Annotated in this window: 65 protein-coding genes and 1 pseudogene (1 of these 66 cut by a window edge); 58 read left to right on the top strand and 8 right to left on the bottom strand. The window is 72.0% G+C overall.

The window, feature by feature from the left end; genetic code table 11:
• The 21 genes and pseudogenes from rplB to ACH01S_RS11650 form a co-directional block, all read left to right on the top strand.
• Positions 1-266 carry the end of a 50S ribosomal protein L2 gene (gene rplB / locus ACH01S_RS11750; protein WP_067889247.1) on the top strand. It extends 568 nt beyond the left edge of the window, so only the last 266 of its 834 coding nucleotides appear in the window; its start codon lies off the left edge, out of view; the stop codon is at positions 264-266.
• Between the two features lie 12 nt (positions 267-278).
• Positions 279-560 carry a 30S ribosomal protein S19 gene (gene rpsS / locus ACH01S_RS11745; RefSeq protein ID WP_067889244.1) on the top strand — a complete coding sequence of 94 codons (282 nt, stop codon included), beginning with the start codon at positions 279-281 and terminating at the stop codon, positions 558-560.
• A 26-nt stretch (positions 561-586) separates the two neighbouring features.
• Positions 587-970, top strand: coding sequence for a 50S ribosomal protein L22 (gene rplV, locus ACH01S_RS11740; RefSeq protein WP_067889241.1), 384 nt, complete (start codon positions 587-589; stop codon positions 968-970).
• Positions 970-1,827: a 30S ribosomal protein S3 gene (rpsC, locus tag ACH01S_RS11735; protein ID WP_067889238.1), complete on the top strand. Its 858-nt coding sequence runs from the start codon at positions 970-972 to the stop codon at positions 1,825-1,827. Before rplV ends, rpsC begins: the two co-directional genes overlap by 1 nt.
• A 7-nt stretch (positions 1,828-1,834) precedes the next feature.
• The gene (gene rplP / locus ACH01S_RS11730) at positions 1,835-2,254 is read left to right on the top strand and encodes a 50S ribosomal protein L16 (RefSeq protein WP_067889235.1); all 420 of its coding nucleotides are present in this window, start codon (positions 1,835-1,837) and stop codon (positions 2,252-2,254) included.
• Complete coding sequence (rpmC, locus tag ACH01S_RS11725) at positions 2,254-2,490, top strand: 50S ribosomal protein L29 (protein WP_067889232.1); 237 nt, start codon at positions 2,254-2,256, stop codon at positions 2,488-2,490. The genes rplP and rpmC overlap by 1 nt, the downstream gene beginning before the upstream one ends.
• Complete coding sequence (gene rpsQ, locus ACH01S_RS11720; protein ID WP_067889229.1) at positions 2,487-2,759, top strand: 30S ribosomal protein S17; 273 nt, start codon at positions 2,487-2,489, stop codon at positions 2,757-2,759. The genes rpmC and rpsQ overlap by 4 nt, the downstream gene beginning before the upstream one ends.
• A 77-nt stretch (positions 2,760-2,836) precedes the next feature.
• The gene (gene rplN, locus ACH01S_RS11715) at positions 2,837-3,205 is read left to right on the top strand and encodes a 50S ribosomal protein L14 (protein ID WP_021596728.1); all 369 of its coding nucleotides are present in this window, start codon (positions 2,837-2,839) and stop codon (positions 3,203-3,205) included.
• Positions 3,205-3,492 (top strand): annotated as a pseudogene (gene rplX / locus ACH01S_RS11710) (50S ribosomal protein L24); the annotation flags it as partial. The gene rplN and the pseudogene rplX, both read left to right, overlap by 1 nt.
• A 136-nt stretch (positions 3,493-3,628) precedes the next feature.
• Positions 3,629-4,204, top strand: coding sequence for a 50S ribosomal protein L5 (gene rplE / locus ACH01S_RS11705; RefSeq protein ID WP_067889226.1), 576 nt, complete (start codon positions 3,629-3,631; stop codon positions 4,202-4,204).
• A gap of 4 nt (positions 4,205-4,208) precedes the next feature.
• Entirely contained in the window at positions 4,209-4,394 is a 186-nt protein-coding gene (locus ACH01S_RS11700; RefSeq protein WP_067889223.1) for a type Z 30S ribosomal protein S14, read from the top strand.
• Between the two features lie 159 nt (positions 4,395-4,553).
• Complete coding sequence (rpsH, locus tag ACH01S_RS11695; protein ID WP_067889220.1) at positions 4,554-4,952, top strand: 30S ribosomal protein S8; 399 nt, start codon at positions 4,554-4,556, stop codon at positions 4,950-4,952.
• Positions 4,953-4,966: 14 nt separating this feature from the next.
• The gene (rplF, locus tag ACH01S_RS11690) at positions 4,967-5,503 is read left to right on the top strand and encodes a 50S ribosomal protein L6 (RefSeq protein WP_067889217.1); all 537 of its coding nucleotides are present in this window, start codon (positions 4,967-4,969) and stop codon (positions 5,501-5,503) included.
• 2 nt (positions 5,504-5,505) lie between these two features.
• Positions 5,506-5,892 (top strand): 50S ribosomal protein L18, encoded by a 387-nt coding sequence (gene rplR, locus ACH01S_RS11685; protein WP_067889214.1) that lies wholly within the window; start codon positions 5,506-5,508, stop codon positions 5,890-5,892.
• Between the two features lie 79 nt (positions 5,893-5,971).
• Positions 5,972-6,592 carry a 30S ribosomal protein S5 gene (rpsE, locus tag ACH01S_RS11680; RefSeq protein WP_021596721.1) on the top strand — a complete coding sequence of 207 codons (621 nt, stop codon included), beginning with the start codon at positions 5,972-5,974 and terminating at the stop codon, positions 6,590-6,592.
• Positions 6,589-6,771: a 50S ribosomal protein L30 gene (gene rpmD, locus ACH01S_RS11675; RefSeq protein WP_067889211.1), complete on the top strand. Its 183-nt coding sequence runs from the start codon at positions 6,589-6,591 to the stop codon at positions 6,769-6,771. The genes rpsE and rpmD overlap by 4 nt, the downstream gene beginning before the upstream one ends.
• Position 6,772: 1 nt before the next feature.
• Positions 6,773-7,255: a 50S ribosomal protein L15 gene (gene rplO / locus ACH01S_RS11670; protein ID WP_067889208.1), complete on the top strand. Its 483-nt coding sequence runs from the start codon at positions 6,773-6,775 to the stop codon at positions 7,253-7,255.
• A 230-nt stretch (positions 7,256-7,485) separates the two neighbouring features.
• Positions 7,486-8,781, top strand: a complete 1,296-nt coding sequence (secY, locus tag ACH01S_RS11665) for a preprotein translocase subunit SecY (RefSeq protein ID WP_083980615.1) — start codon at positions 7,486-7,488, stop codon at positions 8,779-8,781.
• Complete coding sequence (locus ACH01S_RS11660) at positions 8,781-9,431, top strand: adenylate kinase (protein WP_067889203.1); 651 nt, start codon at positions 8,781-8,783, stop codon at positions 9,429-9,431. The genes secY and ACH01S_RS11660 overlap by 1 nt, the downstream gene beginning before the upstream one ends.
• Positions 9,432-9,437: 6 nt before the next feature.
• Positions 9,438-10,274: a type I methionyl aminopeptidase gene (gene map / locus ACH01S_RS11655; protein WP_067889200.1), complete on the top strand. Its 837-nt coding sequence runs from the start codon at positions 9,438-9,440 to the stop codon at positions 10,272-10,274.
• Between the two features lie 15 nt (positions 10,275-10,289).
• Complete coding sequence (locus ACH01S_RS11650) at positions 10,290-10,733, top strand: DUF1707 SHOCT-like domain-containing protein (protein WP_067889197.1); 444 nt, start codon at positions 10,290-10,292, stop codon at positions 10,731-10,733.
• Positions 10,734-10,770: 37 nt separating this feature from the next.
• Here ACH01S_RS11650 and ACH01S_RS11645 read toward each other — a convergent pair whose 3' ends face one another.
• Positions 10,771-11,586 carry a phosphodiesterase gene (locus ACH01S_RS11645; RefSeq protein WP_067889194.1) on the bottom strand — a complete coding sequence of 272 codons (816 nt, stop codon included), beginning with the start codon at positions 11,584-11,586 and terminating at the stop codon, positions 10,771-10,773.
• Positions 11,587-11,751: 165 nt separating this feature from the next.
• Positions 11,752-12,309, bottom strand: a complete 558-nt coding sequence (locus ACH01S_RS11640; RefSeq protein ID WP_067889191.1) for a hypothetical protein — start codon at positions 12,307-12,309, stop codon at positions 11,752-11,754.
• Positions 12,310-12,570: 261 nt separating this feature from the next.
• Here ACH01S_RS11640 and infA point away from each other — a divergent pair, with 261 nt between their 5' ends.
• From infA to truA, 8 genes are all read left to right on the top strand, one after another.
• On the top strand, positions 12,571-12,792 hold the full coding sequence (gene infA / locus ACH01S_RS11635; RefSeq protein ID WP_018657567.1) for a translation initiation factor IF-1: 222 nt from the start codon (positions 12,571-12,573) through the stop codon (positions 12,790-12,792).
• Positions 12,793-12,858: 66 nt separating this feature from the next.
• Positions 12,859-12,972 (top strand): 50S ribosomal protein L36, encoded by a 114-nt coding sequence (gene rpmJ / locus ACH01S_RS11630; RefSeq protein WP_019632585.1) that lies wholly within the window; start codon positions 12,859-12,861, stop codon positions 12,970-12,972.
• A gap of 192 nt (positions 12,973-13,164) precedes the next feature.
• The gene (gene rpsM / locus ACH01S_RS11625) at positions 13,165-13,545 is read left to right on the top strand and encodes a 30S ribosomal protein S13 (protein WP_067889188.1); all 381 of its coding nucleotides are present in this window, start codon (positions 13,165-13,167) and stop codon (positions 13,543-13,545) included.
• A gap of 67 nt (positions 13,546-13,612) precedes the next feature.
• A complete protein-coding gene (gene rpsK / locus ACH01S_RS11620) occupies positions 13,613-14,014 on the top strand; it encodes a 30S ribosomal protein S11 (RefSeq protein ID WP_021596710.1) in 402 nt (133 codons plus the stop codon).
• Positions 14,015-14,034: 20 nt separating this feature from the next.
• A complete protein-coding gene (gene rpsD, locus ACH01S_RS11615) occupies positions 14,035-14,661 on the top strand; it encodes a 30S ribosomal protein S4 (RefSeq protein ID WP_067889185.1) in 627 nt (208 codons plus the stop codon).
• A 106-nt stretch (positions 14,662-14,767) separates the two neighbouring features.
• Positions 14,768-15,781, top strand: a complete 1,014-nt coding sequence (locus ACH01S_RS11610) for a DNA-directed RNA polymerase subunit alpha (protein ID WP_067889182.1) — start codon at positions 14,768-14,770, stop codon at positions 15,779-15,781.
• A gap of 98 nt (positions 15,782-15,879) precedes the next feature.
• A complete protein-coding gene (gene rplQ / locus ACH01S_RS11605; protein ID WP_067889178.1) occupies positions 15,880-16,407 on the top strand; it encodes a 50S ribosomal protein L17 in 528 nt (175 codons plus the stop codon).
• 174 nt (positions 16,408-16,581) lie between these two features.
• Positions 16,582-17,514: a tRNA pseudouridine(38-40) synthase TruA gene (gene truA / locus ACH01S_RS11600; protein ID WP_067889176.1), complete on the top strand. Its 933-nt coding sequence runs from the start codon at positions 16,582-16,584 to the stop codon at positions 17,512-17,514.
• Positions 17,515-17,528: 14 nt separating this feature from the next.
• On the opposite strand, the gene ACH01S_RS11595 is transcribed toward truA, so the two are convergent.
• From ACH01S_RS11595 to ACH01S_RS45180, 3 genes are all read right to left on the bottom strand, one after another.
• Entirely contained in the window at positions 17,529-19,106 is a 1,578-nt protein-coding gene (locus ACH01S_RS11595; protein WP_067889173.1) for a hypothetical protein, read from the bottom strand.
• A gap of 24 nt (positions 19,107-19,130) precedes the next feature.
• Positions 19,131-20,414: a hypothetical protein gene (locus tag ACH01S_RS11590; protein ID WP_067889170.1), complete on the bottom strand. Its 1,284-nt coding sequence runs from the start codon at positions 20,412-20,414 to the stop codon at positions 19,131-19,133.
• Positions 20,415-20,530: 116 nt separating this feature from the next.
• The gene (locus ACH01S_RS45180) at positions 20,531-21,640 is read right to left on the bottom strand and encodes a CAP domain-containing protein (protein ID WP_148344101.1); all 1,110 of its coding nucleotides are present in this window, start codon (positions 21,638-21,640) and stop codon (positions 20,531-20,533) included.
• A gap of 408 nt (positions 21,641-22,048) precedes the next feature.
• Here ACH01S_RS45180 and rplM point away from each other — a divergent pair, with 408 nt between their 5' ends.
• From rplM to glmM, 3 genes are all read left to right on the top strand, one after another.
• Positions 22,049-22,501: a 50S ribosomal protein L13 gene (gene rplM / locus ACH01S_RS11580; protein WP_067889167.1), complete on the top strand. Its 453-nt coding sequence runs from the start codon at positions 22,049-22,051 to the stop codon at positions 22,499-22,501.
• Positions 22,502-22,603: 102 nt separating this feature from the next.
• Positions 22,604-23,098: a 30S ribosomal protein S9 gene (gene rpsI, locus ACH01S_RS11575; protein ID WP_067889790.1), complete on the top strand. Its 495-nt coding sequence runs from the start codon at positions 22,604-22,606 to the stop codon at positions 23,096-23,098.
• A gap of 369 nt (positions 23,099-23,467) precedes the next feature.
• Positions 23,468-24,811 carry a phosphoglucosamine mutase gene (gene glmM / locus ACH01S_RS11570; RefSeq protein ID WP_067889164.1) on the top strand — a complete coding sequence of 448 codons (1,344 nt, stop codon included), beginning with the start codon at positions 23,468-23,470 and terminating at the stop codon, positions 24,809-24,811.
• Here the strand turns inward: glmM and ACH01S_RS11565 are convergent.
• On the bottom strand, positions 24,808-25,113 hold the full coding sequence (locus ACH01S_RS11565; RefSeq protein WP_067889161.1) for a hypothetical protein: 306 nt from the start codon (positions 25,111-25,113) through the stop codon (positions 24,808-24,810). The two genes, glmM and ACH01S_RS11565, sit on opposite strands and share 4 nt — an antisense overlap.
• A 21-nt stretch (positions 25,114-25,134) precedes the next feature.
• Positions 25,135-25,818: an HNH endonuclease family protein gene (locus ACH01S_RS11560; protein WP_246236440.1), complete on the bottom strand. Its 684-nt coding sequence runs from the start codon at positions 25,816-25,818 to the stop codon at positions 25,135-25,137.
• A 116-nt stretch (positions 25,819-25,934) separates the two neighbouring features.
• Between ACH01S_RS11560 and ACH01S_RS11555 the strand changes: the two genes are divergently transcribed.
• The 15 genes from ACH01S_RS11555 to ACH01S_RS11485 all read left to right on the top strand — a co-directional run bounded on the left by ACH01S_RS11555 (position 25,935) and on the right by ACH01S_RS11485 (position 41,689).
• On the top strand, positions 25,935-26,918 hold the full coding sequence (locus ACH01S_RS11555) for a DUF389 domain-containing protein (protein ID WP_067889787.1): 984 nt from the start codon (positions 25,935-25,937) through the stop codon (positions 26,916-26,918).
• An 84-nt stretch (positions 26,919-27,002) separates the two neighbouring features.
• The gene (locus tag ACH01S_RS11550; protein WP_067889155.1) at positions 27,003-27,953 is read left to right on the top strand and encodes an ABC transporter ATP-binding protein; all 951 of its coding nucleotides are present in this window, start codon (positions 27,003-27,005) and stop codon (positions 27,951-27,953) included.
• A complete protein-coding gene (locus tag ACH01S_RS11545; protein ID WP_067889153.1) occupies positions 27,950-28,828 on the top strand; it encodes an ABC transporter permease in 879 nt (292 codons plus the stop codon). The genes ACH01S_RS11550 and ACH01S_RS11545 overlap by 4 nt, the downstream gene beginning before the upstream one ends.
• The gene (locus ACH01S_RS11540) at positions 28,825-29,736 is read left to right on the top strand and encodes an ABC transporter ATP-binding protein (RefSeq protein ID WP_067889151.1); all 912 of its coding nucleotides are present in this window, start codon (positions 28,825-28,827) and stop codon (positions 29,734-29,736) included. The genes ACH01S_RS11545 and ACH01S_RS11540 overlap by 4 nt, the downstream gene beginning before the upstream one ends.
• 73 nt (positions 29,737-29,809) lie before the next feature.
• Entirely contained in the window at positions 29,810-30,526 is a 717-nt protein-coding gene (locus ACH01S_RS11535; protein ID WP_067889148.1) for an ABC transporter permease, read from the top strand.
• 158 nt (positions 30,527-30,684) lie between these two features.
• The gene (locus ACH01S_RS11530; protein ID WP_148344100.1) at positions 30,685-31,509 is read left to right on the top strand and encodes a sigma-70 family RNA polymerase sigma factor; all 825 of its coding nucleotides are present in this window, start codon (positions 30,685-30,687) and stop codon (positions 31,507-31,509) included.
• A gap of 10 nt (positions 31,510-31,519) precedes the next feature.
• The gene (locus tag ACH01S_RS11525) at positions 31,520-32,458 is read left to right on the top strand and encodes a hypothetical protein (RefSeq protein WP_067889142.1); all 939 of its coding nucleotides are present in this window, start codon (positions 31,520-31,522) and stop codon (positions 32,456-32,458) included.
• Positions 32,455-33,582 (top strand): conjugal transfer protein, encoded by a 1,128-nt coding sequence (locus ACH01S_RS11520; RefSeq protein ID WP_067889139.1) that lies wholly within the window; start codon positions 32,455-32,457, stop codon positions 33,580-33,582. The genes ACH01S_RS11525 and ACH01S_RS11520 overlap by 4 nt, the downstream gene beginning before the upstream one ends.
• Positions 33,583-33,600: 18 nt before the next feature.
• Positions 33,601-33,921: a hypothetical protein gene (locus tag ACH01S_RS11515; protein WP_067889136.1), complete on the top strand. Its 321-nt coding sequence runs from the start codon at positions 33,601-33,603 to the stop codon at positions 33,919-33,921.
• Positions 33,918-34,538: a hypothetical protein gene (locus tag ACH01S_RS45810; protein ID WP_067889133.1), complete on the top strand. Its 621-nt coding sequence runs from the start codon at positions 33,918-33,920 to the stop codon at positions 34,536-34,538. Before ACH01S_RS11515 ends, ACH01S_RS45810 begins: the two co-directional genes overlap by 4 nt.
• Positions 34,538-37,135 (top strand): ATP-binding protein, encoded by a 2,598-nt coding sequence (locus tag ACH01S_RS11505; RefSeq protein ID WP_067889130.1) that lies wholly within the window; start codon positions 34,538-34,540, stop codon positions 37,133-37,135. Before ACH01S_RS45810 ends, ACH01S_RS11505 begins: the two co-directional genes overlap by 1 nt.
• Before the next feature lie 2 nt (positions 37,136-37,137).
• Complete coding sequence (locus ACH01S_RS11500; RefSeq protein WP_148344099.1) at positions 37,138-38,862, top strand: hypothetical protein; 1,725 nt, start codon at positions 37,138-37,140, stop codon at positions 38,860-38,862.
• Positions 38,859-40,190, top strand: coding sequence for a C40 family peptidase (locus ACH01S_RS46510; protein WP_083980571.1), 1,332 nt, complete (start codon positions 38,859-38,861; stop codon positions 40,188-40,190). The genes ACH01S_RS11500 and ACH01S_RS46510 overlap by 4 nt, the downstream gene beginning before the upstream one ends.
• Positions 40,190-40,771: a hypothetical protein gene (locus ACH01S_RS11490; protein WP_067889124.1), complete on the top strand. Its 582-nt coding sequence runs from the start codon at positions 40,190-40,192 to the stop codon at positions 40,769-40,771. The genes ACH01S_RS46510 and ACH01S_RS11490 overlap by 1 nt, the downstream gene beginning before the upstream one ends.
• A 294-nt stretch (positions 40,772-41,065) precedes the next feature.
• The gene (locus ACH01S_RS11485; protein ID WP_148344098.1) at positions 41,066-41,689 is read left to right on the top strand and encodes a hypothetical protein; all 624 of its coding nucleotides are present in this window, start codon (positions 41,066-41,068) and stop codon (positions 41,687-41,689) included.
• A gap of 277 nt (positions 41,690-41,966) precedes the next feature.
• On the opposite strand, the gene ACH01S_RS43370 is transcribed toward ACH01S_RS11485, so the two are convergent.
• A complete protein-coding gene (locus ACH01S_RS43370) occupies positions 41,967-42,308 on the bottom strand; it encodes a hypothetical protein (protein ID WP_148344097.1) in 342 nt (113 codons plus the stop codon).
• 269 nt (positions 42,309-42,577) lie between these two features.
• Between ACH01S_RS43370 and ACH01S_RS11475 the strand changes: the two genes are divergently transcribed.
• The 11 genes from ACH01S_RS11475 (at position 42,578) to ACH01S_RS11425 (ending at position 53,894) form a co-directional block, all read left to right on the top strand.
• Positions 42,578-43,204, top strand: coding sequence for an SAF domain-containing protein (locus ACH01S_RS11475; RefSeq protein WP_169809249.1), 627 nt, complete (start codon positions 42,578-42,580; stop codon positions 43,202-43,204).
• Complete coding sequence (locus tag ACH01S_RS44380; protein ID WP_067889114.1) at positions 43,204-44,001, top strand: hypothetical protein; 798 nt, start codon at positions 43,204-43,206, stop codon at positions 43,999-44,001. Before ACH01S_RS11475 ends, ACH01S_RS44380 begins: the two co-directional genes overlap by 1 nt.
• Complete coding sequence (locus ACH01S_RS11465; protein ID WP_067889111.1) at positions 43,998-45,461, top strand: TadA family conjugal transfer-associated ATPase; 1,464 nt, start codon at positions 43,998-44,000, stop codon at positions 45,459-45,461. The genes ACH01S_RS44380 and ACH01S_RS11465 overlap by 4 nt, the downstream gene beginning before the upstream one ends.
• Positions 45,458-46,360 (top strand): type II secretion system F family protein, encoded by a 903-nt coding sequence (locus ACH01S_RS11460; protein ID WP_067889108.1) that lies wholly within the window; start codon positions 45,458-45,460, stop codon positions 46,358-46,360. The genes ACH01S_RS11465 and ACH01S_RS11460 overlap by 4 nt, the downstream gene beginning before the upstream one ends.
• On the top strand, positions 46,357-47,235 hold the full coding sequence (locus ACH01S_RS11455; protein WP_067889106.1) for a type II secretion system F family protein: 879 nt from the start codon (positions 46,357-46,359) through the stop codon (positions 47,233-47,235). The genes ACH01S_RS11460 and ACH01S_RS11455 overlap by 4 nt, the downstream gene beginning before the upstream one ends.
• Before the next feature lie 55 nt (positions 47,236-47,290).
• Positions 47,291-47,494 carry a hypothetical protein gene (locus tag ACH01S_RS11450; protein WP_067889103.1) on the top strand — a complete coding sequence of 68 codons (204 nt, stop codon included), beginning with the start codon at positions 47,291-47,293 and terminating at the stop codon, positions 47,492-47,494.
• Positions 47,495-47,568: 74 nt separating this feature from the next.
• Positions 47,569-47,916, top strand: a complete 348-nt coding sequence (locus ACH01S_RS11445; protein WP_148344095.1) for a pilus assembly protein — start codon at positions 47,569-47,571, stop codon at positions 47,914-47,916.
• Entirely contained in the window at positions 47,913-48,341 is a 429-nt protein-coding gene (locus ACH01S_RS11440) for a TadE/TadG family type IV pilus assembly protein (RefSeq protein WP_067889098.1), read from the top strand. Before ACH01S_RS11445 ends, ACH01S_RS11440 begins: the two co-directional genes overlap by 4 nt.
• 5 nt (positions 48,342-48,346) lie before the next feature.
• Positions 48,347-48,787, top strand: coding sequence for a pilus assembly protein TadG-related protein (locus tag ACH01S_RS11435; RefSeq protein WP_067889782.1), 441 nt, complete (start codon positions 48,347-48,349; stop codon positions 48,785-48,787).
• Entirely contained in the window at positions 48,784-51,870 is a 3,087-nt protein-coding gene (locus ACH01S_RS11430) for a BTAD domain-containing putative transcriptional regulator (protein ID WP_067889095.1), read from the top strand. Before ACH01S_RS11435 ends, ACH01S_RS11430 begins: the two co-directional genes overlap by 4 nt.
• A gap of 110 nt (positions 51,871-51,980) precedes the next feature.
• On the top strand, positions 51,981-53,894 hold the full coding sequence (locus tag ACH01S_RS11425) for a type IV secretory system conjugative DNA transfer family protein (RefSeq protein WP_148344094.1): 1,914 nt from the start codon (positions 51,981-51,983) through the stop codon (positions 53,892-53,894).
• Positions 53,895-53,899: the final 5 nt, after the last annotated feature.

Here is a 53,899-nt window from a genome sequence, read left to right as displayed (position 1 = left end):
GCGCGACGGTCGGCGAGGTCGGCAACGCCGAGCAGTCCAACATCAACTGGGGCAAGGCCGGACGCATGCGGTGGAAGGGCAAGCGCCCGACCGTCCGCGGTGTGGCCATGAACCCGATCGACCACCCGCACGGTGGTGGTGAGGGCAAGACCTCCGGTGGTCGGCACCCGGTGAACCCGGCCGGCAAGAAGGAAGGCCGCACCCGCAAGGCGAACAAGCCGAGCGACCGGCTCATCGTCCGTCGTCGCAGCAAGAAGAAGCGGTAGGAGACGCTCGTCATGCCACGTAGCCTCAAGAAGGGCCCCTTCGTGGACGACCACCTCATGAAGAAGGTGGACGCCCAGAACGAGAAGGGGACCAAGAACGTCATCAAGACGTGGTCGCGGCGCTCCATGATCGTGCCGGACATGATCGGTCACACGATCGCCGTGCACGACGGCCGCAAGCACGTCCCGGTGTTCATCACCGACGCCATGGTGGGGCACAAGCTCGGCGAGTTCGCGCCGACGCGGACGTTCCGCAGCCACGTCAAGGAAGACCGCCGCAGCCGTCGCGGCTGACCAGGCAGAGCAGAGAGGGAACAGCGATGGAAGCCAGGGCCCAGGCGCGGTTCATCCGCGTCACGCCCAGGAAGGCCCGCCGCGTGGTGGACCTCATCCGCGGCCTTTCCGCCGCGGAGGCTCAGGCGGTGCTGCGGTTCGCCCCCCAGGCAGCGAGTGAGCCGGTGGGCAAGGTGCTGGCGAGCGCCATCGCCAACGCCGAGCACAACTTCAAGCTCGACTCGGACACGCTCGTCGTGAGCCGCGCGTGGGTGGACGAGGGACCGACGCTCAAGCGGTTCCGTCCCCGCGCCCAGGGCCGGGCTTACCGCATCAACAAGCGCACGAGCCACATCACCGTTGTCGTGGAGTCGCGGGACGAAGCCGCCTCCGCGTCCGGTGGCGGTCGGAAGACGAGGAGGGCCCGCTAGTGGGTCAGAAGATCAACCCGCACGGGTTCCGGCTCGGCATCACCACCGACCACAAGAGCGTGTGGTTCGCCGACAAGCTCTACAAGGACTACGTCAAGGAAGACGTCCAGATCCGGCGCATGCTGCAGAAGGGCATGGACCGGGCGGGCATCTCCAAGGTGGAGATCGAGCGCACCCGTGACCGCGTCGAGGTCAACATCCACACCGCCCGGCCGGGCATCGTCATCGGCCGCCGCGGCGCGGAGGCCGAGCGCCTGCGCGGCGACCTGGAGAAGCTGACCGGCAAGCAGGTCCGGCTGAACATCCTTGAGGTCAAGAACCCCGAGATCGACGCGCAGCTCGTCGCGCAGGGCGTGGCCGAGCAGCTGTCCAGCCGCGTCGCGTTCCGCCGCGCCATGCGCAAGGCGATCCAGTCCGCGATGAAGTCGGGCGCCAAGGGCATCAAGGTGCAGTGCGGCGGCCGCCTCGGCGGCGCCGAGATGTCGCGGTCGGAGTTCTACCGCGAGGGCCAGGTCCCGCTGCACACGCTGCGCGCCGACATCGACTACGGCTTCTACGAGGCCCGGACGACGTTCGGCCGCATCGGCGTCAAGGTGTGGATCTACAAGGGCGAGGCCGCGCAGACCCGCGCCGAGCGGGAGCAGCAGGCCGCGCAGCAGCGCGCCGCGGGCGGCGGCGGCCGGGAGCGGCGCGGCGAGCGCCGCGGCGGCGGCGGCCGTGGCGGTCGCGGTGGCCGTGGCGGCGGCGGCGAGCGCGGTGAGCGCGGTGGCCGCGGCGGCGGCGAGCAGAAGCAGCAGCAGGGTTCCGAGCAGCAGGCCCCGGCGGCCGAGGCTGCTCCGCAGGGTGAGGGGAGCTGAGTAACCGATGCTGATCCCTCGCAAGGTCAAGCACCGCAAGCAGCACCACCCGAAGCGCCGTGGCATGGCCAAGGGCGGCACGCGGGTGGCTTTCGGCGAGTACGGCATCCAGGCCATCGAGAGCGCGTACGTGACCAACCGGCAGATCGAGGCCGCGCGTATCGCGATGACCCGCCACATCAAGCGCGGCGGCAAGGTGTGGATCAACATCTTCCCGGACCGTCCGCTGACCAAGAAGCCCGCCGAGACCCGCATGGGCTCCGGCAAGGGCTCGGTCGAGTGGTGGGTGGCCAACATCAAGCCGGGCCGCGTGCTGTTCGAGATCTCCTACCCGAACGAGCAGGTCGCTCGGGAGGCCCTCACGCGCGCGATCCACAAGCTGCCGATGAAGTGCAAGATCGTGAAGCGAGAGGTGGGTGAGTCCTGATGGCCAAGGGTCTTACCGCCGACGACCTGCGGACCGAGCCCCAGGACGTCCTGGTCACCAAGCTGAAGGAGGCGAAGGAGGAGCTGTTCAACCTGCGCTTCCAGGCCGCCACCGGCCAGCTTGAGAGCCACGGGCGGCTGCGCGCCGTGAAGAAGGAGATCGCCCGCATCTACACGGTGATGCAGGAGCGCGAGCTCGGCATCGTCACGGCCGAGGACGCCGAGGAGAGCGAATGACCGAGCAGCAGACCGCGGCGCGGAGCAGCCGCAAGATCCTTGAGGGCCTCGTGGTCAGCGACAAGATGGACAAGACCGTCGTCGTGTCCGTCGAGGACCGTGTGAAGCACGCGAAGTACCACAAGGTGATCCGCCGCACGAAGAACTACAAGGCGCACGACGAGGCCAACGAGTGTGGCGTCGGCGACCGCGTCCGTCTCATGGAGACCCGGCCGCTGTCCGCCACCAAGCGGTGGCGCGTGGTCGAGATCCTTGAGAAGGCCAAGTAATTACCGGTTCCACCAGGCTGATCGCCCGCGGCCGTGAGCCAACGCGATCAGAACCGGTGTGACGAACAGGAGTCAACGTGATCCAGCAGGAGTCGCGACTCAAAGTCGCCGACAACACGGGTGCCAAGGAGATCCTTTGCATCCGCGTTCTCGGCGGCTCGGGTCGGCGCTACGCGGGAGTCGGCGACATCATCGTCGCGACGGTGAAGGACGCCCTTCCCGGCGCGGGCGTGAAGAAGGGTGACGTCGTCAAGGCGGTCGTCGTGCGCACCCGCAAGGAGCGCCGGCGTCCGGACGGCTCCTACATCCGCTTCGACGAGAACGCCGCCGTCCTGATCAAGGACGGCGGAGACCCCCGGGGCACCCGAATCTTCGGCCCGGTGGGCCGCGAACTGCGCGAGAAGAAGTTCATGCGCATCATCTCGCTCGCGCCGGAGGTGCTCTGATGAAGATCCGCAAGGGCGACGAGGTGATCGTCCTGGCCGGCAAGGACCGGGGCGCGACCGGCAAGGTCCTGCGCGTCATCCCGCGCGAGGACCGGGTCGTCGTCGAGGGCGTCAACCTCATCACCAAGAACATCAAGGCCGACCAGCAGCGGGCCGGCAAGGAGAGCGGCCGCGTCACGGTCGAGGCGCCGCTGCACGTCAGCAACGTCGCGCTGGCCGAGAACGGCGTGCCGGTCCGGATCGGCTACGAGTTCGACGAGGACGGCAACAAGGTCCGGGTCACGCGTCCGCACAAGAGCCGGGCCAAGTCGTCCGGCAAGGCGAGCAAGGCCAAGTCGTCCGCCAAGTCCGCGAAGGCGGAAGAGCCCGCCGCGGCGGCCGACGGCGACGAGGCCGCCGAGGCCGCGAAGGAGCCCGCTTCCGATGACTGAGACCGTGACCGAGCGTCCCGTCCCGACGCCGAGGCTCAAGGTCCGCTACCGCGAGGAGATCGCGGGCGCGATGCGCGAGCAGTTCGGCTACGCCAACGTGATGCAGATCCCCACGCTGACCAAGATCGTGGTCAACATGGGCGTCGGCGACGCGGCGAAGGACGCCAAGCTCATCGAGGGCGCGATCCGCGACCTGTCGCTGATCACCGGCCAGAAGCCGGCCGTGAACCGGGCCCGCAAGTCCATCGCGCAGTTCAAGCTGCGCGAGGGCATGCCGATCGGCGCGCACGCGACGCTGCGCGGCGACCGCATGTGGGAGTTCCTCGACCGGCTGCTCGCCACGGCGCTGCCCCGCATCCGCGACTTCCGCGGCCTGTCGCCGAAGCAGTTCGACGGCAACGGCAACTACACGTTCGGGCTGACCGAGCAGGTCATGTTCCACGAGGTGGACCCCGACAAGGTCGACCGGCAGCGGGGCATGGACATCACGGTCGTCACGACCGCGAAGACCGACGAGGAGGGCCGGGCGCTGCTCAAGCACCTGGGCTTCCCCTTCAAGGAGAACTGAGCGCATGGCGAAGAAGTCGATGATCGCCAAGGCCGCGCGGAAGCCGAAGTTCGGCGTGCGCGCGTACACTCGATGCTCGCGCTGCGGCCGTCCGCGTTCCGTCTACCGGAAGTTCGGCCTGTGCCGGATCTGCTTCCGGGAGATGGCGCACCGCGGCGAGCTGCCCGGCATCACGAAGTCGAGCTGGTGAACCGCCGTCCCGGGGCCGTGCCGCGCGGCGCAGCCCCCGGGACGCGGCACCGGCCAGTAATGACCGACCGGGCATCCGGCACCGGATGCCCATGACCGCGCCAAAGGTCCACGGGCCGAGCGGACCGAGGAAACCGTGGCGAGGGAGGGCCAGTAGGCCATGACGATGACCGACCCGATCGCAGACATGCTGACGCGTCTGCGGAACGCGAATTCGGCTTACCACGACTCCGTGGCGATGCCGTACTCGAAGATCAAGGCGCACATCGCCGAGATCCTCCAGCAGGAGGGCTACATCTCGGGCTGGAGCGTGCAGGACGCCAAGGTCGGCAAGGAGCTCATGATCGAGCTCAAGTTCGGGCCGACCCGGGAGCGTTCGATCGCCGGCATCAAGCGCGTCTCGAAGCCGGGTCTGCGCGTGTACGCGAAGAAGGACAACCTGCCGAAGGTCCTCGGCGGCCTGGGCGTCGCGATCATCTCGACGTCCTCCGGGCTGATGACGGACCGGCAGGCGGGCAAGCGCGGCGTGGGCGGCGAAGTCCTCGCCTACGTGTGGTGAGGGGGTTCTGACCAATGTCTCGAATCGGACGCAGCCCCATCACCGTGCCCGGCGGTGTCGAGGTCACCCTCGACGGCCGTGAGGTCGTCGTCAAGGGGCCGAAGGGCACGCTGTCGCACACCGTCGCCGACCCCATCGAGGTCAAGCAGGAGGACGGCTCGATCGTCGTCACCCGGCCGAACGACCTCAACAAGGTCCGGGGCCTGCACGGGCTCACCCGGACGCTGATCAACAACATGGTCGTCGGCGTGACCGAGGGCTACAAGAAGACCCTGGTGATCCAGGGCGTCGGTTACCGCGTGGTGGCCAAGGGCAAGAACCTGGAGTTCTCGCTCGGGTACAGCCACCCGATCGTCGTCGAGCCGCCCGAGGGCATCAACTTCACGGTGGAGCGGCCGACCCAGCTCGTCGTCGAGGGCATCGACAAGCAGAAGGTCGGCGAGGTCGCCGCGAACATCCGCAAGCTGCGCAAGCCCGACCCGTACAAGGGCAAGGGCGTGCGGTACGAGGGCGAGCAGATCCGCCGCAAGGTCGGAAAGGCTGGTAAGTAGTCATGGCAGGCACGAAGACCCTGGCCGGCAAGGCCACGTCGGCGCGGGCCAAGTCCCGCAAGCGCCGGCACCTGCGGGTCCGCAAGAGGGTCCTCGGCACCGCCGAGCGTCCCCGCCTGGTCGTGACCCGGTCCACCCGGCACGTGTTCGTCCAGGTCATCGACGACGACAAGGGCCACACGCTGGCCAGCGCGTCGACGATGGAGGCCGACCTGCGCGCCGACTCCGGCGACAAGACCGCGAAGTCCCGCAAGGTCGGCGAGCTCGTCGCCGAGCGGGCGAAGCGGGCCGGCGTGTCGGCGGTCGTGTTCGACCGCGGCGGCAACAAGTACCACGGGCGCATCGCCGCCGTAGCGGACGGCGCCCGCGAGGGGGGCCTGAAGCTCTGATGACCGTCCACCAGCCCCCACCCACCACCATCAAGGGACGTGCTTCGCGCGCGTCGCTGATGAACGAGAGGAACCACTGATGGCAGCGCAGAGGCGTGGAGGCGGTCAGGGTGGCGACCGTCGCGACCGCCGCGACGACCGCCGCGGTGGCGCCGACAAGGGCCAGTCGTACATCGAGAAGGTCGTGGCGATCAACCGTGTCGCCAAGGTCGTCAAGGGCGGGCGTCGCTTCAGCTTCACCGCCCTGGTGATCGTCGGTGACGGAAACGGCACCGTCGGCGTCGGCTACGGCAAGGCCAAGGAGGTGCCCGCGGCGATCGCCAAGGGCGTCGAGGAGGCCAAGAAGCACTTCTTCAAGGTGCCGCGGATCCAGGGCACCATCCCGCACCTGGTGCAGGCGCGGGACGCGGCGGGCGAGGTCCTGCTGCGTCCGGCGAGCCCCGGCACCGGCGTGATCGCGGGTGGCCCGGTGCGCGCGGTGCTGGAGTGCGCGGGCATCCACGACGTGCTGAGCAAGTCGCTGGGCAGCGACAACGCGATCAACATCGTGCACGCGACGATCGCGGGGCTGAAGGCGCTGAAGCGTCCGGAGGAGATCGCGGCCAAGCGCGGCCTGCCGATCGAGGACGTCGCCCCGGCCGCGATGCTGCGGGCCCGCGCCGCGGGCAGCGAGCCCAGGGCGGAGGCGGCGGCGTCATGAGCCAGCTCAGGATCACGCAGACGAAGTCCGTGATCAGCGAGAAGCAGAACCAGCGTGACACGCTGCGCACCCTCGGCCTGAAGAAGATCGGGCAGAGCGTGGTCCGCGAGGACCGCCCCGAGGTGCTCGGCATGATCCGGACGGTGGCGCACCTCGTCACCGTCGAGGAGGTCGACTGAGATGGCTGATCTCTCCAAGCAGGACGCCCCGGAGGCGGAGGGCACTCCGCTGAAGGTGCACGACCTGCGTCCGGCTCCCGGCGCCAACCGCAAGAAGACCCGCAAGGGCCGCGGCGAGGCGTCCAAGGGCAAGACGGCGGGACGCGGCACCAAGGGCACGAAGGCCCGCGGCACCGTGCCCGTCGGCTTCGAGGGCGGCCAGATGCCGCTGATCCGCCGGGTTCCGAAGCTGAAGGGCTTCAAGAACCCGAACCGGGTCGAGTACCAGGTCGTAAACCTGGACAAGCTCGCCGCGCTCTACCCCGAGGGCGGCGACGTCACGGCGGACGACCTGGCGGCCCGGGGCGCGGTGCGCCGCGGCCGTCCGGTCAAGGTCCTCGGCACCGGCGAGATCTCTGTCGCGGTTCGGGTGAAGGCTCACGCTTTTTCCGGATCCGCGAAGGAGAAGATCGCCGCGGCCGGTGGAACCGCCGACGAGCTGTAAAAAGGATCACTTCCGATGCCGGGGCCGCGCTCGCGAGACCCCCGGGGCCGAGAGGCCGCGGGGTCGCGTGGGGCGGCCCCGGTCGCATCTGCTGTTAGAGTCACTGCGGCGAAGGTGTTCGCGTGAGATTGCACACTCCCACCTCTCACCCGGTATCCTCCGCCCGAACTCATGGAGTTTGTTAACCGGCCCTCGGCGGCCATGAACTCGCCAGTCACGCAGGAGGAATGGTGCTGACCGCGTTCGCACGGGCTTTTCGTACGCCTGACCTGCGTAAGAAACTGTTCTTCACGCTGTTCATGATCTTGGTGTTCCGGCTCGGTTCGATCATGCCGACGCCGAACGTCAACGTGGAGGTGTTGAAGGAGACCGCGGACGCGGCCAAGAAGAGCAACCAGCTCTACGGGCTCGTCGACCTGTTCAGCGGCGGGGCGCTGCTGAAGCTCTCGATCTTCGCGCTGGGCATCATGCCGTACATCACGGCGAGCATCATCCTTCAGTTGCTCACGGTGGTGATCCCGCGGCTTGAGGCCCTGAAGAAGGAGGGCCAGGCGGGCACCACGAAGATCACCCAGTACACCCGCTACCTGACGGTCGGGCTCGCGATCCTCCAGGCGACCGGCATCGTCGCGATGGCGAGCACCGGGCAGCTCTTCCAGAGCGTGTCCGGCAGCGGCGACATCCTCTACGACACCGGCATCTTCCCGATCATCACCATGGTGATCTGCATGGTGGCGGGCACGACGGTCATCATGTGGCTGGGCGAGCTGGTCACCGACCGCGGCGTCGGCAACGGCATGTCGATCCTGATCTTCACCCAGGTCGTCGCGGTGTTCCCCGCCCAGTTCTGGAGCATCTACAAGTCCAAGAACGGCTTCGTCTTCGCCCTGGTCCTCATCGTCGGCCTCGCGATCATGGCGGGCGTCGTGTTCGTCGAGCAGGCGCAGCGCCGGATCCCCGTCCAGTACGCCAAGCGGATGGTCGGACGGCGCATGTACGGCGGCACCTCGACCTACATCCCGCTGAAGGTCAACCAGGCCGGCATCATCCCGATCATCTTCGCGTCGTCGCTGCTCTACCTACCGGTGCTGGCGACCCAGCTGTGGCCGAACACGAAGTGGCTGCAGAAGGTCCAGCCCTACCTCCAGCAGGACAACGCCTGGCACATGGCGATCTTCTTCGTCTTCATCATCTTCTTCACCTACTTCTACGTGGCGATCACGTTCAACCCCACTGAAGTGGCCGACAACATGAAGAAGTATGGTGGATTCATCCCAGGTATCCGTCCTGGTCGGCCGACCGCCGAATACCTCGACTTCGTGCTGACTCGGATCACCACACCCGGTGCGCTGTACCTGGGGCTGGTGTCGCTGATCCCGATGGTCGCGTTCGCACTCCTGAACGCGAGCCAGGACTTCCCCTTCGGCGGCACGAGCATCCTCATCATCGTCGGCGTCGGACTGGATACCGTGAAGCAGATCGAGAGTCAGCTCCAGCAGCGCAACTACGAGGGCTTCCTCCGGTAGTGCGTATCGTCCTGGTGGGCCCCCCGGGTGCGGGCAAGGGGACACAGGCCCAGTTCATCGCGTCTCATCTGTCCGTCCCGAAGATCTCGACAGGTGACATCTTCCGCGCCAACGTGAGCGGGGGCACGGAGCTCGGCCGGCAGGCGAAGCAGTACATGGACCGCGGCGACCTCGTCCCGGACGAGGTCACGATCGCCATGGTCCGCGACCGGCTCGGCGAGGACGACGCCCGCGACGGGTTCCTGCTGGACGGCTTCCCCCGCAACGTCCCGCAGGCGGAGACGCTGAAGAAGATCCTCGCCGAGTGGAGCACCCGCCTCGACATCGTCCTCGAACTGGTCGTGGACGAGGACGAGGTCGTCCGCCGCCTCTCCGGCCGCCGCACGTGTGACCGCTGCGGCCGGATCTGGCACGTCGACTTCGACGACAAGCAGGACGACATCTGCGACGACTGCGGCGGGCACCTGTTCCAGCGCGACGACGACAAGGAAGAGGTCGTCATGCATCGCCTGGAGGTGTACCAGCACGACACGGCGCCGCTGGTGCAGTTCTACGCGGACGAGGGCATCCTCGTCGGCATCGACGCCACCGGGCCTGTCGAAGAGGTCACGAAGCGCGCGCTGTCGGCGCTCCGCCCGCTCGAAGACTGACGGGACATGTTCAGAGGCCGCAAGCCCGCGATCCAGATGAAGACCGCGGAGCAGATCGAGCTGATGCGTGCGGCGGGCCTGCTGGTCGGCCGCACGCTGGAGCTCCTGCGCGACGCCGTGAAACCCGGGATCAGCACCCTCGACCTCGACACGCTGGCCGAGCGGCACATCCGCGACAACGGCGGCGTCCCGTCCTTCAAGGGCTACTACGGCTTCACCGGGACGATCTGCGCGTCGATCAACGAGGAGATCGTCCACGGCATCCCGCGCCCGGACAAGGTGCTGCGGGACGGCGACGTCATCTCCATCGACTGCGGGGCGATCGTCGAGGGCTGGCACGGCGACGCGGCGATCACCGTCCCGGTGGGGGAGATCACCGCCGAGCGGCGGCGGCTCCTGGAGGTGACCGAGGCGTCCCTGTGGCACGGCCTGGCGGCCGGAACCGCCGGGGCCAGACTCTCGGACATGTCGCACGCGATCGAGGCTTACATCCGCTCTCAGGGCCCCTACGGCATCGTTGAGGGGTACGGCGGGCACGGCATCGGGACCGAGATGCACATGGACCCGCTGATCCCGAACCACGGCCCGGCAGGGCACGGGCCCGTGCTGCGGCCGGGGATGTGCTTCGCGGTCGAGCCGATGGTCAACCTCGGCGCCAAGGACACCGCCGAGCTGGACGACGGCTGGACGGTCGTCAGCGTCGACCGCAGCGTCTCGGCGCATTTCGAGCACACGTTCGCGGTGACGGAGGACGGCCCGCGCGTCCTCACCGCCCTTGACGAGGGCCGGGAGTGGCTGGAAAGGCTCCGCGTCGCGGAGAATGAAGGAAACGTCACGTCCTGAGGAGCGGAGGTAGCGATGGCGCCGAACCCTGACATCCGGGCGTCGGACGCCGACCGCGACCGGGTGGCGGAGAGCCTGCGGGAGCACTGCGCCGAGGGCCGCATCAGCATGGACGAGCTGCAGGAGCGGCTTGAGGCCGTGTACGACGCGAAGACCCTCGGGCAGCTTCAGGAGGTCACCTCCGACCTGCCGGAGGAGGACCTGTACCAGCTTCCCGTCCCGGCGTCGCAGCCGAAGAGCACGGCGTCGGTGGCGCGGCCGCCGTCCCGCGACCTCGAACCGCGCCGGGTGCCGCAGATGTGGGCGGCGTGGGCCGCGATCAGCGGGCTGAACCTGGCGATCTGGCTGATCATCGTGGTGTCGTCCGGGATGGTGTACCCGTGGTGGGTGTGGGTCGCGGGCCCGTGGGGCGCGCTTCTGCTCATCCGGACGGTCCTCGGCGGCCGCCGGGACTACTGAGCGGGGGACTACTGAGCGGGGGACCGCTGACCCGCCTTCACTCCACGTCCATCAGCGGGCGGTAGTTGCCGGTCGGCGCGAAGTGCGTGGTGGCGGTGCCGTCCGTGCCGATCAAGTGGATGGCGAACCCGGCGGGTTCCCCGGTGACGGCGGCGCGCCCCTGCTTGGTGAGGTCGAGGAAGAGCTGCCGGTAGGTGCTCGGGCAGGTGGTGCTGACCGTCCCGGCGAGCGACCCGACCGAGGCGCGGTGGACGTGCCCGGAGATCACCCGCACCACCTGCGGATGCCGGGAGATCACCGACGCGAACCCGGCCGGGTCGACGAACCGCAGGTCGTCGATGAACCGCATGCCGATGGGGAACGGCGGATGGTGCGTGGCGACGACGGTCGGCGTGTCGGGCGCGTCGCGCAGGACGGCGTCCAGCCAGGCGAGCCGCTCCTCGCTGAGGTGGCCGTGGGCGTGGCCGTCCACGGTGGTGTCGCAGCAGACGAGCCGGACGCCCGCGACGTCGACGGCGTACTGGACGGGCGCCCGCGCCGACGTCCCGGTCGCGGCGATCACCGGGTGGTCCTTGAACGCCCGGCGCATCTCGTCGCGGTCGTCGTGGTTGCCGCACATCGGGTAGACGGCCATGGGCAGCGGGGACAGCAGCGCGTGCAGCCGGGCGTACTCGGCGGGCTTGCCGGCGTCGGCGAGGTCGCCGGTGAGGACGACGGCGTCCGGTCGCGCGGGCAGCGACAGCAGGCTGGACACGGCGGCGCGCAGCGCGCGCACCGGGCCCGAGCCGTCGTCCACCTCGCCGTCCCGTCCGGCCGCCAGGTGGATGTCGCTCAGTTGCGCGATGATCGCCATCGATCCCTCTCCCCTAGCCCAAGCACACCACGGCGTCCCAGGTCCGGACACCCCCCGGCCCGGGCGCCGGGACGATCTTCGCGCCCGCGCGCCCGCACTGTCGACCCGGCCCCCGGCCGGTCCGCCCGGGCGGGTCAGCCGGGCGTGTCAGGCGGGCGGGTCGGCTCAGGCGACGTGGGGGATCACCAGCGAGAGCGCCGAGGTGACCTCCTCGGGCGCGGGGGCGACGTCGGGGACGACGTCGCGCAGCGCGAGCCACCCGTTGATCGCCTGGACGGTCGGCTTCGCCTCGACGAGCTGCGGGTCGTCGAGGCCGTAGTAGGCGGCGACCTTGGACCAGCGCCACAGCCGGTGCCCGGCGCTCGACATCTCCGACGACGGGAAGCCCGCCGCGCCGCGCGCGCCGGTGATCGCGTGCCGGACGGAGTCGAGGGAGCGGCCGACGCGTTCGGCGATGTCGCGGATGGTGAGCAGCGGGTCGGCCTCGACCTGGAGGACGTGCAGGCCGGGCGCGCTGGCCTCGACGTGCTCCACCACTTCCATGATCGCGACGGCGAGGGTGCGGCCCGTCCAGGAGCAGGAGGCGTTGCCCGGCCGCTCCGCGTGCTGCGGCTCGCTGATGATCGAGACGGTGACCGCCCCGTTGGTGCGGTCGAACAGCGGGTCGAGCTCGTCCTCGTAGAGGGGACGGCTGAGGATCAGCGCGAAGTCATAGCTCGGCATGCTGACCCTCCTCCGACGTATCTCTCCCCGAAAGGTACAACGCGCTGGCGATGTATGCTTGGCTCGGGAGCGGTCTCCGGTGCCGTGTCATGCGCTGATTTCGCATTGGACGCCCGGTTGACGTAGACTCCCTTGTCGGTCCGTCGTCGACCGCTCGATTCCCCTTCCTGGCGCCTTCCGCGTCGCGGTGTGGACTGCGGTCGATTCTCCTCCGGAGAGCCGGGCCGAGTCCAATGAGCCGATCAGTGAAGCGCGGAGGACATGCCCAAGAAAGAAGGGGCCATCGAGATCGAGGGCACCGTCATCGAGTCCCTCCCGAACGCCATGTTCCGGGTGGAGCTCGACAACGGGCACAAGGTGCTCGCCCACATCAGCGGCAAGATGCGGATGCACTACATCCGGATCCTGCCGGACGACCGCGTCGTTGTGGAGCTGAGCCCCTACGACCTCACGCGCGGTCGGATCGTCTACCGCTACAAGTAGCACCCACTGGGGTTGCCTTCCCCGTGCGTGGCGGCGCGGGGGTGACCCTGAGCATTAGGAGACCCAGTGAAGGTCAAGCCGAGCGTCAAGAAGATCTGCAAGAACTGCCGGATCATCCGGCGGCACGGCCGGGTCATGGTCATCTGCACCGACCCGCGCCACAAGCAGCGCCAGGGCTGAGCCCGAACGCGGCGACACAGAAAAGCGCATCGCAGTCTTCACGCGGGTAGCCGTACGAGCCTGAGACGGTTCGTGCGGCACAGCCGTGTGAGGGCCCACCCCCGGACCGCGCGAGGCCGGGGCCGCCACCCGGGCAGGGTGTGTGCGGACGCGGTGCGTCCATACCTCCGCAGAATGAAGGGAACTGCCCACATGGCACGCCTCCTCGGCGTCGACCTCCCGCGCGAAAAGCGCCTGGAGGTCGCTCTCACCTACATCTTCGGCATCGGCCGGACGCGGGCGCTGGAGACCCTCGCGGGCACCAGCATCAGCGGCGACCTGCGGGTCCACCAGCTCGGCGACGACGAGCTCGTGAAGCTCCGCGACTGGATCGAGGCGAACTACAAGATCGAGGGTGATCTTCGCCGCGAGGTCCAGGCGGACATCCGCCGCAAGATCGAGATCGGGTGCTACCAGGGCATCCGGCACCGGCGCGGGCTTCCCGTGCACGGCCAGCGCACGCAGACCAACGCGCGCACCCGCAAGGGCAAGAAGAAGACCGTCGCCGGCAAGAAGAAGGCCGGCAAGAAGTAGTCCGCCGGACCCCCGGCACCAAGCCGAGTTCGGTCCTCCGGATCGATGACCTCGAAAGTGAGAGCAGATGCCTCCTAAGAGCCGTGTAGGCGCGAAGAAGGTGCGCCGCAAGGAGAAGAAGAACGTCGCTCACGGGCACGCCCACATCAAGAGCACGTTCAACAACACGATCGTCTCGATCACCGACCCCAACGGCAACGTGATCTCCTGGGCCTCGTCCGGCCACGTCGGGTTCAAGGGCTCGCGCAAGTCCACCCCGTTCGCCGCGCAGCAGGCCGCCGAGGCCGCCGCCCGGCGCGCGATGGAGCACGGCATGCGCAAGGTCGACGTCTTCGTGAAGGGCCCGGGCTCGGGCCGCGAGACCGCCATCCGGTCGCTGCAGGCGACCGGCCTTGAGGTGGGCTCGATCCAGGACGTCACGCCCGTTCCGCACAACGGCTGCCGCCCGCCCAAGCGTCGCCGGGTCTGAGGCAGGGGAGATCTAGACAAATGGCTCGTTACACCGGTGCGGACTGCAAGCTCTGCCGCCGCGAGAAGATGAAGCTGTTCCTCAAGGGCAGCAAGTGCGAGGGCCCGAAGTGCCCGATCGAGATCCGTCCCTACCCGCCGGGTGAGCACGGGCGCGGTCGGCCGAAGGAGACCGAGTACCTGCTGCAGCTCCGCGAGAAGCAGAAGGCGCGGCGCATCTACGGCGTGCTGGAGCGGCAGTTCCACAACTACTACGTCGAGGCGAACCGCCAGCAGGGCAAGACGGGCGACAACCTGCTCGCCCTCCTGGAGCGGCGGCTCGACAACGTCGTCTACCGGGGCGGCTTCGCCAAGTCCCGCGACATGGCCCGCCAGCTCATCCGGCACGGCCACATCCGGGTCAACGGCAAGAAGGTCAACATCCCGTCGGCGCTCGTCGGCGAGGCCGACATCGTCGACGTCAAGCCGAAGTCGCTGGAGATGACGCCGTTCCAGGTCGCCAAGGCCGAGGTCGGCGACCGTCCGGTCCCGGCGTGGCTCGGCGTGGACGGCGACAAGATGCGGATCTTCGTGCACTCGCTGCCCGTCCGGCAGCAGATCGACGCTCCCGTCCAGGAGCAGCTGATCGTCGAGCTTTACTCCAAGTAGGGCTCAACGCGCCCCGCCGGAGTCCCCGCGTGGGATTCCGGCGGGACGGGGAACACTCACGAACGCGGTAGTCAAATAGCGGGCACCGCGGGAAGTAGGTACCACAATGCTCATCGCTCAGCGTCCGACTCTCACCGAAGAGCAGGTCGACGAGTACCGGTCGCGGTTCACCATCGAGCCGCTGGAGCCGGGCTTCGGCTACACGATCGGCAACTCGCTGCGTCGCACCCTGCTCTCCTCGATTCCCGGTGCGGCCGTCACCAGCATCCGGATCGAGGGCGTCCTCCACGAGTTCTCCACCGTTCCGGGGGTGAAGGAGGACGTCACCGACATCATCCTGAACCTCAAGGAGCTCGTCGTCTCGTCCGAGCACGACGAGCCGGTCGTCATGTACCTGCGCAAGCAGGGCCCGGGCGAGGTGACCGCGGCCGACATCGCGCCGCCCGCGGGCGTCGAGGTCCACAACCCCGACCTGCACATCGCCACCCTGAACAACAAGGCCAAGCTGGAGATGGAGCTGACGGTCGAGCGCGGCCGCGGCTACGTCTCGGCCGCGCAGAACAAGCAGCCGGGCCAGGAGATCGGCCGGATCCCGATCGACTCCATCTACTCGCCCGTGCTCAAGGTGACCTACAAGGTCGAGGCGACCCGAGTCGAGCAGCGCACCGACTTCGACCGCCTGATCCTCGACGTGGAGACCAAGCAGGCGATGCTGCCGCGCGACGCGGTCGCGTCCGCCGGCAAGACCCTCGTCGAGCTGTTCGGGCTGGCCCGGGAGCTGAACGTCGAGGCCGAGGGCATCGACATGGGCCCGTCCCCGACGGACGCCGCGCTCGCCGCGGACCTGGCCCTGCCGATCGAGGAGCTGAACCTCACGGTCCGCTCCTACAACTGCCTGAAGCGCGAGGGCATCCACTCGGTGGGCGAGCTCGTCGCCCGCTCCGAGCAGGACCTCCTCGATATAAGGAATTTCGGCGCCAAGTCGATCGAAGAGGTCAAGCAGAAGCTCAACGACATGGGCCTGTCGCTGAAGGACTCCCCGCCCGGGTTCGACCCGAGCGCGGCGGCCGACACCTACAGCGACGACGACCAGAGCTACGCCGAGACCGAGCAGTACTAGAAACCCGATCCGCTGCGGCGGCCGGGGGCGCGTTCCCCGGCCGTCCGCGGACCAGCTGACACCGGTACCTGGTACGGCCGGTGCAGGAAGGAACCGGAATGCCCAAGCCCACCAAGGGCCCCCGCCTCGGCGGCAGCCCCGCCCACCAGCGCCTGATCCTGGCGAACCTGGCGACGGCGCTGTTCGAGCACGGCCGCATCACCACCACCGAGGCCAAGGCCCGGCGGGTGCGTCCGCTGGCGGAGAAGCTGATCACCAAGGCGAAGAAGGGCGACCTGCACAACCGTCGCCTGGTCGCCCGGACGATCCGCGACAAGTCCGTCGTGCACGGGCTCTTCACCGAGATCGCGCCGCGCTTCGAGAACCGTCCCGGCGGCTACACCCGGATCACCAAGCTCGGGCCGCGCAAGGGCGACAACGCCCCGATGGCGGTCATCGAGCTGGTCCAGGAGGAGATGCCGGCCGTCTCCACCGCCAAGGCCGCCCCGGCCAAGGCGACCGAGGACGAGGCCCCCGCCAAGGCCGAGGCCGAGACCGAGGTCGAGGAGACCAAGGCCGAGGACACCAAGGCCGAGGACACCGCGACCGACGCGGCCGCCGAGTCCGAGGACGGCGACGCCAAGTAGAACTTGGCAATCGCATTTACGGTTTCGGCCGACATGATGAACGGGCCCGCCGCCCCCCTCCGGGACGGCGGGCCCGCATCTTTGCCACACTTGATCGCATGGTCATGCCAGTAGCGGAGCGAGCGCTCAGAGGAGAATGGAACGGCCACCGTGCAGAAGGACAGCTCGGCTGACATGACCGCACTGGTACGACTGCGGCTCGACATCTCCTATGACGGGTCCGACTTCGCGGGTTGGGCGAGACAGCCGAACCAGCGGACCGTGCAGGGCGTCATCGAGGACGCCCTGGCCCGCATGCTCCGCCTGGACCCGCCGCCCATGCTCACCGTCGCCGGCCGGACGGACGCGGGCGTCCACGCGCGGGGCCAGGTCGCGCACCTCGTGGTGCCCGTCGCCGCCTACTCGGCCGTCAACGGGACGATGCCGCGCCGCCTCGCCGGGCTGCTGCCGCCGGACGTCCGGGTGTGGCGGGTGTCCGCGGCCCCGGAGGGGTTCGACGCGCGGTTCTCCGCCCTGTCCCGCCGCTACGTGTACCGGGTGTGCGACAACCCGTTCGGGGTGGAGCCGCTGCGGCGGCACGACGTGCTGTGGCACCCGCGCCCGCTGAACCTGGACCGGATGAACGCCGCCGCGCGGCGCCTCGTCGGCGAGAACGACTTCGCCGCGTACTGCCGGAAGCGGGAGGGCGCGACGACCATCCGGGAGCTGCTGCGCTACGAGTGGGCGCGCGACGAGCGCGACCCGCACCTGGCGCTCGCGACGGTGGAGGCGGACGCGTTTTGCCATTCGATGGTGCGCGCCCTGGTCGGCGCGCTGCTGATGGTCGGGGACGGCCGCCGCGAGGTGGAGTGGCCCGCCGAGGTGCTCGCCGCCCGCGTCCGCGACTCGGGGGTGAACGTCGCGCCCGCGCACGGGCTGTCGCTGGAGGAGATCCGCTACCCGGACGACAACAGCCTCGCCAAGCGCGCGCAGGAGACCCGGCGCGTCCGGACCCTGAACGCCGCCGCCGCCGTCCAGGCCGCCGAGGCCGCCGAGGCCGCCGCGCGAGCGGAACCCGAGGAGGTCGGCGAGGCCCCGGAGAACGCCGCCTGGCGCGGCGCCTCCTGAGCGACTCTTCCGGGTCAGCCGCCCGCGCGGGCGAGGATGGGGCGGAGGTCGTAGTCCAGGAACTGCTGGGCCGCTTCCTTGATCACGGGGTCGCCGGGCTTGGCCTGCTTGCCGTTCGCCCACTGCACGTAGGCGTAGGCGACGTAGCGTCCGCGCACCGTGGCGGCGGCGTAGCCGCCCGCGCGGTCGAGGTCGGGGGCGTGCTTGCCGCCCATGCCGCGGAACCACTCGTACTTCGCGGGGCTTCCGGCCTTGCTGATGCGGAGCGCGGCGTCCTTCGTCGGCAGCACCGCGATCCCGGACGTGACGGCGAGCGCCCGGCCCTTGTCGATGTACGTCGCGCGGACGATCTTGCGGCACTTCTCCTGGAGGAGCGCGCGCAGCATCGAGCCGCGCGCCGCGTACGACACGTCCCGGTTGAGGGACCAGCGCTCGCGGGAGTAGGTGCGCCCGCCGAGCTGGATCACCTGCGTGGGGAACACGTCGCGGAAGGTGAGGTCCTGGGGGTCGGTCTTCTCGTCGCCGATGTCCACGGGCGCCCGGGTCGCGGACGACGGCGTCGCCGCCGGGGCCGCCTGCGTGGCGGGCCCGCCAGCGGATTTGTCGTTCTTTCCGCCACCGGAGTCGGCGCCGATCGCGAACAGGCCGACGGCCGCGGCGAGGATGAGCCCCGCGCCGCCGCCGATCAGCACGATGCGGCTCTTGCTGCCGCCGTCGCCGCCGCGCGGCGTCCGGCGCGGCGGGGCGCCCGGGGGCGGCGGCGTGTCGATCGGGACGCCGCCCTCGGCGTGGTAGACCGGCGTGATCACGGTGTGCTGCTCGCCGCCGACCGCCGCGGGCCCGCCCGTCCCGCCGGTGGGGAACGGGCCGCTGCCGGTGGGCGGGACGACGCCGGGCGGCAGGATCGCGTCCGGCACCAGGACGGGCGCCAGCGCCGCGGACGACTCGTCCTCCGCGCGCCGGGCCTTCTCGAAGGCCGACTCGTCCACGGTGGTGTCGACGGTGGTGGTGTCGGCGGCTGTCTCCTCGGCCTGGGGGGCCACCCGGTTTTCCGGTTTTTCCGGAGCCGCTGGGGCGGGCTCGTCCGCGAGGTCGTCGTCGTCCGTGGCGTCGTCCCGCGGGCGGACGGCCGGGAAGCCGTCCGGGTCGGTCTCGCCGAACGCGGGCGGCGGCTTCACGAGCGGCCGGGCGGGCACGGCGCGGCGCGAGTCGACGCTGGGCACGCCCAGCCCGGCGACGAGCGTCCCGGGCGGCGGGCCGGAGGCTCCCGCGTCACCCGGCGCGGAGGAGTCGCCAGGCGCGTCCGTGGCGGCCACGTCGTCGGACGGGGCGGCCTCGGGCGGGGCGTCCTGCGTGGGCGCGGCGGCGTCGCCGGTCGCGTCGTCGAGGGCGGGACGCGGGGCGGGCGCGGTCGCCGGGGCGCCGGTGAGCGGGACGGTGTCCGCCGCGGACTCGGCGGCCCACCAGGGAGCCTCCAGGCCGAACGCGGGCGGCCTGAGCGAGGCGGGCGCCGAGGACTCCGCCGGGTCGGCGGGGACGGTGGGCGTCCCCGCGGGCTCGGCGGCGTCCCGTGTGTCTCTAGGTCCAGACATAGGCAGAGAGGGTATTCAAGCCGGTCACTTTTGGAGGGGTTTGCCTTCGGTTTCCCTGTAGTGCAGGGCGAGCGCGAGGTTGCTGCCCTTCACCATCTGGGTTCCGAAGACGCGGACGGCGGCATGGTACTTGGCGGCGATCCGCTTGCCGTCCGGCCGCTGTACCCAGGTCATGATCAGGTAGTGGCCGCGGGCCTCGGAGGTGCCGAGCGCCTCGCCCTTGCCGTTGGTCTTGGAGACGCCCTTGCCGGGCAGCGCCAGCAGGAAGGCGTCCTTGGCGGCGGCGGCCTTGACGGCCTTCTTGGCCGCCGCCTCGGTCTCCAGGTTGAACACGCCGACGGTGCCGATCAGCGAGCCGTTGCTCAGCGCGTACGTGGCCCGGAGCACCTGCGTGCAGGAGCCGCCCTTGAGGGCCTTGTCGAGCGCCGCGCCGCCCGCGATCGCGGTGCAGCCCTTCTGGGCGTTCGCGGCCGTCCGGACGTACTGGTACTTGCCGACCTTGAACTTGCCGTTGCCGAAGACCTCCTTGAGGGTCAGCGGCTTCGGGTCGGTGGCGCGGCTCCGCAGCTTCACCGGCGCGAGGACGGGCTGCGTCGGGCTAGGCGCGGCCTGCGGCTGCGTCGCCGCCGCGGACGGCTTCGGCTTCTTCGGCTTGGGGTCGTCCTTCAGGACGGACGACAGCGCGACGCCGCCGCCGATCAGGAGCAGCCCCGCGACCGCCGCGCCGCCGATGATCAGCGGCATGTTGCGGCGGCCCGTCCCGCCGGATCCCGGTCCGGACGACTCCGGGGCCGGGCCGGGCGGGGTGGGCTCGAAGCCGCCGTAGGGGTCGGGGGAGCCGAAGGGGTCGTCCCCCTGGGCGTGCGCGCTCCCGGCGACGGGCTGGTCGGACCAACCGGGACCGGCCTGCTGCTCGGGCCACCCGGAGTCGGCCTTCTGGTCCGACCAGCCGGAGTCGCTCTTCTGGTCCGGCCAGGCGGAATCGCTCTTCTGCTCGGACCAGGCGGTGCCCGCCTGCGGGTCGGACCAAGGGGAGGCGGACGGCTGTTCCGACCAGGCCGGGGTGTCGTCCGTCCACGAGGAGGTCTGGCCGGGCGGACCGGCGAACGGCTCGGCGAACGGCTCGGCGCCGTACTGCTGCCCGCCGGAGCCCTCGTCACGGGGTGCGAAGGGGGCCTCGTCGCGGTAGCCGAAGGCGGCCTCACCGCGGGGCGGGAAGGGGTCGTCGTCGTCGGTGCCGTACGGCGCGTGCGGCGGCCGTCCCGGGGGCCGGTCGCCGGGCCTGCCTTGATCGCCCGGATAACCCATGGCTTGGACCTTACCGTTCCTCGTTCAGGGCTCTGGACCTTCGAGACACCCACCATGACATGGGGGCGAACCGGGCGCGGGTGGTTCGCCGAAGGTCACCGCCCGGAGCGCGACGATCACTTCCAGCCGAAGTCCTGCGTCCACACCGGGCCGCCGGAGCCGGACGCCCGCCCCACCCCGATGGCGCGCAGGTCGCAGTTCAGGATGTTGGCGCGGTGGCCCGGGCTGTTCATCCAGCCTTCCATGACGGCCTGCGCCGTGGGGTAGCCCTTGGCGATGTTCTCCGCGCCGGGGCTCGGGTACCCGGCGTCCTCCATCCGCTCCCACGGGCTGTCGCCGTTGCGGGACGTGTGGTCGAAGTAGTCGTTGGCCGCCATGTCGGCGGAGTGCTTGCGGGCGGCGGTGGCGAGCCGCTCGTCCGCGCGCAGCGGCCTGCACCCGGCCTTGGCGCGCTCGGCGTTGGTGAGCGCGATCACGGCGGCCTCGGGGCCGGACGATCCGGGCGTCCCGCCGCCGCCGGGCGTGCCGGTGTCGGCGGGCGGCTTGTCCGGGGTGGACGGCGCGTCCGGCTTGGACGGCTTCGCGGCCGACCCCGGCGCGCGCATCGGCTTCAGCGGCGGCGTCTGCTCCTGCGCGGTGGGCGCGGGGGCGCCGCCGGACGCCGTCCCGCCGCCCGCCGTGCCCGTGCCCGTGCCCGCGGCGGTGGTCTCGTCGCTCTGCGGACCGGGCGAGAGCAGCGCGGACGGCTCCGCACCCGGCCCGGACGCGGCCGTCCGCTCCGACCGCAGCTCGGGCAGGACGACCCGGTCGAGCGCGACGCCGGTGCTCACGGCGAGCCCGGACGCGGCGACGGCCACCACGATCGCGGTGGCGCGCCTGCCGCGGGAGCGCTCGCGGCCGCGGTCCGGCCGGGGTCCGCGCCCGCCCGGCGGCGGAGCGGCACGGCCCGGGCGGGACGCGCCGTGCCGGGGGGAGTCGTGCTGGGACGTGCCCTGCTGCTGGGACGTGGCGCGGCGCGGGCCTCCGGCGACGAGCGTGTCCTCGGGGTGCGGGGGGCGGCGCGCGGCGGCGGGCCGGGACGCGGCGTCGCGGGGCCCGGAGTAGGCGGGCGGGCGGCGTCCGGCGGGGTCACCTGGTCTGCGGGGAGTGGACAGCGGGGGCTCCCGGGTGCGGGCCGGCCTGAGCCGGCGTGGACCGGTCGCCCGGCACCATATCCCGGCATACAACCCCTGTTATGAAAGATCGTCTTAAAAGGGCGGAACAACTACTACGGGTAGCCTGAAGGGCGCTGACCGTTCCGTTTCCAGGACGGGGGCGGAGGCGCGAGAGGTGCGTGCGGGCCGACTCGCCGTCCCGTTTTGACCCTCGGGCGCGCGGGCGAGTATCCTGCGTATTTGTTGTGTGCGTCGACGCGCGCCGTTCGGCGGGCGGGAGACGACGCGACGACGTGCCGGTGTTTCCCCGTGGTGTCCGCGTCTGTCGGCGTGGCCGCCGGTCCGGGCCCCGGCTCCCGGAGCGCCGGATCGGACGATCCTCTGGTCGGCGCGAGCAGGAAATCCGCTGATGGCGCCCGTCCACTGGGCCGGGCGAGGATCGAAACCGCTGAAAGTCGACGAGAAACGAAGGCTGACGACGTGCGCACGTACACCCCTAAGCCCGCTGACGTCCAGCGTCAGTGGTACGTCATCGACGCGACCGATGTCGTGCTGGGCCGTCTCGCCAGTCAGGTCGCGCAGTTGCTCCGGGGCAAGCACAAGCCGATCTACGCTCCGCACCTCGACACCGGTGACTTCGTCGTCATCGTGAACGCCGACAAGGTGTCGCTGTCCGGCAACAAGCTGGAGCAGAAGAAGGCCTACCGGCACTCCGGCTACCCGGGCGGCCTGCGGTCGGTCAAGTACGCCGACCTCATGGCCAAGCACCCCGAGCGGGCCGTCGAGAAGGCGATCAAGGGCATGCTGCCCAAGAACTCCCTCGGCCGGAAGATGTTCGGCAAGGTGAAGGTCTACGCCGGGCCCGACCACCCGCACCAGGCGCAGAAGCCGGTCCCGTTCGAGATCACCCAGATCAGCCAGATCCAGAAGTGAGCCCCGCGCCTCCGGGCGCACCCTTGAAAAAGTGGCCGCCGGGGCGCCCGTGCGAACGGGTCCGCCGCCCTGGCTAGAAAACCGAGGAGAACCGTGGACGACATGACCGAGACGAGCCCCGAGCTCGACTCGTACGAGGACGCACCGTCCGAGTACAGCACCGAGACCCCCGAGGCCGCCGGCGAGAGCTACCTCGGCCAGCCGGTCGCCACCGGCCCGGCCGCCGGGACCGGCCGCCGCAAGCAGGCCATCGCGCGGGTCCGCATCGTCCCCGGCAGCGGCAAGTGGAAGATCAACGGCCGCACCCTGGACCAGTACTTCCCGAACAAGGTCCACCAGCAGATCGTGAACGAGCCGTTCGTGCTGCTCGGCCTTGAGGGCCAGTTCGACGTCCTCGCCCGCGTCGGCGGCGGCGGCACCACCGGGCAGGCGGGCGCGCTGCGCCTCGGCATCTCCCGGGCCCTCCAGTTCGCGAACATCGAGCACCGCCCGGCCCTGAAGAAGGCCGGATTCCTGACGCGCGACGCCCGCGTCCCCGAGCGCAAGAAGGCCGGCCTCAAGAAGGCCCGCAAGGCTCCGCAGTACAGCAAGCGTTAATTCCCAGGGGGGCGACCCCCTGGAACCCCCGTTACGAACGGCGGGGTGTTTCCCGAGGCCGCGTTCGCGGCTCGGGAAACACCCCGCCGTTCGGCGTGTTGGGCGGTCTTCGGCGCTGGGGCGCCGAAGACCGCCCAACACGTGTCCCCGGCTTGGGTTCTGGCCAATAACGGCGAGGGCCTGAGAGGGCGGGATGTGTTCGTCCGGGAGGGGCGGGCATTGGCTTGTCCGAGAAGGCTGAGGGGGGTGGGGGGAGGGGTTTCGTAGGGTGGTTGGTTCTCACGGTGGGGTGCGGCTCCTACTAGATTTGTGCGGGCGGAGCGGGCGGGGTTCGTCCGCGCGGTTTTCGTTGAATCCGGGAGTTGAACTGTGGCTCGTCTGTTCGGGACCGACGGCGTGCGAGGGCTCGCCAACCGCGACCTGACCGCACCGCTCGTCATGGACCTGTCCGTCGCGGCGGCTCGGGTGCTCGGCGAGCAGGGAGCGTTCCGGGGGCACCGGCCGCTGGCGGTGGTCGGGCGCGATCCGCGGGCGTCCGGCGAGTTCCTGGAGGCGGCCGTCGTCGCGGGTCTCGCGAGCTCCGGGGTGGACGTGCTGCGCCTCGGCGTCCTGCCGACGCCCGCCGTCGCGTATCTGACGCACGAGCTGCACGCCGACCTCGGCGTGATGCTGTCCGCTTCGCACAACCCCGCTCCCGACAACGGCATCAAGTTCTTCGACCGCAGCGGCCACAAGCTGCCGGACGAGTTGGAAGACCGCATCGAGGCCAGGCTCGGCGAGGCGTGGGAGCCGCCGACCGGCGCCGGGGTCGGACGGGTCAGAGACGCGCACGGCGCCGTCGAGCAGTACGTGGCGCACCTGCTGTCGACCGTCCCGGTGTCGCTGGACGGCCTGCGCGTCGTGGTCGACTGCGCGAACGGCGCGTCGTCGGACGTGGCGCCGGAGGCGCTGCGCCGCGCCGGGGCCGAGGTGATCACCATCGGGACCGCTCCGGACGGCCTGAACATCAACTCGGGCTGCGGGTCCACGCACCTGGAGGCGCTGCGGGAGGCCGTCAAGGAGCACGGCGCGGACGCGGGCATCGCCAACGACGGCGACGCCGACCGGTGCCTCGCCGTGACCTCGTCCGGCGAGGTCGTGGACGGCGACCAGATCATGGCGATCCTGGCGCTCGAACTGCGCGAGGCGGGCGCCCTCGCGGCCGACACCGTGGTCGCGACCGTGATGTCGAACCTCGGGTTCAAGCTCGCGATGCGCGAGGCCGGGATCACCGTGGTGGAGACCGCCGTTGGCGACCGGTACGTGCTGGAGGCGATGAGGGACGGCGGCTTCGCGTTCGGCGGCGAGCAGTCCGGTCACGTGATCATGCTGGACCACGCGACGACCGGCGACGGCGTCCTGACCGGCCTGCACCTGCTCGCCGCGATGGTGCGGCGGGGCAGTTCGCTGGACGAGCTGACCAAGGCGATGACGCGCCTGCCGCAGGTCCTCATCAACGTGAAGGACGTCGACAAGGCGCGGGCCAAGACGTCGGCGGAGCTGGCGGCGGCGGTGGCCGCGGCGGAGGCCGACCTCGGCGACACCGGACGCGTCCTCATCCGGCCGAGCGGGACCGAGCCGATGGTCCGCGTGATGGTCGAGGCGGCGTCGGAGGGGCAGGCGCGGGACGTCGCCGAGCACCTCGCGGGCGTCGTGCGGACCGTGCTCGGCTAGCCCTCGTCGATCTCCAGGCGGCCGACCTTCAGGTGCTTGATCTCCACGGTCCCCGCCCGGAGATGGCCGACGACGGCGCGCTTGACGACGAGCTTGCCGATCGCGAGCGCGCCGACGGCCAGGGCGCCGACCGCCATCGACCCGATGGCGACCGAGCCGAGGCCGTTGCCGAACCGCACCGTCAGCCCGGTCGCGGACGCTCCGGTGACCTCGGCGCCCGTCGCGCGCGCGCCGACCCCGCGTTCGGTCCGGACGCGGGGGAGTTCGCCGTTGGCGTCGTCTTCAGGGTGTTCGCTCGTCATGCGACGAGCCTACGCGCGGGGTCAGCAGCGGCCGAGGAAGGTCTGGAGCGCGTCGTGGTCGGGGCTCGTGACCGGGAGCGAGTACTTCTTCGCGACGGCGATGTACTTCACGGCGTAGGCGCACTGGAAGTCTTTCTGGGGTTTCCACTCGCCCGGCCCCGAGTCGCTCTTCTGCCGGTTCGGGACGCCCCACACGGCGAGCAGGTTCTCGTGGTCGTTGGCGAACTGCTCGCGCCGGTCCTCGCTCCAGCGGGACGCGCCCATCCGCCAGGCCAGCGCGAGCGGGTAGACGTGGTCGATCTGCACCTCGGCCGCGTCCTTCTTCGCGAAGGTGATCGTCTTTCCGCTGTAGGGGTCGTGCAGGACGCCCGCGAGCACCACGCACTCGCCCTTCTTCTCGACGTCCCGCAGGTCGCGGGCCAGGACGTCGTTGCGCTGGTCGCAGCCGTTGTGGTCGGTGTCCTTCCAGCGCGTCCCGAACTCGTCGCGGGCGTAGCCGGTGCCGCGGCCCTCGGACGCGATCCGCAGCCCGGAAAGGTCGGCGCGGGCCCGCTTCCCGTCGCCGGACGCCGGACGTCCCGGGCTGGAGGACGCCTCGGAGAGGCCGACGTCGCCTTCGCAGGCCGTAAGCGCGAGCAGCGCCGCGGCGAGGGCCGCCGCCGGCGCCAGGCGTCCGCGTCCAGGGGCCCGTGTCGTCCCGTCCACCCGCATCCCCTCGCCGCCCGCAATTTATGTCGATATATACCTACTTGGGACGCGGCACGCGATCAACCGCGCCGGTGGTGATCGCGGACGCGGCCGGATACGGCACGATGTCTGACGTGCTGCACCTGAGAGCGATCGTTCCGCCGGACCGCACCGACACCGTCATTAAGGCCCTCGGCGACTGCGCGGGCGCGACCAACGTCGTCGTCTTCCCGGGCGCCGCCCGGTCCCCGCAGGGCGACCTGGTGAACAGCGACGTCGCCCGCGAGGCCGTCAACGAGGTGCTGGACGCCCTCCGCGCGCTCGGCGTCGACCGGGACGGCTCGATCGCCCTGGAGAAGATCGACCTGTCGCTGTCGGAGACCGCCGACGAGGCGATGGAACGCGCCCCCGGGCACGGCGACGACGCCGTCGTCTGGGAGGAGCTCGACAACCAGGTCGCCGAGGGGACGGCGCTCAGCTTCTCGTTCATCGCGTTCCTCGCCTTCGCCACCCAGCTCGCCGGGATCGCGGCGCTGATCGACTCGCCGGTGCTGGTGGTCGGCGCGATGGTGCTCGGGCCGGAGTTCGGCGCGGTCGCCGCGATCTGCTACGGGATCGTGCGGGGGCGGCCGTGGCACATCGTCCAGGCGCTGCGGGCGCTCGCCGTCGGGTTCGCCGTCGCCATCCTGATCACCTATGTGTGCGCATTGGTCAGCAAGTGGACGGGCGTCATCGAGCTCGACCGGCTCCCGACCGACCGGCCGCTCACCGCGTTCATCTACAGCCCGGACCGCTGGTCGTTCATCGTCGCGCTGCTCGCCGGGGCGGCCGGGGTGCTGTCGCTGACCGCGGGCAAGTCGTCCGCGCTGGTCGGGGTGTTCATCTCGGTGACCACCGTGCCCGCCGCCGGGAACTTCGCGGTGGCCGCCGCGCTGCGGCACGGCAGCGAGATCCGCGGCTCGGCGCTCCAGCTCGCCGTCAACATCGTCGGAATGATCATCGCGGGGACGGCGACGCTGCTCGTCCAGCGGGCGGTGTGGGCGGTCATCCTGCGCCGCGGCGGGCGGCCGCGGATCGCCGGCGCCGACGGCCGGACGACCCTCCGCGGGCGTACTTAGGTCGACCGAGGTATGGCCGATCGGCTGAGACGGATGGCACCTCAGGGGGACGTGCCGCGCCGCACCGGCCACTAGGTTCGGAACATGCCGATCATCGCCACCCAGGGGCTGACGATGAGGTTCCCCCGGGTGACCGCCCTGGACGACCTCTCCGTCGCCGTCGAGCCGGGCGTCGTCGGACTGGTCGGCGCCAACGGCGCCGGGAAGTCGACGCTCATCAAGATCCTCCTCGGGCTGCTGCCGCCGACCTCCGGCACCGCGACCGTCCTCGGCCTCGACATCGCGCGCGAGGGCCTGCGGATCCGGGAGTCCGTCGGGTTCATGCCCGAGTACGAGTGCCTGCCGCCGGACGTGTCGGCGACGGAGTTCGTCGTCCACATGGCCCGGATGTGCGGGCTCCCGCCCACCGCGGCCCGCGAACGCGCCGCCGACACGCTCCGGCACGTCGGCCTGTACGAGGAGCGCTACCGTCCCATCGGCGGCTACTCCACCGGGATGCGCCAGCGGGTGAAGCTCGCGCAGGCCCTCGTCCACGACCCGAAGCTCGTCTTCCTCGACGAGCCCACCAACGGCCTCGACCCGGCCGGGCGCGACGAGATGCTCGACCTGATCCGGCGCATCGGCGCCGAGTTCGGGATCAGCGTCCTCGTCACGTCCCACCTGCTGGGCGAGCTGGAGCGGGTCTGTGACCACGTCGTGATCATCGACGGCGGCAGGCTGCTGCGCTCGCAGGCCGTCGAGGCGTACACGACCGCGAGCGGCGTCCTCACCGTCGAGGTGGACGAGGGGCGCGACGCCCTCGGGCAGCACCTCCACGACCGGGGCGTCGCCGTCCACCCGGAGGGCCGATTCCTCGTCGTCGACATCGCCGGGGAGAACACCTACGACCTGATCCGGGACGGCGTCGCCGACCTCGGGCTGCGGCTGATCCGGATGGAGCAGCGCCGCCACCACATCGAGGAGGTCTTCCAGACCGCGCCGGAGCCGCCCGGCCCGCCGCCCGCCGGAGTCGTGCAACAGGAGGCGACCCGATGAGCACGAGCACGATCCATGACATCGGATACCGCCACTACGAAGGGCGGCGCAGCGGCCGCGCCTACGTCCTGCGGTCCCTGTACGTGCACAACCTGCGCGCCGCGTTCGGCCTCGGCCGGCCCGCCCGCGCCAAGATCATGCCGTTCCTGGTGGCGGCGCTGATGCTGCTGCCCGCGATCGGGTCGGTCGCGGCGTTCGCGGTCACCGACCAGGAGGACGCGCTGATCCGCTACGCGTCCTACGCGAACATCATGCAGGTCATCGTGGCGATCTTCCTGGCGACGCAGGCGCCGGTGCTGGCCTCGCGGGAGATCAGGTTCCACGTCATCCCGCTGTACTTCTCGCGTCCGGTGGGGCACCTCGACTTCGTCCTCGCCAAGGCCGCCGCGCTGGCGACCGCGCTGTTCGCGCTGATGGCGGTGCCGGTCACCGTCCTTTACGTCGGCGGGCTCGTCGCGAAGGCGCCCGACTCCGGTGAGCAGTTGCTCCGGTACCTCGGCGCGCTGGTCGGCTGCGTCCTGTACGCGCTCGTCCTCGCGGCGATCGGGATGGTGGTCGCGGCGTTCACGCCCCGGCGCGGGTTCGGCGTCGCCGCCGTCATCGCGGTCTTCATGCTGAGCACCGCCTTCGTCGGCGCCGTGCAGGGCATCGCGGAGGCCAACACCAACTTCACCCTCCAGGGCTGGATCGGGCTCGGGACGCCGTTCAACCTGGTGGACATCGTCCAGGTGCGGCTGCTCGGCGCGCGGTCGTCCTCGCCCGGCATCGCGCCCGGCGTCGCCGGCGGCGTGGTCGCGCTGGCCGAGTGCGCGGTCATCGTCGTCGGCTCGGTCGCGGTGCTGTACCGCAGGTTCCGGAAGGCGGGCCTCTCATGAGCGAACTGATCCTGGACAAGGTGTCCCGCTGGTACGGGAACGTCGTCGCCGTCAACGGCGTGTCGATGCGGGTCGGGCCCGGCGTCACCGGGCTGCTCGGGCCGAACGGCGCGGGCAAGTCGACGCTCATCCACATGATGGGCGGGTTCCTCGCGCCGTCGTCCGGCTCCGTCACCCTGGACGGGACGCCGATCTGGCAGAACCCGGAGGTGTACCGCGGGCTCGGGCTCGTCCCGGAGCGGGAGGCGGCCTACGACTTCCTCACCGGCGAGCAGTTCATCGTCGCGATGGCGAAGCTGCACAAGCTGCCCGACCCGGCCGCCGCGGCGCGCCGCGCCATCGGGCTCGTCGAGATGGACTACGCCGCCGCGCGCCCGATCGGGAACTACTCCAAGGGCATGAAGCAGCGGATCAAGATGGCGTCCGCGCTGGTGCACGACCCGCCCGTCCTCCTGCTGGACGAGCCGTTCAACGGCATGGACCCGCGGCAGCGCCTCCAGCTCATGGACCTCATCCGCCGGATGGCCGACGAGGGCCGCACCATCCTGTTCTCCTCGCACATCCTGGAGGAGGTCGAGCGGCTCGCCAGCCACATCGAGGTGATCGTCGCGGGGCGGCACGCCGCGTCCGGCGACTTCCGCAAGATCCGGCGGCTGATGACCGACCGGCCGCACATCTTCCTCGTCCGCTCGTCCGACGACCGCGCGCTGGCCGCCGCGATCATCGCGGACGGGTCGGCCCGCAGCGTCCAGCTCACCGACAAGGGCCTGCAGATCGAGGCGGTGGACTTCCAGCGCTTCACCTGGCTGCTCCCGCGCGTGTCGCGGGACGCCGACGTCCGCCTCTGGGAGGTCTCCCCGGCGGACGAGTCCCTGGAAAGCGTCTTCTCCTACCTGGTGGCGCGATGACCGGAGCGAAGCGAGGATCTTCGGGCCACCGGCTCGGGGGCCTGGGGGTCGTCCCCCAGAAAGGCAGAGCGCGATGAATGCGACGATTGCGATGATCACGTTCCGGGCGATGCTCGGGCGGCGGCGGGCGCTGCTGCTGCTCGGGCTGCCGCTCGTGATGCTCGTCCTGGCGGTCGTGCTGCGCGCGACCGGGAACGACGACCTGGACGTGTCCACGGAGGTCCTCCAGAAGGTCGCGCTCGCGGCCCTGCTGCCGCTGCTCGCGCTGATCGCCGGGACCGGCGTGATCGGGCCGGAGATCGACGACGGCCAGATCATGTACGTGCTGACGAAGCCGATCCCGCGCCAGGTGGTCGTGCTGACCAAGCTGGCCGTCGCGATCGTGCTGGTGGCGGCGTTCGCGGTCGTCCCGACGCTGCTCGCGGGGCTCATCCTGACCGGCACCACGGCGGGGCTGACGCCCGCGTTCACGGTCGGCGTCCTCGTCGGCGGCGTGGCCTACAGCGCGGTGTTCGTCGCGCTCGCGGTGATGAGCCGCAACGCCGTCACGATCGGCCTCCTCTACGCGCTCGTGTGGGAGTCGCTGCTCGGCAGCTTCGCGCCGGGCGCGAAGCAGGCGTCCATCCAGCAATGGGCGATGTCGGTCACGGACAGGCTGACGAGCGCCTCGCCGGTCGACTCGACGGTGAGCCTGCCGGTGGCCGTCACGCTGCTGGTCGCGGTCACCGTCGGCGGGACGTTCCTCGCCGCCTTCCGGCTCCGTTCCCTCACCGTCGCGAGCGCCGAGTAGGGGAGCCCGGCGCCGAGTCGCCCGTCCGGTCTGAGCCGCCGGACGGGCGATTTCGCTTGTGACCGAGATGTGATCCGGGGGCAAGGCTTTGGGCAAGAGGGTGGGCAAGGCCCCACCCGCAGCGTGGTGTTCACCGAATTCCGATCCTGGGGGTCACGGTGGACATCACGATCTCAGCCCCGCCTACGGGCTGGAACAGGCAGAACAACGTCTTCGGGCGACTCAACCTGGAGTGGATGCGGCTGCGCGATGACGCGGTGGTGAACGCCGTCGTCGCGAGGTGGGCGCGTGCCGAGCCGGCGTTCGCCGGGCTCTCCAGCGTCGCCCTGCTCGAAGAGGCCAAGTCCGGGCCCGTCGACGAACGGGTGGACGCGCTGCTCGGGGCCTTGGCGCACAAGGCGGGCTCGCCCATCGCCGACGCGCCGATCGCGGCGCGGATCGCGCTGCAGATGATGCTTCCGAAGGCCGTGCGGATCTCCCGGGCCCACGCGCGCCTCCTGCCGGACGCCGACGAGCGCGACCAGCTCGCGGTGTGCTGCATGTACACCGCGATCCGCACCCTTCCCGCCAGGATCACCCATCACGTCCCGCCCTACCTGGCGTGGGGGGCGCACCAGGCGATGCGCCGGGAGGTCCTGGCGCAGGTGCGGGAGCTGCCGTCCGACGCGGTCGAGGCGGTCGCCGTGCCGCGGGCGGAACGCAACGCGAGCGAGGAGCTCGGGCAGCTGCTGGCCTGGGCGGTCGCGCGGAGCGTGATCAGCCGCCAGGACGCCGACCTGCTCGCCGCCCGCTACGGGAACGAGGCGGTCGGCAGGCGGCACTCGTGGAAGAACATCGGGGACCTCCAGCAGATCGCCGAGGAGACGGGGCTGAGCCCCGCCGCCATCAAGCAGCGGTGCAGCCGGGCCACGCGAAAGCTCGCGGCGGCCGTCGCCGACTACCAACCGGGCCCGGCGCGCGGCGCCGAGCTCGTCCCGGCGTGAGGGGGCACCGGTGACCGGTCAGTACGCGCTGCGGTCCGAACTGGCGCCGCGGCGGGCCGCGCGGGCGGCGCCGCCGCTGTGGCGGCGGCCCCCGACGGAGCGCCCGCTGCTCGGCGGGCCGGGGGCGGCCGGTCCGCCGCCGCTCACGGCGCCCACGGACCCGCCGCCCCGGCCGGCGCGGAAGCGGTCCGCCACGGCCGGCGTCCTCGCCGCCGCGGCGACCACGCTCGCCGCGCTGGGCGCCGGGGCCTTCCTCACCGCCGGTCCGGGACCTGGCGGGCCGGCCGACGCCGGGCGTCCCCCCTTCGTCATCGCGACGCAGCCTTCCGCGGCGCCCGACACGCGGACGGACTTCACGACGATCGGCGACGCGTGCGCGCTGCCGACGGCGGCGTCCCTGCAGCGGCTGGCCCCGGACGGCGACGACAAGGCGTGGCACACCGGCGACGACAGCTGGACCTGCTTCCGGACGGGCCGCGAATCAAGCCGATGGTTCGAGGGCGTCGGCCTTTACCACCTGCTCGGATCCGTGCTGGTCGAGTTCTCCGTCGTGCCCGCCACGGCGTCGCGCGACGCGACCGCGGGGGCGCGCGCGGAGTTCGAGAAGCGGAGCGGCCGCGATCGCGCGAGGTGGCGCGGCCGTTACGACGTCCTTCCGCAGGTCGGTGACGCCGCCTACTCCGGATACGAGGTGACCGGCGGCGACGGCGAGGCGCGCGCCACGGTGCGGCTCCGCAACGTCGTCTTCACGGTCGGCTACGGCGGCACCGCCTGGCGGGACCTGGAACCGAAGACGCCGATGGCCGAACCGGCGGCCCGGGCGGGCGCGGTGACGCTCGCCCGCGAGGTCGCCCAGGCCCTCGCCAGGTGCGGCGAGTGCCGCTCCGGACTCTCCGCGCCGCCGCGGGACGGCAGAGGGATCGAGCTGCGCTGGGCGGGCCCGTCATGAGGCTTCGACGGTCCGCCGACGCTGCTGAGGCGCAGAGCGGGACGCGGGCCGGGATCCTGCCGCCCCCGCGTGCCGCGCTGGCCACCGCCGCGATGAAGATCGCGCTCTGGGGCCTGGTCGGCTGCGGCCCCGCGGCCCTGCTCCTCGCCGCCGCGAAACCGGCCGCGCCGGAGAGCGGGCCCGCCGTCGCCGAGGCACGCCGGTCGGCCGCGGGGCCGTCCGGGTTCGCCGAGCTGTACGTCGCGGCCTACCTGAGGGCGGGGACCGGCGACACGTCGCTGAAGCTCTTCTTCCCGGACGCGCCGCCCGTCTCCAACCCGCCCGAGCAGCGCACGGTCGGCCGCACGGTCACCACCGGCGCCCGCGAGGTCGCCCCCGGCTACTGGAGCGTCACCGTGGCCGCCGACGTCGCGGCGAAGGACAGGGCGGGCACGCTGGTCGCCACCGGGGTGCACTACTTCCGCGTCGCGGTCTTCGCCCTCGGCGACGCCGCGGCCGGCGGCGCCGGGCGCGGCGGGACGCCGACCGGCTACGTGGCGGCGGCGCTGCCCGCGGAGGTCGCGGCGCCCGCGACCGGCACGGCCCCGGACCTCGGCTACGACACCCGGCGGCGGATCAGCGGCGGGCCGCTCGCGGACACCGTCCGGCAGGCCCTGGCCGCCTACCTCGGCGGCGCGGGCGACCTGTCGCGCTACCTGACGCCCGGCACGGACCTGCGGCCGATCGTGCCCGCGCCGTACCGGCGGGTCGAACTCGGCGGCGTCGCGCTGAGCGGCGACCTGCCCGACGCCGACGGCGCCGTCCCCGCGGACGGGACGCGCGCGCGGGTCCTGGCCGAGGTGGAGGCGGTCGACGACGCCGACCGGCGCTGGCCGCTGACCTACGCGCTGACGGTGACCGCCCGCGCGGGGCGCTGGGAGATCGCCGCGCTGGACGACGTTCCGCGGCTCGGCGGGTCCGGGGCGCCGGCCGTGCGCCCGCCGCCGTCCGCCCCCGCGACCGGGTCGGCGCGGCCACCGGGCGCACCTTCCGGCGGCCCGGCCACGCGGACGCCGGAACCCGAACCGACGGGCGGATCGTCCCGCCCGTCGCCGTCGCCGCCCGCGGCAACGCCGAGCGGCTGAAGTGAGAGGGGAACGCGCATGTTGATCGCGGCGGCCACCGGAGGGGACGGGGTCCTCGCCGGTGACCTCATCGACTGGGTCCAGTTGAAGGAGGGAGAGATCAAGGGTTTGGTGCCCGGCCTGCTCTGGCTGGCCGCGGTGTTCTTCGCGATCGTCGCGTGGGTCGTGGCCCGGAGCTGGAAGAAGGCCATGGTCGCCGGGATCGGCGGCGCCATCGTGATCGCGGTCGTGAACCAGCTGGGCAACCTGTCCGACAAGGTCGGGACCGAGATCGAGGGCGCGCCCGCGCGGCCTCCGGCGGTGGTCGTCGCCGCCGACGGGGCGCGGACGCCGACATGACGCGGACCGCCGACCAGCACGTCAGGGTCGGGCGCTCCTACACCCGGGCGCGCCGCTTCCCGTGGGTCATCGGCAAGATCCAGGGTTGGACCATCCCCCTCGGGCCGTACACCGCGACCCAGCTGGGCGTGCTGATCGGCGGCCTGTACCTGCTGATCAAGACCTTCGACCTGTGGCGCCGGCTCGGCGTCCTCGCGGTGGTGGTGATCGCGTTGCCGTTCGCCGCGACCTGGGCGGTCCGGCACGCGCACATCGACGGCCGCACCCCGCTCCGGGCGCTGGGCGGCATGGCCGCGCTGCTGACCGAGCCGCGGTGCGGCCGGATCGGCGGCCGGCCGGCCCGCGATCCCCGTCCCGCGACGCTGGGGGGCGGCGTGCGGCTGAGCGCGCTGCCCGCTCCCCGTCCCGCGCCGCGACCCGCCGTCCGGCAACCCGTCCAGCAGCCCGCCGTCCAGCAGCCCGCCGTCCAGCAGCCCGCCGTCCAGCAGCCCGCCGTCCAGCAGCCCGCTGTCCGGCAGCCCGCCGTTCCACGGGCTGCCGTTCGTCCGGCGCCCACCGCCCTGCAGGCGCTTCTCGCCGCGTCGGCCGAGAAGGCGTCGGCTGGAAAAGAGGAGTGATGCGCGTTCCGATCCGGCATCTCGCCGGGAATCTCCTGTGGTCCACGTCGGGAACCGTGTGGGGCGTGTGGCGGGTCCGTCCGGTCGCCTACGCGCACGCGTCCCCCCGCGCCAGGGCCGACCTCCACGCCGCCACCACCGCCGTCCTCAAGCGGCTGACCGGTGAGCCGATGCTGCTCAGCCTGTGCGCCCGGCAGGACGCCGCGGAGATCGTCGAGCGGATGGTCGAGGGGGTGGAGGCGGCGCGCTGCCCGCAGTGGGCCGAGGTCACCGACGCCGCGCGCGGCTGGCTGGAGACGCTGGACATCAGCGAGCGCACCCACTGGCTGGCGCTGCCCCTCGGCGCCGAGCGCTCCTCGCTCGGGCTGCGCACCGTCGCCGACTCGGCGCTGTCCGCGCTGACCGACGCCCTCGGCCTCCCCCCGCCCCCCGTCACGGCGGCCGATCTCGCCGCCTACCAGGCGCGGGCCGCATCGCTGGAGTCCCAGTTGTCCACCGATCCGGCGATGCGGCCCGCCACCCCGGCGGAGGTGCTGTGGATCTACTCGCACTCGCTGCACCGCGGCCTCGCCGAACCGCTGCTGAGCGAGACGGCCGGCTCGAAGGCCGGCGGCTCGCGGCTGCTGTCGGGCGTCCTGCGCGGCCCGTCGCTCGCGCACTTCGGGCAGGTCCGCCTGACGGAGGCCGGACGCCCGGCGCGGGCGGACGGGGACGGCGGCCGGGAGGGGCCGCGGCCGTGGTGGCGCGGCGAGCAGGGCACGTCCCCGCTGCGCCGCCGCTGGCTGCAGGTCGAGACCGAGATGGGGACGTCCTACCAGGCGTTCCTCGCGCTGGCGGAGATGCCCGCGACGTTCACCCTGCCCGGCTCGGAGTACCTGGCCGACCTCGACGGGTTCGACTTCCCCGTCGACTACGCCTGCCGGTTGAGGGTCGTCTCCGCCGCGGAGGCCGAGTCCAAGTCGCGGCGGAAGGCGCGCGAGCTCACCGCGCAGGTCGAGGAGTACGACGGCGAGACCGCGGGCGTCCCCCAGTCGCTGATCGACGCCGCGAGCGACCTGAACGACGAGCGGGCCCGGCTGCAGACCTCCTCCACCGAGGTGGAGATCCAGTCCACCACCGTCCTGTGCGTGTGGGGGACCACGCCCGAGGAGTGCGACGGGCGGGCCGGGCTCGTCCGGGCCGCGCTGTCCGCCGCCGAGTACCAGCTGGTCCGGCCGACCGGTGCCCAGCGGTCGCTGTTCACGGCCATGCTGCCGGGCGCCGCCGGGTCGGCGGCGGTCCTCGGCGAGTTCCGCCAGTACCAGCTCGCGTCGGACTTCGCGATGGCGATGCCGTGGGCCAGTTCCGACGTCGGCGACCCGACCGGGATGCTGCTCGGGGTCAGCCTGGACGACGCCGCGGCGCGTCCGGTCCTGCTGGACCCGGCCAACGCCCCGCGCCAGGACGCCTCCGCATCGCTCGGCGCGGTGGGCGAGCTCGGTGCGGGCAAGAGCGTGCTGCTGAAGACCGTCCAGATCGGGCTGCTCGACCGGGGCGGACGGGTGATCGCCGTCGACCGCACCCCGATGGGCGAGTGGGTGCACTTCGCCGAGAACGCGGCGCCCGGCCGGAACCAGGTCATCCGGGCGGACGAGCACGCCGCGCTGACCCTCGACCCGCTGCGGGTGTTCGCGCCCGAGGTGGGGGCGCGCTACGCCAAGTCCTACCTGACCCTGCAGCTCGGGGTCCCGCCGATGTCTCCCGGCGGGCTCGCGCTGTCCCAGGCCGTCGACGCGGTGGCCGCCTCGTCCCGGCCGCACATGCACGGGGTGATCGACGAGCTGAAGGCGATCGCCGGGCGCGAGACCGGGACGCGCCGTGCCGAGCACGCGGACGAGCTGGCGGACCTGCTCCGCGTGGTGGCCGCCGACCCGCTCGCCCAGATGGTCTTCGGCGACCTGCCGCCCCTGCGGCTGGACGGTGACTTCTGCGTCTTCCACACCGCCGGTCTGACGCTGCCGAAGAAGGAGGTCTTCACCAGCGAGTACCACATGCAGCGCCAGCCCCTGGAGACGCTCATCGGCCGGGCGGTGCTGTACGTGATCGCCGCCGCCGCCCGCGAGGTCGCCTTCGCCGATCCCGCGCGGTTCGTCGGCCTGGCGTTCGACGAGTGCTACTGGCTGACGAACTCCACCGAGGGGCAGGACCTCGTCCTGGAGATCGTCCGGGACGGTCGCAAGCACGCCGCCGGCGCGCTGCTCGGCTCCCACGACCCGGAGGACTTCGGCAACGACACGATCCGCGGCCTGCTGTCCAACCGGTTCCTGCTGCGCCACCGGGACAGCCACCTGGCGGCGCGGGGCCTGGAGTTCCTCAACCTCGACCCGGACGACGACCGCCTCATCGAGCTCGTCACCACCGACCTGTCGCCCGTCAAGGACCCGGATCGCAAGGGCGAGGCCCTCTTCCTGGACACCCGCCGCCGCGCCGGCCGCATCAAGATCCTCATCCCGCCGGTGCGGCGGATCGCCACGTCCATCCTCACCACGCCGTCCGCGGGCGGCGCGGCGGACGCCGGGCCGACGACCCGCGACCCGTCGGCGAAGGCGGGGTACTGACGGTGGAAGGACGCATGGCGCAGGCGGGCCGCCGGGCGCTGCACCGCATCGCGTGGGCCGTCCTCCTCTGCGCCGTGGCGGGGGCCTTCCTCAACGCGGCCCACCCGCCCGGCGCCGCCGCCGCTCCCACGCCGCCCGCCCCGGCGCCGACCACGTCGCCGCCCCTCCCGCCGGGGGTGCCACCGCAGCTTCCGGTGGAGCCGCCGATCCGGGTGCCGCCCGCCCAGCAGCGGGACGATCCGAAACCCGGGACGGGCCTGCTCGGGGAACTCGACCAGCAGAAGGTCAACGGCTACCCGATCAGCAGCTACGAGCTCACCGGGGACCCCGGCGGCGCCCTCGACTGGCAGCCGAAGCTGCTCATCTTCCTCACCAACGGCACCTTCGGCTTCGTGAAGCTGATCATCGAGGTGCTGGCCTGGCTGCTCGGGTGGGCGCTCCAGTTCGGCCCCGCCGACACCCTGCTCGGCCCGGCCGAGGCGGTCGCGGACGCCTACAGGACGCAGATCGTCGACAGGCTCGGCCTGCCGAGCCTGCTGCTGACCCTGGCCGGGCTGTGGTGCGGGCTGCTCGTCCTGCGGGGCCGCGGGGCGCGCGGCTGGAGCGAGATGGGGCTCTCCGTGCTGATCTCGGCGCTGTCGGCCACGACGCTGCTCGCCCCCGCCGACCTCCTCATGGGCGACAACGGGCTGATGGGGACGACCCGTGACACGGCCACCTCGCTCGCCGCCATCACCGCGTCCCGCGGCGCGTCCGACGAGACCGACCCCTCCGCGCGGATGAAGGAGATCATCCTGGACACCTTCGTCGCCAAGCCCCACCAGATGCTCCAGTTCGGCACGGTCTTCGAGGGCAACTCGAAGGTTCCCGCCAAATGCCTTCAGGCGTACAAGGACGGCCTGTCCGGCAAGAAGCCCCCCGGCGTGCAGCTGGGCGACTTCCCGGAGGCGATGAACCCGTTCGCGCAGGCGCCCGCCGCCGACCGCCGGGAGGACCCGGCCGGATTCTTCATGGAGGACGCCGGGGACGAATGCAAGGAGTACGCCGACTACCACGCCAAGCCGAGCTGGGACCGGTTCTTCGGCGTCATCCTGCTGCTGGTCGCGGCGGGGCTGGTCGCCGTCCTCATCCTGCTCATGGTCGGCACGCTGCTGATCTCCATCTGCGCCATGGCCGGCTACGCGGTCACCGGCCATGTCGTCGCGGTGGTCGCGATCATGCCGGGCGCCGCCCGCGGCCTGCTGTGGCGGTGGCTCGGCGGCGTCGCCAGGATCGTGCTGGTCATCTATGTCGTGGTCGTCCTCCTCCCGCTGGTGACGATCACCATCGACGTGCTGATGATCGACGCGGAGGGCCAGGGGCTCATGGTCAGGTTCGCGCTGATGGACATGGTCGTCGGGGCGGGGCTGGTGGCCCACCGCAGGGCGCAGCGCGCGTCCACCCTCGCCGGACGCCGGTTCTCCCGCCGGCTGGAGTGGGGCCGGATCGGCGGCTCCCGCGGCGCGGGCAGCGGCTACAGCACCTACGGCCTCCTGGAGGAGATGGCCGGCCGGGGCGGGCAGGGCGGACCGGTGAGCCATCCGCTCGACGGGCCCTCCGTCGGCCGCACCTTCCAGAGCGTCCGGGCCGAGATCGACCGGGTCGTCGGGCCCATGGCCACCACGGCGAGGGGGGCGCGCGGCGCGGCGAGGGGCGCGCACCGCGCCTGGACCCGCATCCGCTCATGAGCGGGCGGGCCGGTCCGGGCCGGCGCGGGAGTCCGTCCGGGCGAACCGGCGGCGGCACGGCCCGGCGGGCCGCCGCCGGAGCGGGCAGGCAGGTGGGCAAGAGCCTGGTGAAGGCCGCCGCCAAGCGGACCGGCACCACGGTGGCCGGCGGGGCGAGCGCCGGAACCTCGCTGCTGGTCCAGGCGGGCCTGGCGGCCGGACGCCGCGTCGGGCGGAGGATCGGCTGGGGCAAGGTGGTGCTCCTGCTGTCGCTGCCATACCTGCTCGGGGTGGCCCTCATCATGCTCGTGGCCGCGGTCATCGCGCCGACGCTGTCGCAGTCGTCGGCGGGCGGCGCGGGGCCGGCCGCCGTCCCCGGCATCCCGCCCGTCGCCCTGGACGCCTACACCAGGGCCGCCGCGCAGTTCGCGCGGCTGGCCCCGAACGCCAGGGGCGTCACCTGGTCGCTGCTGGCCGCGATCGGCATGATCGAGTCCGAGCACGGGCAGGGCGCCCGGCACGACCACACCGTCGCCCCCAACGGCGACGTCTCCCCGCCCTTCGTCGGCCCCCGCCTGGACGGCTCCGGAGTCGGCGGCAACGTCACCCCGGTGTACGACACCGACGGCGGACGCATGGACGGCGACACCACCTATGACCGGGCCGTGGGCCCGATGCAGTTCATGCCCGGCACGTGGAAGCAGGAAGGGCACGACGGGAACGGCGACGGCAAGGCCGACCCGCAGAACTACTACGACGCCGTCCTGTCAACGGCCTTCGCCCTCTGCGGCGGCACCGACTGCGACCTGACCGATCGGGAGCGGCTCTACAACGCGATCTACCGCTACAACCACAGCCACGACTACGTGGAGAAAGTGCTCCGGCAGTCCGAGGAGTACGCCCGCCAGGGCCAGGCGGCGCTGGCGGTCCCCGTCGGAGGCAGCGGGACGGGCCAGGCGATCGCCGCCGCGGCGCTGCGCTGGCTGGGCACGCCCTATCTCTGGGGCGGCGGCGACTTCAACGGTCCGACGACAGGGTGCGCGCACGGCTTCTGCGGCACCGGGTTCGACTGTTCCGGCCTGACCGAGTACGCGGTGTACCAGGGGACGGGCGGCCGCATCCACCTCGGGACGTGGACGGTGCCCCAGTTCAACGATCCGCGCGGTGTGCACGTGTCCTGGGACCAGTTGCAGACCGGCGACCTGGTCTTCTTCAGCGGCCTCGACCATGTCGGGATCTACCTGGGCGGCGGGCGCTTCGTCGAGGCGCCGCAGACCGGCGACGTGGTGAAGGTGTCGCCGATCGCGCCTCGCCGCTCCGGGTTCTACGGTGCGGTGAGGTTCGTCTGATGAGGCACGGGTCCACGATCCTCGTCATCGCCGCCGCCGTGGTCCTCGCCGTGGTCGGGGCGCTGCTGCTCCGGCCCGGGGACGGCGGGCCGCGCCGCTCCGCGTCCGGCGCACCGGCGCCGGGCGCTCCCGCTCCGCCCGTGATGTCGTCCGCGCCGCCGACCACGCTGCCGGACTACGGCGAGGAACCCGACGCCCCGCCGTCGCGCAAGGCGCCGTCCGACAGCTCGATCCAGAAGGGGCTGGAAGCGACATGGCCCGGGAACCTGCCGGCGGACCAGGGGCGGGAACTGGTAGCCCTCGCGTGGGCGGTGGTCCGCGCCGACCTCACCGGACGCGGCCGGGCCAGGTGGCCCGCCTACTTCCCCGGAGATCCCCCGCGCGCCCGGTACAGCCGGGTGCGCCTGCGCGCGGGCGTGGCCAGGGGGGTTCCGTCCCGCCCGGACCTGGCACAGGTGATCGTGGTCTGGGCGGGCAGGGACCCGCGGGGCCGCGAGGTCCGGCAGAACCGCACGGCGGTCTGCCTCGGCCGGGACGGCTCCGGGTGGCGGCCCCGGATCCCGCCCGCCTGTGCCCGCTAGCGATGCGATGCCCCGCGCGCAGTCACGTTTCGGGCACAACGCAACTTCTAGTTACAAAGACCCCTATGTCCCCAAGATCCGCAAAGTGGTTATCGAACTGTGACGAAGCCGGTTATGGACAGGACGAATCGCCTAATTGGGGTGGCACACTTCCGATTTTGTCCAGCTCGTGTCGGTATTAGCTGGCAACGTGTATGGCGGGCCCCGGAGGCGTGCGCTTCGACCGCGTGCGGTGCCGGAGTAATGGGGGTTGTCAGACCGGGGCTCGAGTGGCCACAGTGATCGGAAAAGTACATGGAGGAGGGGCTGTTGATCTCGGCGCGACACCTGGTGAACCGTCTACGTCCACACCCCCGCAAGCCATATCGAGCCGGCGCCGTCGCGACGACAGTAATGATCTTGGCCCTCGCCGCCGGATGCAACGGAGACTCCGACAAGAAGGTCCCCCTGCCGTCTTCGAGCACCTCCGGGAGTTCCGCGCAACCGACCGCCACGGCCTCAGGTACCCCTGAGCAGGCCGTCCAGAAAGCGTACATCGATTCCTACGCGACGGCCCGTAGCGCCATTTCCCAACCTCCGGAGACGCTGCGCCCCTTTCTTTCCAAGTACTACGCGGGGAAGTATCTCGACTACGTCGTCCGTTCGGTGCTGCTGGCCCAGCAACGGGAATTGGTGCCCTGGGGGCCGGGGGTCGTGGTCCATGTGAACAAGGTGACCGTCAACGGTGACAAGGCCACGCTCGAAGACTGCCAGGACGCGAGGAACGCGGGGCTGAAGAGCCAGAAGACCGGAAAGGTCGAGCCCGGCTCGACCGGAACCGACGCGCAGCATGTCGTCGTCCAGTTGACGAGAGGGGGCGATGGTCAATGGCGCATTACCGAAGCCCGGACTTATCCAAAGCGCTGTTCGCGGTCCTGACCGGCATGGTCGTGCTGCTGGCCATGCCCGCCGCCGCGCGCGCCGCCCTGGCGCCGGAGGAATCCGACCCGCCGCCGAGGCTCAACCCTTTCGGCGGGGGCACTGGATGGGAAGGACGGGGCACCGACCCCGGGCGGCCGGGCGGCCCTGGTCGCCAAGGCGGCGAACCGGTCTCCGACGGCGGCGGGAGCTCCGGCGGCGGTTCCGACACCCCCTGTACCAGCGATCCGCTCCGCCCCGGGGAATGCCTGGGGCCGCTGTGCCTGCCCGGTCCGGCTCAGGCGTGCGCCGAGCCCCAGCAGGCACCGACGCCGGGCGAGTTGATGCAGCGGGGATACATGCTCTTGAAGCCGCCCAAGCCGATCGTGCATACGGCGCCGCCGCGGGGGAGGCCCGGGCTGGTCGGGCTGCCGCAGTGGGTGTGGTTGCCCGAAAGCCAGTGGAAGCCGGTGACGAAGCGGATGACGGCGGGCGCCGTCTGGGCGGAGATCACGGCGACTCCGCAGCACATCACGATCGTGCCCGGGGACGGGCGGCCGGGGATCCAGTGCCCCGGCCCGGGCACGCCGTACGACCGGAGCCGGGCGGCCGCCGCGCAGCGGACGGAGTGCTCGGTCACCTACGAGAAGTCTTCGGCGGGGCAGAGCGGTAGCGCGTACACGGTGACGGTCTCGGTGCTCTGGGACGCGACCTGGGTGGGTTCGGGGGGAACCGGAGGAGCCCTCCCGGCCATCCCAGTATCGACCGTTTTCCCGTTGCGGATCGCTGAGGGGCAGAGCGTCAACTAGATCACGGAGGATGAGCGTGGTGCGCACAGGGGGAGTCACCTTTGAGCAGCCTTCGAACGCTCCAGGCGGCGACAGGCGCGGCGCCGCCCAACCGCAGCGCATGCCGCGGCAACGCCGCAAGGGGATGCTCGCGCTCGCGGTGCTGCTCGTCGCGACGGGCGCCCTGCTGGCGACCTATGTCGTCTCGTCGATGTCGGACCGCTCCTCGGTGATCGTGCTCCGCCGGGACGTCGCGGTCGGCACGCCGCTCACGGCCGCGGACGTGACCACCGCGATGGTCTCGGTCGACCGCGACGTGCTGACCATCCCGGGCAGCCAGCTCCAGGACGTCGTCGGGAAGATCGCCGCCGCCGACCTGAAACGCGGGACGCTGCTCTCGGCGACACAGCTCACCGGCGCGCAGTCGCCGGGGCAGGGCCAGCAGGTCGTGCCCGTGGCGCTGCAGCCCACCCAGATCCCGGCACGCGGGCTCGTGCCGGGCGACAAGGTCCTCGTGGTCGTGACCCAGGGGAACCAGCCGCCGCCCCAGGGCGGCGGGGCCGAGCCCGCCCCGACCGCCCCCGCCGCCCAGAACGACGTCCAGGGCACGGTCGACCGTGTCGGCGAGCCGGACGCGGACGGGCGGGTCGTGGTCGACCTGCTGCTCGCCGCGCAGGCCGGTCCGAACGTCGCGCGGCAGGCCGCGTCCGGCAGGATCGCGCTCGTCCTCATGCCGCGGAGGGGCTGATGGCCGTCGTCGCCCTGGTGTCCCCCGGCAACGCCCCCGGAGCCACCACGGCCGCCTTCGCGCTGACGCTGGGGTGGCCGCGCCCCGCGCTGCTGGCGGAATGCGATCCGAGCGGCGGGCACATCCTCGCCGGGTACTTCGGCGGGCGCGTCCCCTACGACCGCGGCCTGTGGCAGCTGGCCCTGGAGACCCGCGCCGGCACCCGCGCCGCGCTGGCCGACCTGCCGAACCAGACCGTCCCGCTGGACGAGGACCAGCAGCGGCTGCTGCTGCCCGGGCTCCGCGACCCGTTCCACGGGGTGCAGGTCACCGACGAGATGTGGAACGGCATCGCCGAGGTCCTCGGACGGCTGCCGCACCTGCCCGTCCCGCTCGACGTGCTCGTCGACATCGGCGAGGTCGACACGGACCTGCCGTTCCCGGTGGTCAGCGCGGCGGACATCGTGGTGATGGTGATGCGGTCCTCGTTCACGCAGGCCGCCAAGGCGAAGCCGCGGCTCGCGGAGCTCCGCAAGGCGCTCGGGGAGACCGCCAGGATCGGGCTCTGCCTGGTCGGCGACGGCCCGTACACCACCACCGAGCTGGGCAAAGAGCGGAACCTCGGGCCCTTCTCGCTGACCGTCCGGCTACCGGAGGACGCGCGGACGGCGGCCGTGCTCTCGGCGGGCGCCCCGCCCCGCCGCGGCTTCGCGACGGCGCCGCTGATGCGCGAGGCGACCCTGGCCGGGCGGATCCTGCTCCGGCACCTGGAGGAACCCGCGGCCGCGCGGGTGACGGTCGGAGGAGGTGTCGGGTGAGCGCCGTCCCGCCGGGAAGCGGGCAGGTGTGGCCGCCGCGCCGCGGCGTCGTGCCCGGACGGACGTCGAGCGGTCCCGTCGAGGGCGCGGGCAAGGGACGCCCGTGGTTCGCGCGGCCGCCCGACGGCGCCGGTCACGGGCCCGCGGCGATCCCCGAGACCGGCAGGTTCGACGCGGTCTTCCAGGCCACGGTCCGCGACATCGTGCAGACGGTGGTGGACCAGATCGACCCGGACGCCGGCCGGGGCCGGGCCCGGATGCTGATCGAGGCCGAGGTCCGCCGCCGGATCGAGGACGGCCTCATGCCGGGCGGGGCGCCGCCCACCGTCGAGATGCAGAACCGGCTGGCCGCCGCGGTGTTCGACGAGCTGTTCGGGCTCGGGCCGCTGCAGCCGCTGCTGAACGACCCGGCCGTGGAGAACATCGACGTCAACGGCTGCGACCAGGTCTGGGTCGAGTACGCCAGCGGCGAGCGCGTCCGGGGCCCGGCCGTCGCGGCCAGCGACGCCGAGCTCGTCGAGAAGATCCAGCTGTGGTCGAGGCAGGGCAACACCGCCCGCGAGTTCTCCGTCGCCAGCCCGCTGCTCAACACCGCGCTCCAGGACCTCAACGGCGCGCGGCTGACCGCGTCGATGTCGGTGTCGCCGCGCCCCTACGTGTCCATCCGCTGCCACCGGCTCAAGAGCGTCACCCTCGACGACCTGGTGGAGCGGGGCAGCCTCGACGAGGGGCTGCGGGCCTTCCTGACCGCGGCCGTGCTGGCGCGCCGCAACATCATCGTCACCGGCGGCACCAGCGCGGGGAAGACGACGCTGCTGCGCGCGCTGGTCGCCTGCATCCCCTCGGACCAGCGGATCGCGACCCTGGAGACCGACTTCGAGCTGTTCCTGCACGAACTGCCCGACCGGCACAGCAACGTGATCGCCTTCGAGTCGCGGCAGCCGAACAGCGAGGGCGCGGGCGGGGTCTCGCTGCACGACCTCATCCCGCAGGCGCTGCGCCACAATCCGCGCCGCATCATCGTCGGCGAGGTCCGCAGCACCGAGATCCTGCCGATGCTGGAGGCCATGCAGAGCGGCCACGAGGGCAGCATGTGCACCATCCACGCCAACGGCGCGGAGGACGCCTTCAACCGGATGCTGCTCCTCGCGCTGCGCGGCGGGATCGCGATGCCCGTCAACGCGGTCCACCTGATGGTGGGGATGTCGGTGGACTTCGTCGTCCACCTGCGCCGCGACGGGACGAACAACCAGCGGTACGTCAGCGAGGTCCTGGAGGTGCTGCCGCCGGGCGACACCGAGCGCCCCTCCGTCAACCACGTCTACGTGCCCGACGCCCGGGGCCGCGCGACGCCGAGGACGACCCCGCACTGCCTCGACCTGCTCGTCGCCGCGGGCTTCGACCCGTCCTGGCTGAACCGCGGGGGGCACTGGGGTGCGTCGAACGGGGGTCCGGCATGACCGCGCAGGGGCTGCTCGCCGCTCTCGCCGGAGCGCTCGTCGTGGCGGGGGCCGTCTGCGGGGCGGCCGCGTTCGTGACCGTTCCCGCCCGCACGGACGCCGCGGCCCGCCCGCCGTCCCGGCTGGCCGGGCTGGTCCGTGCCGCGCTCGAACCCCGGTCGCGGCGCCGGATCGCGGTGGCCGTCGTCCTCGGGCTCCTGGTGCTGCTGTTCACCGGATGGCCGGTCGCCGCGCTCGGGGCCCTGGCGGGCGCGGTCGCCGCCCCGCGTCTGCTGTCGAAGCGTCCCGCCGAGCAGCGGATCGAGAAGCTGGAGGCGCTGGAGTCCTGGACCCGGCAGGTCGCGGTCGTCCTCAAGGCGAGCCGGGGGCTGGAGGACGCGCTGACGCAGTCCGTCCGCAAGGTCCGCCCGCCGATCCAGGCGGAGGTGCGGACCCTCGCCCGGCGGCTGGCGTCCCGGATGCCGAGCGAGCAGGCGCTCCGCCTGTTCGCCGAGGACCTCGCCGACCCGGTGGGCGACCGCATCGCGGCGGCCCTGATCCTCGCGGCGTCCCGGCGCGGCACCGGCGTCGGGGACGTCCTGTCGGCCCTGGCCCGGATGGTCGCCGAGGACGTCCGGGCCCGCCGCGACATCGAGGCGTCCCGCGCCCAGCACCGGACGACGCTGCGCTGGGTGCTGGTCTTCCTGGCCGGCTACACGGTGGTGGTGTCGATGCGCCAGTCCTACTCGGCGCCCTTCGGCACGTTCGCCGGGCAGGTCGCGATGAGCGTCGTCGTCGTCCTCTACGCGGCGGGCCTGTGGTGGATCCACCGGCTGGCCAGCCCGGAGAAGCAGCCCCGCCTGCTGAGCCAGGAGGCCGACGCCCAGGGCGGGACCGCGGTCACGGACGGTGCGGCATGACGCCCCTCACCGTGATCGCCGGGGTGCTGGTGGGCCTCGGCCTGGTCCTGCTGATCTCGGAGCTGCGTCCGGCGCCGCCCCGGCTGGACGCGATCCTCGACAACCTGGAGGGACGCGCCGACCCCCCGGAGGGGCCGGGCGCGGGCGGCGCCGGTCCGAAGGAGCGGCTCGCGGCATGGCTCGCCGGGCCCGGCGGCCTGCCCGTCCCGCGCCGGGACCTCGCCCTGCTCGGCAAGACGCCCGAACGGCACGTGCTGGAGAAGATCGGCTGCGCCCTGCTCGGGCTGCTGCTCCCCGGCGTCCCGGCGTTCACCGCCGCGCTGTCGGGCCTGTCGGTGCCCGTGAGCGTCCCCGTCGGGGCGGGGCTGATCATGGCGGTCGCGCTGTTCATGGCGCCGGACGCGGCGGTCCGGGTGGACGCCGCCAAACGGCGCGTGGAGTTCCGCCGCGTCCTGATCACCTACCTCGACCTGGTCGCGCTGGAGCGCGCCGCGGGCGCGGCGCCGAACGAGGCCCTGGAGACGGCGGCGCGGGTGTCCGGCGGCTGGGTGTTCCGCCGGATCGCGGGCGTGCTGGAGCGGGCGCGCCGCGCGCAGGAGCCGCCCTGGGAGGGGCTCGCCCGGCTCGGCGCCGAGGTCGGCGTCGAGGAGATGGCCGACATCGCCGACATCGCGCGGACCGCGGGGGACGAGGGCGCCAAGATCCTGGAGACGCTGACGGCGAAGGCGGACGCGATGCGCGGTGAGCAGCTCGCCGACGCCGTGTCGGGCGCCAACGCCAACACCACCACGATGGTGATCCCGATCTCCCTGCTCGGGTTCGGGTTCATGCTGCTGCTGGCCTTCCCCGTGCTCTACCGCATGGCGGGGACATGACCGCCGCGCGACGACACCGCCCGAACGGGCACGTCTCACAGAGGAGAACGGACGGATGCGATTCCCATGGCCCGTCGAGATGCAGTACTTCGTCAGCATGCTGTCCGACCGGTGGCGGCGTCTCAGGGAGGCCGAGCCGGACCGCGGGGTCGAGACCCTCGAAGTGATCATCTGGGCCGCCGTGCTGACCGTGGCGGCCGTCGCCGCCGGCGCGCTGGTCGTCTCGAAGATCAACAACCGCGCGTCGCAGATCAAATGAGGGCGCGGTGGCCGCTTCGGAGGGAGCCCGGTTCCCCCGGGGACCGGGGCTCGGCCACCCTGTCCTACGTCGTCATGTTCCCCTTCTTCCTGCTGCTGATCGGGACCTGCTTCCAGGCGGCCCTCTGGTACTCGGCGCGCAACGCCGCCCTGGCGTCGTCCCAGGAGGGGCTGCGCGCGGCCCGCGCCAGGCAGGGCGCGCCGGGCGCGGGCGAGGCGGCCGCGCTCGCCTTCGCGGCCGAGGTCGCGGACGGCCAACTGCTGAACCCGTCCGCCCGGGTCAGCGTCGACGGCGACCAGACGGTCGCGGTCACCGTCACCGGGGAGGTCTGGTCGTTCGTCCCCGGCCTGAACATCCGCGTCACCCAGGTCGCGCGCGGGCCCAAGGAGCGCTGGACGCCCGCCGGGGAAGGGCGCCGATGACCCGGCGCCGCGCGACCGCCGACCGGGGCACCGCCACGCTGGAGGCCGTGATCTGGGCCCCCGTGCTGCTCATGTTCGCCGGGCTCATCATCGCCGCGGGCCGGATCGTCGTCGGCGGCGGCGCGGTCGAGGCGGCGGCCCGCGACGCCGCCCGCCAGGCGTCGCTGGCGCGGACCCCGTCCGCCGCCCGGTCCCGGGCCCTGGCCAGCGCCGAGGAGGCGCTCCACCGGCAGGGGCTGCAATGCGACCCGACCGTGGCGGTGGACACCTCCGAGTTCGGCCGGCCGCCGGGGACGGCGGCCGCGGTGTCGGTCACGGTCGAGTGCGTCGTCCGGCTCTCCGACCTCGTCGTCGCGGGGCTGCCCGGCGCCCGGACGATGCGGGCGTCCGCGGTCTCGCCCATCGACCCGTACCGGGGCAGGTGATCCGCGTGCGCGAGGTTCCCGAGGACGGCCGGCGGCGCTCGGACGCCGGGTCCTACTCCCTGCTCGCCATCGTCCTCGGCTTCATCTTCCTGCTGCTGGTCGGCATGGTCTACGACCTCGGCGGCAAGCTCCGCGCCGGCCAGCGGGCCGGCAACCTCGCCGAGGAGGCCGCGCGGGCCGGGGCCGGGCAGATCGACCGCGACGGCGCCTACTCCGGCGGCCGCCTCGTCGTCGACCGCGCCGCCGCCGTCCGCGCGTCCCGCGCCTACCTCGCGGCCGCCGGCGAGAGCGGCTCCGTGACGCCCGTCGGCGCCACCAGGATCCGGGTGACCGTGACGGTGACCCAGCCGACCGTCCTGCTGTCCATGATCGGGGTGGGTCCCACGCGGGTGACCAGAACGGCGACCGCGGACCTGCTCACCGGAATCGAAGGGCCCGGCCGATGACGGCGTTCCCCGCTCGCCCCGTCCAGCTGCTCCGCGGCCTCGCCGCGCTGCTCACCCTGGTGCTGATCGTCGTCGGCACGCCCGCGCTGCTGCTCACCGTCGCCCCGCTCCCGCTGCCGTCCGGCCTTCCCACGCTGGACGAGGTCACGACGACCCTGACCAGCCGCGACGACGGCACGCTGTTCATCCGCGCGGTGGCCCTGGTCGCCTGGGGGGCCTGGGCGGTCTTCACCACCGGGGTGCTCGTCGAGATGGCCGCGCAGGCCGGCGGCCGCCAGGCGCCCCGGCTGCCCGGCATGGGATCGCTGCAGCGCACGGCCGCGAAGCTCGTGGCGGCCGTGCTGGTGGCGGTCGGCGTCGGCGCCCCCGCCGCGATGGCCGCCACCCCGCCGGTGGCGGCCCCGACCGCGCCGCACACGGCGCCGCCCGGGCCCGCCGACGTCCCGGCCGCGGAGAATCGCCTCGGTCAGCCCGTCCGGTCCCCCGCACCACCGGAAGGGCACACCAGGATCGTCGACCGCGGGGACACGCTGTGGGGCATCGCCGAAGACGAATACGGTGACGGCGACCGGTATCCCGCCATCTTCAAGGCCAGCAAGGACATCGACCAGCCCGACGGGGTGCCCCGCCTCACCGACCCCGACCGCATCTATCCCGGTGCGCGGCTGATCATCCCGAAGACCGGCAAGCCGACCGACCCCGCGCCGCCACAGAAGAAGCCACCGCAGAAGAAGCCACCGCACAAACAGCCGGGCAGTTCACCGTCTGCGGAACGCCCGCCGCAGACCCCGCCCCCGGCCACCCAGCAGCCCACGACTCCACCTCCGTCGTCCCCGGCGCCCGCGGAGGCCGGGAGGGCGGGTGGTCCGGCGGCGTCTCCCGCGTCGCCGACGCCGACCGGGAACGGGCAGCGGTCGGCGAAGCCCGCCGCACCCGACATCAGGACCGGCGACGACGGCGGCGAAAGAGAAGAGTCGTCGGTCTCGGCGCGGACGGTGCTCGGGTACAGCGCGCTCGCGGCGGCGGGGCTGCTCGCCCTGCTGGCCCTCAAGCGGCTCGTCCAGCAGCGGCGCCGGCGTCCCGGCCAGCGCATCCGGGTGCCCGAGACCATGAGCGACTCGGAGATGGACATGCGGGCTCAGCAGGAGCCCGCCTCCGTCGAACTGCTGGACACGGCGCTCCGGTCCCTCTCGCTGCGGCTCGGGCGGACGGGCGGCACGCTGCCCGTCCTGCGCGGCGCCCACGTGACCGGCGAGACGGTGGAACTCCTCCTGGCCGAACCCGCCGCGCCCGTCCCGCCGTTCGTCACAGGCTCCACCGACCGCCTCTGGAAACTCGACCGGGACAGCGAGGCGCTGCTCGACCCCGACGATCTCCAGGACGTCCCGTCGCCCTACCCCTCCCTGGTGACGGTCGGTTTCGACCGGGCGTTCACCCACGTCCTCATCGACCTCGAAGCCGCCGGAGCGGTGACGCTCACGGGCGGCGACCGTCACGTCCACGAGGTGCTCTCGGCGTTCGCGCTGGAGATGGCCATCAGCCCGTGGGCGGACCACATCGTCATCACCTGCGTGGCCTTCGGCGCGGAACTGCCCCGCGTCTTCGGCACCGGAAGGCTGCGGTACGCCGAGACGGTCGACGAGGCCCTGCGCGACTTCGAGGCGCGGGCGCGGGAGGTCAGCGAGGTGCTGGCCGACGCGCGGATCGGCTCCGTCCGGCAGGCGCGCACCGAGCAGGTGGCCGACGACTCCTGGACGCCGCAGGTGATCCTGTCGTCCGTCCCGTTCGGCGCCGAGGAGGTCATCCGGCTGCGCGCCCTCGTCGAGCGGGACGGCGCGGACAACCTCGCCGCCGTGATCGCCGCCGGGGACGGCTCGGGCCCCGAGCTCCCGGGCCACTGGACGCTGGACACGACCCCGGACCGAACCGTCGACATCGACCCGTTCGGCCCGGTGACGATCCAGCGCATCACCTCCGACCAGTACCGGCAGCTCGTCTCCGACCTGAGCATGGCCAACGACGAGACGGGCGTCCCGCACCCGGACTGGCAGGACGTCCCCCCGGAACCCGGCGAGGACGACGTCCGGGTCGCCGGACGCCCGCTCGACCCGGAGCAGCCCGACGAGACCCTCATCGACCGGGCCGCCCAGGCCGTCCGCGAATCCCCCGCCGCCGACGCGTCGCTCCTCCAACGCGAGCTGCGGATCTCCTACGAGCAGGCTTCGAGGCTGATGAAGGAACTGGCGACCCGCGGCGGCGCCGACGGCCCCGCCCCGGAGCCCGACCTCGATCCGGGCGCCCCGGACATCAGGGTCCTCGGCCGGGTCGAGATCGGTGGACGCGACGTCAACGACGTCGAGCCCGGCAAGCGCAACCTGCTCCCCGAACTCGCCGCCTACCTGCACCTCAACCCGGGCCGCACCGCCGAGGAGGTCAGCCGCGCGCTCGGCGGGGCCCGCGGCCCCTGGTCGCCCTCGACCCGCGCCAGCAACATGTCCCGCCTGCGCGCCTGGTTCGGCCGCGACGCCGCGGGCAACGTGTACGTCCCCACCCAGGGCCAGGGCCGCCTGTACACGCTCAGCGGGGTCGGCTGCGACTGGGACCGCTTCCAGGCCCGCGCCCGCCGCGGCCTCGCCCGCCTGAAGACCGGGGCGGAGGACCAGGGCATCGACGACCTGCGCGAGGCCCTGGCCCTGGTGCGCGGCCAGCCGTTCGCGGGCGCCGGTCCGACCTCCTACATCTGGGCGGAGCACCTCAAACAGGAAATGCTCTCCGCCATCGTCGACGTCGTCCACGCCCTCGGCGTCACGTTGACCGGCCGGGGCGACGCCGCCGACGCCCGCACCGTCATCACCCGCGGCCTCGACATCGAGCCCGGTTCCGAACTCCTCTTCCGCGACCTGATCCGCGCCGAGCACCGCGCCGGAAACGCCGCCGGAATCGACCACGCCACCGAACGCTTCCTCCGCAACCTCTACGACCTCGGCCTGGAAATGGAACCCGAGACCGCGGACCTTCTGACCCGCCTCCGTGCGCCCGGCCGCGTCCGCCAGAGCGCGGCGTCGAATGCGAGCCAGAACTGATCGGAGCGGCGCCCGGGCCCGCACCGGATCGGCTGCCTGAATTCCTCTGAATCCGTCGCGTCCACCGTTGGCGGCGGGCTTGTCACGTTAGTGGTTCCCACCCTCTTCTCTTGGGTGAGAGCGAAAGCCTCAAAGGGCAAAGAGCCACGAATGCGATGGCAGCTTCACAGGGGTGGAAATTGTCGACGAACGGCAATGGCAGGGCGCTGCCCGAAGAGGGTTCCGAGGACGGTGAGCTCTGGTTCATCGGCGTCGCGGTGGTGGCGGCGGTCTTTGCGGTGGCGTACGTGTTGGGGCTGGCGGTGTGGCTCGCCGGGCAATTGGCGAGCCTGCTGTCCGGGAATGGCTGGCCGGCCGCGTCTCCGAACGACGCGCTGGGCATACTCGCGGGGGTTTACGAGCATCCCGGCGATCCCGGGCGCGCGTGGCCGTCCGGCGGCGACGAACTCGGGCCCGGCTGGCTCGTCTATCTGATCCTTTGCGCGGCGCTCTCGCCCATGGTGTACGCGGGCGTGCTGGTGGTGCGATTGGGCCTGAACTACCGGCGCCGCAGGGAGTTCCGCCGATTCCGTCTCGGTTTCGCGTCCGGGCGTGAGATACGCAGGACGCTGAGCGCGTCGGTCGTCGTCCGGAAGGCGAAATCGGTGCGGCCGTCATTGGCCGGAAAACGCAACATCGATCCGCTGCAGGTCGGCTACTACCTGGGCACGGACATCAGGTCGAGGCAGCGACTCTACGCGTCGGTCGAGGACGTCTTCATCATCCTCGCGCCGCCGCGGCAGGGAAAGGACGTCCACTTCTGCACGCCGTTCACCATCGACGCCCCCGGTCCGTGCATCGTCACCTCGACCAGGTCCGACGCCTTCACCAACACCTATGCCATGCGAGCGCGCACCGGAACGGTGCACGTCTTCGACCCGAACGGCATGACGAACTGGCCGGAGCGGCTGCGCTGGTCGCCGGTCAACGGATGCGAGGCGGCGCTCGTGGCCGAGAACCGCGCGACCTCCATCGTCACCGGATCGGGCGTGAGCCTCACCGGGAACGGCGCCTTCTTCGCCAGCGGAGCCATCAGGATCGTCCGCTGCTACCTGCACGCGGCGGCGGTGGGCGGCAAGTCGATGCGGGACGTCGTCACCTGGTCCACGCAGGCCTCGAACCCCGAACCGGTCAGGCTCCTGCGCCAGGGAGAGGCGGAGGGCACCGCCGTCCCGGGATGGGCGGCCGAACTGGAGGCGCTCATCGCGACGGACCCCAGGATCAAGGCCGGGTTCTGGGCCAACGTCACCCAGGGGCTGGCCTGCTTCTCCGATCCGGGCGTGCTGGACGCGTGCTCACCGGGCGCCGCCGAAGAATTCGATATCGACGAATTCCTGTCCGGCCGCAACACCCTCTACATCCTCGGCAAGGACCAGAAGAACGGCAGCGTGGCGCCGGTCGTCACCGCGATGATGGAGGACCTGTTCGAGAAGGCGCGGAAAAGGGCCGCGCATATGCCGGGGAGCCGGCTGGATCCGCCGTTGACGATCGAGCTGAACGAAGCCGCTCATATCGCTCCGATGCCGAATCTGCCCGCCTACATGGGAGACTCCGGGGGTTTCTCCATCGCTCTGCACGTCTATCTGCAGTCCCTTTCCCAGGCGCGGGCGCGCTGGGGCGAGCACGAGGCGATGATCATGTGGGACAACGCCGCCGTGCGGGTCATCATGGGCGGCGCCGGAAACGTCGACGACCTTGACGACATCTCCCGGCTGATGGGGGAGACGTGGGAGGACCAGCGGACGAAGTCCTACGGCCCTGACGACGTCGAACGCGGGTCCTCGACCCGGAAGTTCCGCCGCCGGGTGCTGTCGGCCGAGGAGATCCGGACGCTGAAGTTCGGAACGGCCGTCATGGTCGCCCGGTCGGCGCGGCCCGTGGAGGCGAAGCTGCTGCCCTGGTGGAAACGCCGGGACGCCAAGTTGATCGGCGCCGGCAAGGCGGCGACCGAGAAGCAGATAGCCGGACACATCTCGACACCCTGAGGCCG

Source organism: Actinomadura chibensis NBRC 106107, assembly GCF_001552135.1.
Classification (GTDB): Bacteria; Actinomycetota; Actinomycetes; order Streptosporangiales; family Streptosporangiaceae; genus Spirillospora; species Spirillospora chibensis.
Note: the sequence above shows the minus strand (reverse complement) of the source record. Positions and strands in the feature narration are given on the sequence as shown.

Excerpts from the sequence above, each read along its gene's own strand:
- rpsS (WP_067889244.1), top strand. The coding sequence starts at position 279 with ATGCCACGTAGCCTCAAGAAGGGCCCCTTCGTGGACGACCACCTCATG.
- ACH01S_RS11430 (WP_067889095.1), top strand. The coding sequence starts at position 48,784 with ATGACGGCGTTCCCCGCTCGCCCCGTCCAGCTGCTCCGCGGCCTCGCC.
- rpmD (WP_067889211.1), top strand. The coding sequence starts at position 6,589 with ATGAGCCAGCTCAGGATCACGCAGACGAAGTCCGTGATCAGCGAGAAG.
- rpsD (WP_067889185.1), top strand. The coding sequence starts at position 14,035 with ATGGCTCGTTACACCGGTGCGGACTGCAAGCTCTGCCGCCGCGAGAAG.
- ACH01S_RS11520 (WP_067889139.1), top strand. The coding sequence starts at position 32,455 with ATGAGGCTTCGACGGTCCGCCGACGCTGCTGAGGCGCAGAGCGGGACG.
- ACH01S_RS11450 (WP_067889103.1), top strand. The coding sequence starts at position 47,291 with ATGCGATTCCCATGGCCCGTCGAGATGCAGTACTTCGTCAGCATGCTG.
- ACH01S_RS11445 (WP_148344095.1), top strand. The coding sequence starts at position 47,569 with ATGTTCCCCTTCTTCCTGCTGCTGATCGGGACCTGCTTCCAGGCGGCC.
- rplP (WP_067889235.1), top strand. The coding sequence starts at position 1,835 with ATGCTGATCCCTCGCAAGGTCAAGCACCGCAAGCAGCACCACCCGAAG.
- ACH01S_RS11475 (WP_169809249.1), top strand. The coding sequence starts at position 42,578 with ATGCCGCGGCAACGCCGCAAGGGGATGCTCGCGCTCGCGGTGCTGCTC.
- ACH01S_RS11455 (WP_067889106.1), top strand. The coding sequence starts at position 46,357 with ATGACGCCCCTCACCGTGATCGCCGGGGTGCTGGTGGGCCTCGGCCTG.
- ACH01S_RS11440 (WP_067889098.1), top strand. The coding sequence starts at position 47,913 with ATGACCCGGCGCCGCGCGACCGCCGACCGGGGCACCGCCACGCTGGAG.
- ACH01S_RS45810 (WP_067889133.1), top strand. The coding sequence starts at position 33,918 with ATGACGCGGACCGCCGACCAGCACGTCAGGGTCGGGCGCTCCTACACC.
- ACH01S_RS11610 (WP_067889182.1), top strand. The coding sequence starts at position 14,768 with ATGCTCATCGCTCAGCGTCCGACTCTCACCGAAGAGCAGGTCGACGAG.
- ACH01S_RS11550 (WP_067889155.1), top strand. The coding sequence starts at position 27,003 with ATGCCGATCATCGCCACCCAGGGGCTGACGATGAGGTTCCCCCGGGTG.
- ACH01S_RS11505 (WP_067889130.1), top strand. The coding sequence starts at position 34,538 with ATGCGCGTTCCGATCCGGCATCTCGCCGGGAATCTCCTGTGGTCCACG.
- rplQ (WP_067889178.1), top strand. The coding sequence starts at position 15,880 with ATGCCCAAGCCCACCAAGGGCCCCCGCCTCGGCGGCAGCCCCGCCCAC.
- ACH01S_RS11650 (WP_067889197.1), top strand. The coding sequence starts at position 10,290 with ATGGCGCCGAACCCTGACATCCGGGCGTCGGACGCCGACCGCGACCGG.
- ACH01S_RS11590 (WP_067889170.1), bottom strand. The coding sequence starts at position 20,414 with ATGGGTTATCCGGGCGATCAAGGCAGGCCCGGCGACCGGCCCCCGGGA.
- ACH01S_RS11540 (WP_067889151.1), top strand. The coding sequence starts at position 28,825 with ATGAGCGAACTGATCCTGGACAAGGTGTCCCGCTGGTACGGGAACGTC.
- map (WP_067889200.1), top strand. The coding sequence starts at position 9,438 with ATGTTCAGAGGCCGCAAGCCCGCGATCCAGATGAAGACCGCGGAGCAG.
- infA (WP_018657567.1), top strand. The coding sequence starts at position 12,571 with ATGCCCAAGAAAGAAGGGGCCATCGAGATCGAGGGCACCGTCATCGAG.
- ACH01S_RS11645 (WP_067889194.1), bottom strand. The coding sequence starts at position 11,586 with ATGGCGATCATCGCGCAACTGAGCGACATCCACCTGGCGGCCGGACGG.
- ACH01S_RS11700 (WP_067889223.1), top strand. The coding sequence starts at position 4,209 with ATGGCGAAGAAGTCGATGATCGCCAAGGCCGCGCGGAAGCCGAAGTTC.
- rplF (WP_067889217.1), top strand. The coding sequence starts at position 4,967 with ATGTCTCGAATCGGACGCAGCCCCATCACCGTGCCCGGCGGTGTCGAG.
- rpsH (WP_067889220.1), top strand. The coding sequence starts at position 4,554 with ATGACGATGACCGACCCGATCGCAGACATGCTGACGCGTCTGCGGAAC.
- ACH01S_RS11640 (WP_067889191.1), bottom strand. The coding sequence starts at position 12,309 with ATGCCGAGCTATGACTTCGCGCTGATCCTCAGCCGTCCCCTCTACGAG.
- rpmC (WP_067889232.1), top strand. The coding sequence starts at position 2,254 with ATGGCCAAGGGTCTTACCGCCGACGACCTGCGGACCGAGCCCCAGGAC.
- ACH01S_RS11485 (WP_148344098.1), top strand. The coding sequence starts at position 41,066 with ATGGAGGAGGGGCTGTTGATCTCGGCGCGACACCTGGTGAACCGTCTA.
- ACH01S_RS46510 (WP_083980571.1), top strand. The coding sequence starts at position 38,859 with ATGAGCGGGCGGGCCGGTCCGGGCCGGCGCGGGAGTCCGTCCGGGCGA.
- ACH01S_RS11545 (WP_067889153.1), top strand. The coding sequence starts at position 27,950 with ATGAGCACGAGCACGATCCATGACATCGGATACCGCCACTACGAAGGG.
- ACH01S_RS44380 (WP_067889114.1), top strand. The coding sequence starts at position 43,204 with ATGGCCGTCGTCGCCCTGGTGTCCCCCGGCAACGCCCCCGGAGCCACC.
- ACH01S_RS11595 (WP_067889173.1), bottom strand. The coding sequence starts at position 19,106 with ATGTCTGGACCTAGAGACACACGGGACGCCGCCGAGCCCGCGGGGACG.
- rplV (WP_067889241.1), top strand. The coding sequence starts at position 587 with ATGGAAGCCAGGGCCCAGGCGCGGTTCATCCGCGTCACGCCCAGGAAG.
- ACH01S_RS11535 (WP_067889148.1), top strand. The coding sequence starts at position 29,810 with ATGAATGCGACGATTGCGATGATCACGTTCCGGGCGATGCTCGGGCGG.
- rpsI (WP_067889790.1), top strand. The coding sequence starts at position 22,604 with ATGACCGAGACGAGCCCCGAGCTCGACTCGTACGAGGACGCACCGTCC.
- ACH01S_RS11565 (WP_067889161.1), bottom strand. The coding sequence starts at position 25,113 with ATGACGAGCGAACACCCTGAAGACGACGCCAACGGCGAACTCCCCCGC.
- ACH01S_RS11460 (WP_067889108.1), top strand. The coding sequence starts at position 45,458 with ATGACCGCGCAGGGGCTGCTCGCCGCTCTCGCCGGAGCGCTCGTCGTG.
- ACH01S_RS11490 (WP_067889124.1), top strand. The coding sequence starts at position 40,190 with ATGAGGCACGGGTCCACGATCCTCGTCATCGCCGCCGCCGTGGTCCTC.
- rpsM (WP_067889188.1), top strand. The coding sequence starts at position 13,165 with ATGGCACGCCTCCTCGGCGTCGACCTCCCGCGCGAAAAGCGCCTGGAG.
- ACH01S_RS11515 (WP_067889136.1), top strand. The coding sequence starts at position 33,601 with ATGTTGATCGCGGCGGCCACCGGAGGGGACGGGGTCCTCGCCGGTGAC.
- rpsQ (WP_067889229.1), top strand. The coding sequence starts at position 2,487 with ATGACCGAGCAGCAGACCGCGGCGCGGAGCAGCCGCAAGATCCTTGAG.
- rplR (WP_067889214.1), top strand. The coding sequence starts at position 5,506 with ATGGCAGGCACGAAGACCCTGGCCGGCAAGGCCACGTCGGCGCGGGCC.
- rplE (WP_067889226.1), top strand. The coding sequence starts at position 3,629 with ATGACTGAGACCGTGACCGAGCGTCCCGTCCCGACGCCGAGGCTCAAG.
- rplO (WP_067889208.1), top strand. The coding sequence starts at position 6,773 with ATGGCTGATCTCTCCAAGCAGGACGCCCCGGAGGCGGAGGGCACTCCG.
- truA (WP_067889176.1), top strand. The coding sequence starts at position 16,582 with ATGACCGCACTGGTACGACTGCGGCTCGACATCTCCTATGACGGGTCC.
- rpsK (WP_021596710.1), top strand. The coding sequence starts at position 13,613 with ATGCCTCCTAAGAGCCGTGTAGGCGCGAAGAAGGTGCGCCGCAAGGAG.
- rpsE (WP_021596721.1), top strand. The coding sequence starts at position 5,972 with ATGGCAGCGCAGAGGCGTGGAGGCGGTCAGGGTGGCGACCGTCGCGAC.